Below are 57671 nucleotides of genomic sequence, written 5' to 3' on the forward strand. Positions count from 1 at the left end.
CGATCTCTCTATGCGGATCGTTGGGGAGCGATGATAGTCAAAATCGCCACAAGGTACATGCGACCTTCCTCATCATCGGAGGAGTGACGCCTTGTACCCAGTATAACGTATCTATTATTCCGATTTCTTTTATTAGTCTTGTTTTAGGGGAGTTCGCCGTGTCACTTTCGCTTTGGCAGCAATGTCTTGCCCGATTGCAGGATGAGTTACCTGCCACAGAATTCAGTATGTGGATACGACCCCTTCAGGCAGAACTGAGTGATAACACTTTGGCTCTCTATGCCCCCAACCGTTTCGTGCTGGATTGGGTAAGAGAGAAATATATAAACAATATCAATTTGTTATTAAATGATTTCTGTGGTCCTGAAGTACCGTTACTGCGTTTTGAAGTCGGTAATAAGCCTGTTTCACCGAACCAGTCTACATCTCAGAAAATCATTGCCAACATGCCGATAGCTACTGCGCCGTCCAGTTTATCTGTACGCCCAAGCTGGGATAATGCAAAAGCCCAGCCAGAGTTATCCTATCGTTCCAATGTGAACCCAAAACATACGTTCGATAACTTTGTTGAAGGTAAATCCAACCAGCTCGCCAGAGCTGCGGCCCGGCAAGTTGCCGATAATCCGGGAGGCGCATACAATCCGCTGTTCCTCTATGGCGGCACCGGCTTGGGTAAAACTCACCTTTTGCATGCCGTCGGCAATAGCATCATGGCGCGCAAAGCCAATGCAAAAGTGGTATACATGCACTCTGAACGGTTTGTTCAGGACATGGTAAAAGCTTTACAAAACAATGCGATAGAAGAATTTAAACGTTATTATCGCTCAGTGGATGCCCTGCTGATCGATGATATTCAATTTTTTGCGAATAAAGAGCGATCCCAAGAAGAATTCTTTCACACGTTCAATGCCCTGCTGGAAGGTAATCAACAGATTATTCTGACCTCAGATCGCTATCCAAAAGAGATCAATGGCGTCGAAGATCGGTTAAAATCACGTTTTGGCTGGGGGCTGACCGTTGCCATCGAGCCACCGGAACTGGAAACTCGCGTTGCCATTCTAATGAAGAAAGCTGACGAGAACCAAATCCAGTTACCGGGTGAAGTGGCTTTCTTTATTGCCAAACGCCTGCGATCCAACGTTCGTGAGCTCGAAGGCGCTTTGAACAGGGTCATCGCCAACGCCAATTTTACCGGGCGGGCGATTACCATTGATTTTGTACGCGAAGCACTACGTGACTTATTAGCTCTACAAGAAAAGCTGGTAACTATTGATAATATTCAGAAAACAGTCGCTGAATATTACAAAATCAAGGTTGCTGATCTGCTTTCCAAACGCCGTTCACGCTCCGTTGCCCGCCCAAGACAGATGGCAATGGCGCTGGCAAAAGAGCTGACGAATCACAGTTTGCCTGAAATCGGGGATGCCTTTGGTGGACGTGACCATACAACAGTTCTTCACGCATGTCGTAAAATCGAACAGCTGCGTGAGGAAAGTCATGATATCAAAGAAGATTTTTCTAACTTAATCAGAACATTGTCTTCCTAGCGCTATGAAATTTATCATTGAACGTGAGCAATTATTAAAACCCTTACAGCAGGTTAGCAGCCCCTTGGGTGGCCGCCCTACCCTGCCAATCTTGGGCAACTTGTTGTTGCAGGTGACGGAAAGTTCCCTGTTGCTGACAGGCACAGATTTAGAAATGGAAATGAAGGCACGGGTTGCTCTGACTCAGCCGCATGAACAGGGCGCAACAACCATCCCCGCACGTAAATTTTTTGATATCTGGCGAGGGTTGCCGGACGGAGCGGAAATCAGTGTTGAACTGGATGGCGATCGCATTCTGGTTCGCTCTGGCCGCAGCCGTTTTTCACTGTCTACCTTGCCTGCTTCAGATTTTCCTAATCTTGATGACTGGCAGAGCGAAGTCGAATTTTCTCTGCCACAGGCAACACTGAAACGTCTGATTGAATCCACCCAGTTTTCAATGGCACATCAGGATGTCCGCTATTACTTAAACGGCATGCTGTTTGAAACCGAAGAGGAAGAACTGCGTACCGTTGCAACAGACGGCCACCGTCTGGCAGTTTGCTCTATGAATATCGGCCAGAACCTGCCTTCCCATTCGGTGATCGTTCCCCGTAAAGGCGTCATTGAATTGATGCGGCTGCTCGATGGCGGCGATAGCCTGCTGCAATTGCAGATTGGCAGCAATAACATTCGCGCGCATGTCGGTGATTTCATCTTCACATCAAAGCTCGTGGACGGGCGCTTTCCTGATTACCGCCGCGTACTGCCCAAAAACCCAGATAAAACGCTGGAAGCAAACTGTGACGTGCTTAAGCAGGCATTTTCACGGGCGGCGATTTTATCCAACGAAAAATTCCGTGGTGTTCGTATCTATTTAAGCGAAAACCAACTCAGAATTACCGCAAACAACCCGGAACAGGAAGAAGCGGAAGAGATTGTCGATGTCAGCTACCAAGGCACTGAAATGGAAATTGGCTTCAATGTCAGCTATGTGCTGGATGTCCTGAATGCATTGAAATGCGAGCAGGTAAGTCTCTTGCTGACAGATGCCACCTCCAGTGTGAAAATAGAGAATTCAGCCAGTCAGGCCGCGACTTATGTCGTGATGCCTATGCGCCTGTAACCACATTGACTCATTGTTATGATTCTCTCGCGTTTGCTGATCCGCGATTTTCGTAATATCGCGGATGCCGATCTGACTTTGGCAACCGGTTTTAATTTTCTGGTTGGGCCAAATGGCAGTGGTAAAACAAGTATACTGGAAGCCATTTATACATTGGGCCATGGGCGGGCTTTTCGCAGCATTCAGGCGGGAAGGGTGATCCGCCACGATTGTGAAGAATTCATTCTTCATGGGCGGCTGGAACAGCAATTCCACGAACGGATCTTGGCGGTAGGGCTGAGTAAAAATCGTCTGGGTGACAGCAAAGTCAGGATCGATGGCAGTGACGGGCATAAAATTGCCGAACTGGCGAAAATGCTGCCGATGCAACTTATCACGCCAGAAGGTTTTACGCTGCTAAACGGGGGTCCTAAATACCGCCGCGCTTTTATTGACTGGGGCTGCTTTCACAATGAGCCGCGTTTTTTTACTGCCTGGGTCAACCTGAAAAGGCTGCTCAAACAGCGAAATGCGGCGTTGCGGCAAGTAACCCGCTATGGCCAAATCCAACACTGGGATCGCGAACTTGCACCGCTAGCGACTGAAATAAGCCAATGGCGGGCTGAATACATTGCAGGTATTGCTGAAGATATCGAGAAAACCTGCAAACAATTTTTACCTGAATTCACCCTCAGCATCAGCTTCCAGCAGGGCTGGGACAAAGAGAGTGAATATGCAGAACTGCTCGCGCGGCAATTCGAGCGCGACAGAACGTTAACCTACACAGCTTCCGGCCCCCATAAAGCCGATCTACGGATCAGGGTGGACGGCACACCAGTAGAAGATATGCTCTCCCGTGGTCAGTTGAAATTACTGATGTGCGCGTTGAGGTTAGCGCAGGGTGAATATTTCACCCGACAGAGCGGGCAAAAATGCCTGTATCTGCTTGATGATTTTGCTTCTGAACTGGATGCCGGCCGTCGTCAACTGTTAGCCGAGCGTCTAAAATCTACGCAAGCTCAGGTATTTGTCAGTGCAATCACGCCTGGGCAAGTTACAGACATGATTGATGTAAATAGCAGGATGTTTCGCGTAGAACATGGCAAAATCGAGGTTCAACCACAGGATTAAGATGAGCGAGAAACGTTGATGTCGAATACATATGACTCCTCAAGTATCAAGGTATTAAAAGGGCTGGATGCCGTCCGTAAACGTCCAGGCATGTATATCGGTGATACCGATGATGGTACAGGCCTGCACCACATGGTCTTCGAGGTTGTTGACAACGCTATCGACGAAGCCCTCGCAGGTCATTGTGACAAAATACTTGTCACCATCCATACAGATAACTCTGTTTCTGTTCAGGATGATGGCCGCGGTATTCCTACCGGCATACACGAAGAAGAAGGTGTTTCAGCAGCGGAAGTCATCATGACCGTGCTGCATGCGGGGGGTAAATTCGATGACAACTCCTATAAGGTTTCCGGTGGTCTGCATGGTGTAGGGGTTTCTGTTGTTAACGCCTTATCTGAAAAACTGGAACTAATTATCCGTCGGGACGGCAAAGTCCACGAACAAACCTACCAGCATGGGGTTCCACAGGCGCCGTTGAAAACGGTCGGAGATACTGAGCAGACTGGGACAACTGTCCGTTTCTGGCCAAGTATGGATACGTTCAAGCTCAACACCGAATTCGAATATGATATTCTGGCGAAACGCCTGCGTGAGCTGTCATTCCTGAACTCCGGCGTTTCCATCCGTTTAGTCGACAAACGCACTAATGCAGAAGACCATTTCCATTATGAAGGTGGTATCAAGGCGTTTGTTGAATTCCTGAGCCGCAATAAAACGCCTATTCACCCCAATGTCTTCTATTTTTCCACGGAAAAAGACGGTATCGGCGTGGAAATTTCCATGCAATGGAATGACGGTTTTCAGGAAAACATTTACTGTTTCACCAACAACATTCCTCAGCGCGATGGGGGAGCCCATTTGGTTGGTTTCCGTGCCGCGATGACTCGTACCCTCAACAGCTACATGGATAAAGAGGGTTACAACAAAAAATCCAAAATTAATGCCACAGGTGATGATGCCCGCGAAGGCTTGATTGCGGTTATTTCTGTCAAAGTCCCTGATCCGAAATTCTCTTCCCAGACTAAAGACAAGCTGGTTTCTTCTGAAGTGAAGACTGCGGTTGAAACCCAGATGAATGAGAAGCTGGTAGAATACCTGCTGGAAAACCCGAACGATGCCAAAACGGTCGTCGGCAAAATCATTGATGCCGCTCGTGCCCGTGAAGCAGCGCGTAAAGCCCGTGAAATGACCCGCCGCAAAGGCGCACTGGATCTGGCAGGTCTGCCGGGCAAACTGGCTGACTGTCAGGAGCGTGATCCTGCTCTGTCCGAACTCTATCTGGTGGAAGGTGATTCTGCGGGAGGGTCAGCAAAACAGGGGCGCAACCGTAAAAATCAGGCGATTCTGCCCCTGAAAGGTAAGATCCTGAACGTTGAAAAAGCGCGTTTTGACAAGATGTTGTCTTCACAGGAAGTCGCAACGTTAATCACCGCACTGGGCTGCGGTATTGGCCGTGATGAATACAACCCGGACAAACTGCGTTATCACAGCATTATCATCATGACCGACGCCGATGTTGATGGTTCCCATATCCGTACCCTGCTGCTGACGTTCTTTTACCGCCAGATGCCTGAGATCATTGAACGTGGCTATGTCTATATCGCCCAGCCACCTCTGTACAAAGTGAAAAAAGGCAAACAAGAGCAATACATCAAAGATGACGATGCCATGGAAGCATACCAGATGTCGATTGCACTGGATGGCGCATCTCTCTACACCAATCAGTACGCACCAGCACTGAAAGGCGAAGCGTTGGAAAAACTGGTCACTGAGTTCAATGCCAGTAACAAAATCATTAAACGCATGGAACGCCTGTATCCGCAAGCTTTACTGAATAATCTGATTTACCACCCGACATTGACCGAAGATGCCTTGAACGATCAGGCAAAAGTGGAAGAATGGGTGAGTACGCTGGCTATTAGTCTAAATGATAAAGAGCAGAATGGCAGCACTTACAGTTATCAAATCCACGAGAACCGTGAGCGTCAGATTTATGAGCCGGTTCTGTGTATCCGTACACATGGCGTTGATACCAACTACAATCTGGATTTCGATTTCATCCACGGGGGCGAATACCGCCGCATCACCAAGCTGGGAGAATTGATTGGCAACCTGATTGAAGAAGGTGCATACATTGAACGTGGCGAACGCCGTCAGTTAGTCAGTAATTTTGAACAGGCATTAGAATGGCTGACTAAAGAGTCCCGCCGTGGCCTTTCCATCCAGCGTTATAAAGGTCTGGGAGAAATGAACCCTGATCAATTGTGGGAAACCACCATGAACCCAGAAACCCGCCGTATGATGCGTGTAACAGTGAAGGATGCTATTGCTACCGACCTACTGTTTACGACTCTGATGGGAGATGCGGTTGAACCTCGCCGTGCATTTATCGAAGAGAATGCACTGAAAGCGGCAAATATTGATATCTAATAAAACAAAATATTATACCCAATGAGTATGACCACATTCCAATCGGGAATGTGGTCATTAAACTCAGATAGGCTTCTTCCTGCCAAAGTTATCTCCAGCTATTACCATCGCCCTTCAAAAATTATACTGGACAAAAAAGATATTCCATTTACACTATAGAAATAGCTATTTATACGATAAACCATTCCATAAATACATAATAATAAGTAATAATAACCCAGATTACTATTCACTTCATATAAACTCATCCTTTACAATCTGAAGGGGTTTTTATCATGCTAAAAATAACAAATTCTTTTGATGGTTATATTCATAAAACATCAACAAGCAGTCTATCAAGATCAAAATCCTTCAATACTCTTCCACCTGATAACATATTAAGTATAAATATAAACAGAAACAATCCAAGATTAATTAATGAATTTATCCCTGTGGTCAGAGAAACCAATAAAGAAAAATGAATGAATGAATGAAATTAATAATATTCATAATACTATTATAAAAGATAGATGGTTTTCTCATATTGAAAACATTAATAACCAAAACAAGACCATACAGAAAATCAGAGAGAGAAAGTCATTATGGGATATGAGATGCCATACAACAAATAGAATGCTTTTGAAAATTAAATATAAATTATCTGAACCCAATATGGAATATGACGAAACATGCACTTACTTTATTCTTTACATTGACATAGCCCCCCATCGGAGCTATGTTATTTAAAGGCTATAATAGTTCAAATAAATTCAATAAATTAATTTATAAAAAGAGTACAGCATGACAGTTTACAAGTGAAGGAATTTAATTATGCTAAAACGAAACAACTCCTTTAAGGATTATATATCAAAGATTCAATCCGAATCTTTATCTCGCTCAAAATCTTTCCATTCATTACCACCTGATAATATTTTGAAAGCAAACGTTAATTACAACAATCCCAGATTGATTAATGGATATATTCCTACAGTCAGAGAAACCAGCCTAGAAGAGATAATTAATGCTGTTAAGCATATTTACAAATCAATTAAGGAAGACAGATGGACTAGTCATATTAAAAATGTGACTGAAAGAAAAAATGAAATATTCCAAAAAAATCAAAAAACACGTGAAGATGCATGGGATATGAGATGCTGTATGACAGATAATCTTTTAGAAAAACTACAGGGAATTTTAACCATTTTATTAAAAAATGGTTACTTTAAAACTCATGCTTATTTTGTGTGTTACATTAATACACAACCAATCGGAGTCATGTTATTAAAAAAGTATAACTCTTTATATAGCAGAGGAACAGCATACTATCCTGAGGTTAATTTTATTATCAATCATCCAGGCATCCAGAATTGCGCCTATTTATTGATGGAAAAAGCAGTAAATACTTCCTATAAAATAGGTTATCAAGGGAAATTAAAATTGACACTTGCAACAGGTGAACTCTCTTCAAAAGTTTATCAAAAGATGGGGTTTACTCATATTAAAGGGGATGAGAATATGAAAATGGAATTAAACCCAAATGGAAACAGTGTCTGGTATCTAAGCCCCAGTTATGGCGGTTATTTTTTTACAGGGATCCGCCGAGATTAATGATGATACAAATTATTCAATGCAAACTCTAACCGCCAATTTATTGGTTGAATTGGCGGTTTATTTTCACGAACCTAATAACAATTCCGTTCTTGCTACAACAAAATACGCAACATCCGGCGCAACGGCTCAGCCGCTCCCCATAGAAGCTGATCACCCACGGTAAAAGCGGATAGGTATTCCGGCCCCATATTCAGTTTACGCAAACGACCCACCGGCGTATTCAATGTGCCAGTCACCGCAGCGGGTGTCAGCTCTCGCATTGTCAGTTCACGATCATTCGGAATGACACGAACCCAATCATTATGGGAAGCCAACAGCGTCTCAATTTCATGGATCGGAATATCTTTTTTCAATTTCAGGGTGAATGCCTGACTATGGCAACGCAATGCCCCGATGCGGACACATAAGCCATCAATTGGTATTACATTGCTGCCCGTGTTTAAGATCTTGTTAGTTTCCGCCTGACCTTTCCACTCTTCGCGACTCTGCCCATTTTCCAATTGCTTATCAATCCACGGGATCAAGCTTCCCGCCAGAGGTACGCCAAATTGATCTGTCGGCAATGCACCACTGCGGGTAAAATCCGTGACACGTTTTTCAATATCCAAGATTGCGGAAGCCGGATCTTGCAACTCATCTGCAACTTGATTATGCAGCATTCCCATTTGCACCAGCAGTTCACGCATATGGCGGGCACCACTACCAGAAGCTGCCTGATAGCTTGATACCGATGCCCACTCGATCAGATCATTGGCAAATAATCCGCCCAATGACATCAACATCAAGCTAACGGTACAGTTCCCGCCAGCAAAGGTTTTGATGCCTTTATTCAGGCTGTTTTGAATATGTTGATGGTTAATCGGATCGAGAATAATGGTAGCATCATCACTCATACGCAGGGAAGATGCGGCATCAATCCAATATCCCTGCCAGCCGGTTGCTTTCAGCTTGGGATAAATTTCATTGGTATAATCCCCGCCCTGACAGCTAATGATGATATCCAACGCACTTAGTGCCCCAATATCAAAAGCATCCTGTAATACACCTGATTTTCCTGCAAATTCCGGGGCAGAAAGCCCGTGTTGGGAAGTCGTGAAAAAAACCGGATTTATTTCATCAAAATCCCGCTCTTCCAACATCCGCTGTACCAATACTGAGCCGACCATGCCACGCCAGCCGATAAAACCTACATTTTTCATCATGCTTACCCTATCTTGAAAGATGTTTATCAGACACACTGATATCATTAAAGCTGACAAAATATGGCGAAAGGTGCAAGTAAATTTATGTCCTACAGTACTATCATTTGAGCAGCAATGCGTTTGCCGTTTTTAAACCATATCGCGGTGGGTTCACAAATGTCAGACACTCATTCTCCAGCAGGAATTGGTACTCCAAGTTTTGGGGATCTTAAAAAAGGTAAGGGTGTTAAAAGACTACAGAAAAAATGTAGGTTTCTGATCACCGTTTCTTTTTATTCATACCTGAACTGCTTTAAGACGCGGATTAGTTTTACAAATGACATATACACGGCCACGGAGACGAACAATCTTACAATCAGGATGTCGTTGCTTTGCTGTTTTCAATGAACTCAATACCTGCAAAATCCTTTTTATTTGTTGCCCAAAAATGAGTGGCTCAGTGTGGCGCCAGTTGCTTGCCCACGGGCTTTAAATCCCTAGGGTTTATCGGGCTGCTCACACTGTGCCAAATCTAATCATGTTTACATGGTAATCAATTTTCAAGATACAACGGCTTACGGCGGATTTAGCTAAAACTACATCCATCTAAGTGCTGAATCTTCTACCGGCTGTTTTTCCAATACCTCTTTATCCTTTTTATAATCATGTGAAACATACCAATTCGGGCTGCGCCCCTGACGAGGAAGACCTTCATCACCTCGCCTCACATAACCCGATTGTAGCTCGCCAAAAATGTTTTCGTGTTTCAACATTTCATCCGGCTGAGCATAAGCTGTCACAGATTTAGCACCTCGACGATCCATCTCTTTCAATAATCGGCAAACATAATCTGCGGATAGATCCACTTTCAATGTCCAAGAACTGCTGATATAGCCAAACAGATAGGCAAAATTCGGAATATCCTGTATCAACGTTCCCTTGTAGAGCATACGATTATTGCCCTGTAGTTTTTGCTCATCAATAGAAATTTCAATTCCACCAAGAGGGAGTAATTTCAGACCAGTAGCAGAAACGATGATATCCGCCGGCAGCTCCTTACCAGATTGCAGTAAAATTCCATTTTCAGTAAAGCGTTTAACCTGGTCGGTCACAATAGAGGATTTGCCTTCTTTCAGTGACTTTAAAAAATTACCATTGGGGATCACACACAACCGTTCATCCCAAGGCATGTACTTTGGTGTAAGGTGATTCATATTAAAACTTGGCCCAACCCTTTTGCGGGCTGACGACAATAAAAACGATTTCAACAACGTAGGTAAATATCGGCTGGTTTTATAAAGTAAACGGTGAATAAAGATATTACGATTTCGGCTAAATGAGTAAACCCAGCGTTTTGGCATAAATTTACTTAAAAACTCAGCGATTTTATCTGTTCCGGGTACAGACAAATAATAACTGGGGGAGCGCTGTAGCATAGTGACATGTTCGGCAATATTTGCCATTGTTGGAACTAACGTGGCTGCTGTCGCTCCACTACCAATAACAACAACCCGTTTCCCTTTATAGTCTAGTCCTTCAGGCCAATGCTGGGGATGAATAACGGGCCCTTTGAAATCCTCAATACCGGGGAATTCAGGTAGATACGCTTCATCATAGTTGTAATAACCCGTCGCCGCGACCAGATAATTACAGGTAAAGGTTCGAGTTTCTCCACTCGCCTCCTCAACAGCGGTAATGCTCCATTGGTTAGTCGTGCCAGACCAGTCCGCATTAGTAATTTTTAACCCAAACTGAATTTTTTTATCAATTCCATACTCTTTTGCCGTTTTATTGACATAATTTTTAATTGACTCGCCATCGGCAAAAACACTGGTTTCAGACCAAGGCCGGAATTTATAACCAAAAGTCATCATATCTGAATCTGAACGGATGCCCGGATAACGAAATAAATCCCAAGTCCCTCCGATAGCATGACGGCGCTCTAAAATAATCACCTTTTTATCGGGACATTCTCTTGTTAAATGACATGCCATACCAATACCAGCAACCCCGGCTCCCATGATCAAAACATCATACTGGTTACTCATAATTGTCTCTCCTACAAGGTTCTCTTTTAATAAAATAAGTCTCCCTCAATAAAGACATATTATTTTTTATTCAATAGGACAACCATTTGTATTTATGAGATAGGAGTATCATGGTTAGAGACAGGGAATTATTGCTACCGATCAGACGCATGGCTAAAGCAACCTGAATATGACCAGTAAAATGAGAACTGTTTTTGAAATACATTTTCTCTCCGAGATACTGTACTAAACTTTTTTAATTCAATTCATTACATCAACAGAATCAAAATCACCATTAACTAACAGAACGCGGATATAGTTTTTCATAATATCCATCCAACGATTCACTGCTCATCTTGCAAAGATGCATAAAATTAGGCGTTTTAATAATCAAAATAGAACAGAATAACAATATCAATGACATGCCAAGCAGAATGCTGTTAACACTTAGAAACTGGATACTGTAAGTAGAAAATAACATTCCCAATGGAATGGGAATAATGCACAGAGATAAAAATACAGATTCCATGGAGTGCCTTTGTGAAGAAGGCGTTGCCGTCATCCTGATAGATGTTGTGTTTATGTTATAAATAACAACGCCAATACCTGCAATCAACATGGATATATTGATATGAATATTTGACTGCGATATGGATACGCCGAAAATACCCAGTGAAACTAAAATAGTTCCAGTCAATGATGCATAACCTTTACCGAGTATCTGATTGAAAAATTTTACTAAAACGCTACTCCCTAAGAACATTCCCGCACCAAAGAAAAACTCAGCTATCCCCAAGTCAAATGCACCTAGTTTCATCGTATCGATGATCAAAAAAGGAATAAAGTAAGAAACTAATGGGACGATGACAAAATTAAAAATACCCGAAATTGCACCTAACCTTAATTCTGTAGGGTTGTTCTTTAAGATCTTTAAACTTACCTTTGATGTATCCGCTTTTTTTTCTGATGGCATCATAGAAACCCAAAGAAAACCTAAGAAAGAGATGACGACACTGCAAAATACAATGACGAGTATATGCCCATATGCAAGATAACTAATTAATATTCCAGAGATAGCCGGGCCTGATACAACGTTCAGTGAACTGACCAACCCTCTAGCCCTGAAAGCAAGATCGGTGTTTGTATTATGCAATATTCGGCTGATGATACTGTTTCCAATCGGTTGGGTCAGTATAGAGAACAGAGATGTGATGATAAAAAATATTCCCCAGTAAAAGTAGTTTTTACTTTCAATAAAGTACAGGCTGGAGATAATAAGTAAGCTTAAAATACAGAATGAAATCAAATAGAATTTAGTTGAAAACTTGTCACCATATAAACCGAAAGCAAGCAAAGTAAGCACCTGCAATGCCCACGATATAAAAAGAAAATAGCCTAACTCAACGACTAATCCGAGTTGATTAAGCATAACCCATGTAAACAACATTCCTATTGTTTTAATGGAGATAGTGAATAAAACATCACTGACTTGGTATATAACAAAATTAGTGACACTATATTTTTTCATCAAACTCATTATCAAATTTTCCCTTTACTTCATTGAAGCCTGTTACTGCATTTATGATTTTAATTAATCCTAAAAAGTAGAATTTTTAATCAAAATCCTTCCAGTAAAATAAACATTTACTAAGTTTAACAAACTAAAAAAATATTAGATAAAAAATGATAAAATAATGAGTTATAAAATTTAAAACACAAATATCTTTTAAAGACATAACAGCAGATAGATAATTATGCTATCATAGATGGATTTAATTATAAAGATAAATATTTTATTTTCATATTATGATGTAAATTAGGTAAAGTACAAAAATACATAAAATAAAAATAACTGCAAAAGAAATAACTACTACCAATATATCTGTAAAAATAATAAATAACGTAACAAATAAAACTAAAATTACCATTGCACTAACAATAATCCAGAAAGACTCTTCGGGACACTCTAAAAATAAATCTTTTAACCAGCCGTAATTAAACTTTTTTTATTTTTATTCGAAACCATTTATTTACTCCAAATTAATATAATTAACTAAATTAATAATATTAATTGCATTAATTATTTTACTAATAAGGATAACATCTTTTAATAGGATAATACAAGGCGGATTAATATTTATAGCATCGGCAATTAATTTACTTGTTAGCCTCAGTTTTAAAGATGATTCTTCTAAGAATATGAGTATTCATAAAAGAAATTCTCTTGTAATGCTGATGAGTAATTAACCACATTTTTACTGTTGCAAGGGGAAGATGATTTAAATATTACCTGAATATTTTGGCCACTATAAAGCGCTATACACAGCACATTGAGCATCACAATCTTAATCGGAGATATCTAGTAAGGCTACACAGGGAGTCACCCACTCATCATTAGACAGTGGCAAAATACTTAATAACCTTTTCCTTTCTCTCCAATCAGGTAAATAGCCGTCCATATAAGTCATAAATCGCTCATTATGTTTGCGCTCTAAAAGATGCACTAGTTCATGAACCAAAATAAATTCCAGACACTCCAGTGGTTTTTTTGCCAATTCTAAGTTTAGCCAGATACTGCCAGAAACAGTATTACAGCTACCCCATTTGGTTTTCATTTTTTTGATGCCCCATGACGAAGGCATCACACCAATAATGGGTTGCCAGTGCATTAACAGCTTTTCTATTCGTTCTTTTAAAGCTGCTCGATAATAATCTGAAAGTACCTGTGCTTTTTTCTCAAATGGAGCACCATAAGGAACATAAAGATAAATCTTTTCTCCACTGGTCTTAACTTGTTGCTTACCGACATGCTCAACAATATTTAAACGATGCCGCCTTCCCCAAAGGTAGTGGCATTCGCCATTAACCATCTCACGTTCTGACTGGCGTGGCTGGCGTGCGAAATCCTGCTGCTGTTTTTTAATCCAGGGGATGCGGCTGATCACCGCCATTCGAATGGCGGTATCACTCATATGCATCGGTGCTGATATCCGTACAAGTCCATCAGGAGGCAATACGCTGATATGCAGGTTCTTTATCGCTTTGCGATTGAGCTGCATATCTATTTTGCCAATCGTCAACTGTGCCATCAGCGGTAGTCTCTCTGCGCTTTAGCAAGTTCCATTATCTTATCAATATCCACTTTATATTCGGCAGTTTCGTCACGAAGTGCATTCGCGATTTCACGTTCTTTAAATCTGTCATTTACCCAATCTGCTTTTTTCGTATCACGTATTGTTTTGTCAATGCAGATTGCCAGATCCGTATTCTGATCGAAATTATCATAAAACGCCCGTTTAGGAGGGGTATCAATATCAGGTGGATAAGCGGCAGTGTTCTGATTCGGGCGAACAACTTTTTTAGCGAGATCACGGATTTTTTCCAGATACTCCTGATAGTTTAGTGCATTTTGACGACGTAAAGCGATCAACTCATCCAGCAAAACAGACATATGTTCGTAATATCTCGGGTTAACAGGGTTCTCATCAACAATCGTTTTACGTACGTTATTTTCTATTGTTTCTGCCATCGCCTCGGGATCTTTACGTATTCCCTCAGGTAAATCCTCTCCCACTGCCGCACCTTTCTGAATAATAAGTTCCAAAAGACCAATTTCTTCAAAATCTATGAGAACTTCACTGTCGTCCGCCCGGATATACATATCTATAAGACTACGCATCGCCGGTTCGTAACGTTTCATTTCAACCTTATCTTTGCTGGCGAGTTTAATCTCGTCACGTACTTTTTCATAATGAGCGACTTCTGCACGGATTTTCTCCATCTGTGCAGGAGAATATCCAGCAATGGTCATTTCATTGGCAATATTTGCGAAAGCACGCAACAGCTTTGCTACACACTGATATAGTGCCAAACGTAACGCTTCTTTTTCAGACAGCAATTCAGGATCAGCTCCCGATTCACAGCAAAAATAGTGAATATAATCTATCGTGTTACGTGGAGCTTTAACGGGTTCACATAACGCTCTAACCATCTCCAATGCCGCATCCAGATTTAATCTGGCTTGTTCCAGACGATTTTTCAACAGCCCATCGATATCCTTCTTGTCGTATCCGTCAAATACCTCTTTGGTATAATCGGATATCGCTTTATTCAGGGAACGGAACAAATCTTTATAATCAATAATATAGCCATATTCTTTGTCATCTCCATCCAGACGGTTAACTCGGCAAATGGCCTGGAATAAATTATGGTCAGACATGTGTTTATCAATATAAAGATAAGTCGCGGAAGGCGCATCAAAACCTGTCAGCAATTTATCTACCACGATAAGTAAACGCATTTGTCCTGGCTCATCAATAAATTGCTGTTTTACTTTCGTTTCAAACTCTTCAACCCGGTTAGCAACTTTATCTTCTGGTTGTTCAAAATAATCAGCCAGCATTTTACGATAAGTTTTATATTTAGCTAGCTGCTCTGTCAGGCCTTCTCCCGTTTCTTCTCCTTTAATACTTGCAGAGTCTGGCTTATAGCTGGTGATAATTGCTACTTTCCCAGCAAGATCTGTTTGGCTGAACAAATCGTAAACGGTACAAGCTTGATGAATGCTGGAGCAAACCAACATGGCATTTCCTCGTCCATCCATCAGGCGTGGACGTTTCATCATATCCAGCCTGATGTCCATAACGATCATTTCCAAACGAGATTTACTGGAAAGAACCTTCTGCATTGTTCCCCATTTCTGCTTCAACTGGGTTTTGCCCAAACGGGACAACCCTTGTGTATTAGCTTCAAACCATTCATCGATTCTTTTTTGCGAAGTCAGATACTGATCAATATCACGGGCTTCATAACGCAAATCCAGTATTACACCATCAGAAACAGCTTCATCGAACTTATATGTATGAATAAAACTACCAAATACTTCAATGGATTTTTTCTTGTCTTTTTTCATTAAAGGTGTACCGGTAAAACCAATAAACACGGCTTCCGCTAATATAGATTTCATCGCATCATGCAATTTACCGGATTGAGTCCGGTGACATTCATCAACAAATACAAACAGATCACCTTTCGCTCTGAAATCACTCGGCAATGATTTTTTGAGTTCTTTGATGTATTCATCCGTTGCTGCATCGTCTTCTGCTTCAGACCGATGACCAAATTTATGTACTAAAGAACAAATCAGCCACGGATTTGGCCGATTAAGATTGAAAATCAGATCTGCACCACTTTTAGTGCGATAAATATTTTCTTCTACCCCAGTAAAAACTTTTTCGATCTGTGCATCCAATTCAGTGCGGTCGGTGACAATCAACACGCGGCTATTTGGCACATTTTCCCGTATCCATTTTGCCAGCCAAACCATAGTCAGGCTTTTTCCTGAACCTTGTGTATGCCAAATAATGCCACCTTCGCGTTGGAGAATACGTTTTTTTGCAGCCTCAACACCAAAGAATTGATTATGACGACAAGCTTTCTTAACACCTGCATCAAACACAATAAAATCGTGAATTAATTGTAGAAAACGTGGTTTGCTGCAAATTCGGCTGAGGTGAAAATCCAAACGATAGGGGTAAGGGTTATCAATCCTTTCTTTCCATTCCAGATAATATTTTTCAGGTGTACCAATAGTACCGTAGCTCAATCCTTGTGTGTCATTCCCTGCCATCACCAGTTGCATGGTGCTGAAAAAGTCACGGATGAACTCTTTTTTCTGGTTATCCAGATTCTGACGAATACCTTCTGAAACGGAGACACTTGAACGCTTCAGTTCGATAATTCCCAAAGCAATGCCATTTACATACAGGACGATATCCGGACGTTTTTTATTTTCTCCTTTAATGGAGACTTCTTCAGCAATGGCAAAATCATTGGCTTCTGGGTTGTGCCAGTCAATCAACCAAATAGTCTGATGCTGCTCACCCACATCTTCTTTTTCTTTAATGCCATAACGCAACAAATTATAGACATTTTTGTTGGCATGATAGAGCTTATTCCCATCGCCCAGCGCGGCGGTATTAATCAACTGACGCAACACACGGCCAATCAATGTGCCACTGATTCCCCGCTTTTTTAACCATGCAGTCAGTATATCTACGTCAATATTCTTATTGTCTCTGTCCTGTAAATTTCCCAGATAGCGGTAACCTAATTCCGTCTGGAAAAATTTGACAATGCGATCTTGAGTTACGCGTTCGCGCTGGCCTACGGTGCTCATTCCTTTCTTACCTTAACGTTGGTTATTCCGATTCAGTTAATTTTCTTATATCAGACGAGTTTTACCAGTGAGTAGCTCTTGCATCATACCTTGTTTAATTTGACGAGTTTTTCCCAGTCTCTGTTTAAGTGCTTGAATTTCTGTATCCATATCCAAGAGGATTGTGGCGATGGTGGTTTGTTCTTCAATATTTGGAGCTATGAAGTTAAAGTTAACAAAATCTTTTTGGTATAAGTGCGTAATTGTCGAACCAGCGGTAATACCTTTCATAAATTCATTAAATATCTTTGATGTAAGAATATAAAACAGATACCTAGGATGGAAGGCATTATTTTTAGGTCGTATAACAAATACTCCACTATTTAATGTTGAAGGAAGCCTAAGAAACTCTACGTAACCCACCTTTCCTATTGTTCCATCTTTCGTAATAAGAACATCATCTTCTTTTAATTGTATGTTTGAGTCTTGTTTATAACGCCATTCACTAACATACCAGCAATCTTCCCATTTAACTGTGCCTGCATCAAAATTCGTTCCAGTAACCAGATAATACTCACCAGTCTCTAAATACTCTTTAGTTGTTAACGCTTGCCACCCTATGCGTGCTTTTAGTACAGCATCTTTACCAATAGAAATTGGATTCCAATCCTCTGGTATTTCCCTTAATTCGCTTCGCTTGTATCCTTTTTTCGAACCATCTTCACGAAAAGCAAACTGCGGCAGGCGAGTACGGCCTGTTAGTAACTGTTGCATGGTTGCAATTTTGATGGCTTGTTTTTTGGCTAGCAGTTTTTCCAGCTCACTGATTAGGCCATCGACATCAGATAAGATGTTGGCAATAGTAGTTTGTTCTTCATAACAAAAAGGTAAAGCAACTAAAAACTCTCTTACGCCTTCAGTCGTTAAATTTGTAAATACGCCCCCATGTGTAGCTGAATTATTAAATTTCTCACGCTGAGTCGAAAAAAAGTGATAAAGATAATCGATAGATATATTTTTTGATACTTTTGTTAGAGCTAAGAAACCATCGTGTATACATGCATCAATAGCTAATATTGAAGGTATACCGACATTACCTGAACACACTAATGTCAGAGTTCCCCTTAGACATGGCCTACTTAATTTAGCACCGGCTTCGGTAAGCGAATCGACGATAGGAGTAACAAACTTTCCATCTCGTGTAACATCTTCAACCATAAGACGAGGAATCTTTCCATCGTAATAGCGTTTGTCACCTTTTGGTCTTGGGCTGGCTCCTCTTATAACATTAGCAAGTTCACCAATGCTTTTAACCACCCAAGCCTCAGGTATCACTCCAGCTTCCGTTTGCTTATATCCAATAGGCAAAGTATTCCCTACCGATTCAGCCAAATATTTAGAATTGCCCTCTGCTATCTGATTCATTGTTATAATACCCATTCCAAACCCATAGCCTTCAGATTATCTGCCACTTTGCTACTCAAACTATCCACCGATTTACTAATTGTTGGCAGCGATTCGGCATAGCGTTCTTCCAATTCTCTGACACGGTTTGTCAATTGTTGAGTTACACGCTCAATCTCAGCCTGAATATTAGCTTCCAATGTTGCTAGCCATTTCTTATCCACCACCAACGTTTTGATCTCATCATCAGTAAGTTTTGAGTATTGCTTAAGTACCGATAAATCCAGCGCTTCCTGATATTTTTTCAGCTCTTTTTTAGCGTCTATTTCAGCGTCAAATAGCTCTTTTGCCTGTTTCAGTACTGTTTTTTCTTCATTGTCGGTTGCCAGTTTCAGGCGAGCAGTAATACTTGCTTTGGTCACTTTATCTTTGTCATTCAGGGCATCATTCAGCAGGCCATCATCGCCGCTGTTTTCTTCGATATAGTTTTCTAGCGCTTGTGTTGCATTATCCGCATCAATTTGTAATTGATCGATTTTTACCTGCTGCCCTGCAAAGTAATTCTGGATAATCAATGCCGGAGGAATAATTTCAGCTTTATACTTAGTTTTCTTGATCACAAAATCCGGTGTTTCTTTCAGTTTTTCAGCTTGTTTTACTACCAGCTCACGTACCTTTTTACCCGCTGCCCAATCATCTTGTACCAGCACATAAACATCATCCTGCATCGTCTCTGCCCAATAATCCATCAGGATCTGGTAAACATCGTACTTACTCAGTAGAGGCACTGACTCATAGTTAATCAATAAATATCCACTAATGTCATTAAGTAACTCTTTTGGATTATCGCTACGATGAATTTCTTTTAGTGCAGCGGATTGACACCATGCGGCAAACGGTTTTAGGCTTTGTTCCGCAAAAGTTTTAAATTCAGTATGGTTGAGAATAGTATCTTTGACCTGATTGGCTTCCACCAAGCTGTGGCTGTATCCTTCGCGCTCCGTTGCAAATAATGTAGAGCGAATGCCGGGGAAAACATTCCAGTATTTATCCAGCACATCAATATCACGGTTAGGAATCCCCCCTTGCAGATGAGCGCTGAGATCGTGCAAATCTTCCGGTTCACTACTGTCGATATAACGAGGGATATTGAGGTTGTAGTCGTTCGCTACAATCTCTTTGAATTCAACTGTTCGGCTAAAACGTGGCAATGTTTTCTGTTGAGTAAAAACTTCAACGATTTTATAGATATCCTGACTACGCAAGCGGTTTTTATTACCGTCTTTTATAAAATCACGGCTTGCGTCAATCATAAAAATATCACGCCCACGGGTTACTTTCCCTTCTGCATCAAAATCAGCAGAAATGGCATCCTGCTTATCTAGCACAATAATACAGGCCGGAATACCTGTGCCATAAAACAGGTTTGCCGGAAGACCAATAATACCTCTAATGTAACCCTGCTTTATCAGGTTTTCACGAATCAGGGATTCAGCATTACCACGAAACAATACACCGTGAGGCAAGATTACAGCCCCTTTACCTGTACTTTTCAGGCTCTTGAGGATGTGCAATAAAAAGGCATAATCACCGTTTTTCTCTGGTGGAATTCCCCAACCAAAACGACCAAATTCATCTTCTCTCGGGTTAATACCACTGGTCCAGTTTTTATTAGAAAAAGGAGGATTTGCTACGGCGAAATCAAAAGTTTTAAGCTGTCCTTTATCATCTTTAAATACAGGAGAGGCAATGGTGTTACCCTGCTGAATACTATGAACATCAGATTCATGACCATGCAGAATCATATTCATTTTTGCCAGTGATGAAGTAGTCACATCCATCTCCTGACCAAAGATACTTAACCCACGCGGTGCTTCATCACTCGCTTTAAGAAGCAGAGAACCGGAACCACAGGTCGGGTCGTATACAGAAGCATCACGCGGAGTTTTATCGTTTATTCCTATAATCTTTGCCAGAACTAACGAAACTTCCGCAGGAGTATAAAACTGTCCTTTTGATTTGCCAGATTCAGTTGCGAAGTGGCGCATCAGATATTCGTAGGCATCACCCATCAAATCATCGCCACCAGCATAATTATTGGAGAGATCCAACCCTTCAAAAATACCGACTAATTTGGAAAGGCGGTCAATCATCTCTTTGCCTTTACCAAGCTTTTCTTCATCGTTAAAGTTGGCAACATCAAACATGGTTCCCAACCCGTTTTCATCAGCTAATTTGCGGATAATCTTATTGATTTCATCGCCAATGTCTTTTTTGCCCTTCAGGGCAACCATATCATCAAAACCAGCACCTTCAGGAATAACAATAATGCCGTAACGATCATTCTTGTACTTATCGGACACATACTTCATAAACAGCATGGTCAGCACGTAGTCTTTGTACTGGCTGGCATCCATACCGCCACGCAGCTCATCGCAGCTAGCCCACAATGAGGAATAGAGTTCGTTCTTTTTGATTGCCATGAGGAGGTCTTTACTTCTTCTGTCAGGTTAATGATTGTATAACACAATAATTATAATCGGTTGTGTAATGTACTTTGAGATATTATTCACTGATGTTTAAAATGACACTGTCTAACTACGGTTTCATCTACTCCTTCCACAACGCATTCATCGGCACCGCATACGTATTTGGTACTTGGCTTATCGGTAAGCAGTTATTCCCTGTATAAAGCATTATTCCGCCTTGCCAATCATCGCCAGATAGTGAGGCCAACTTAGCTAAACCAGCCCCGTCTTTAGGTTGAATGCTGGCGGCTTTTTTCACTTCAACACCCCAAACTTTTTTCCCATCTTCAATCACCAAATCAACTTCAACTTGGTCTTTATCTCTGTAGTGAGAAAAAAATAGTTCATGTTCGATCCAACCCGATTGGCAAATCAGTTGCTGCACCACGAAACTTTCTAATACTGCGCCGAAATCACTACTAAAATCATACCAATCATTGGTACGTAATTTAGTCAAAACACACGCTAAACCGGAATCGATTATGTGGATCTTCGGTGTTTTCAACAATCTCTTAGCATGGTTTTTATGCCACGCAGGTAAACGACGGACTAAAAATAAACGCTCCAATATAGTGATGTATTTATCAACAGTGTCTCTCTGGAGTCCTAAATCTTTCGATAACCCACTAATATTCAGTAAGTTCCCTGTACGAAGCGCGAGAATTTTGATAAGACGAAGCAGTTCTTCTTCGTCGCGGATTGCTGCAATATCTTTGACATCTCGTTGAATAATGGCATTAAGATACTGTTTATGCCACTGACGAGCTCTCGCCTCTGTTCGGGTGTTGGGTTCTGGGTAACCACCTTGTACTACAGCATCCGCTATTCCCTCTAGTTGAGCTTGTTCTCCCTTAATGGATGGTGAAATACGATTGGATAGCAATTTTTCAAGTAGCGTCACAGATGAATACTGTTTTTCTTGTTCAGACAAGGGTTGTAGATAAGTCACTTCAACACGTCCAGCCAATGACTCCTGAACTCCCGGCAGTAATAACAAGTTGGCAGAGCCTGTAAGAATGAAACGCCCTGATGTTCTATTAGTATCAACTACTGCTTTTAATGCAGGCAAAATTTCCGGTACTCTCTGTACTTCATCAAGTGTCACTCGCTCAGGTAATCCTTGAACAAACCCTAAGGGATCGCTTTTTGCAGCATTCAATAGCGTACTATCATCAAAAGTAATATACGCTCTCCCCGACTCTAACTCTTTTACCAGTGTGGTTTTTCCTACCTGACGAGGCCCCAATAAACACACCACTGGTGTATCTGTTAACGCCTCTTTAAGCTTGGGAGCTATAAGCCTAGGATATCGTTTGTTATTCAATGTGATTATACCCATTAACTATTATATTAAGGATGATGGCAACCGACTATTTGCTGGTTATTGTAGCGACTATTTGATGGTTTTGCATCCGTCTGTTTGTATTTTTAATATCCGACTAATTGCTGTTTTAAAATGCAATAATTATTAAAAAATATCATATTAGAATTTGATTAATATATATATTTTTTTACAAATTATATCATTCAAAAATTAAACAAAATTATACATCCATCCTATAAATCTTCACAAAAAACCATAAAAAAATCCGGTCAGCGTTTGCATAACCGGATTTAAGAGACGTTTTCAGTTTTAATGTACGCAGCCACTAACAGCGTACTATATCGGCATTACTCCACCGTCACCGATTTCGCCAAGTTACGTGGCTGATCAACATCAGTTCCCTTGATCAAGGCAACGTGGTAAGACAACAATTGCAGTGGAACGGTATAGAAGATCGGCGCGATCAGATCTTCCACGTGTGGCAGGGAGATGATCTTCATGTTTTCGCTGTTGGTAAAACCTGCATCCTGATCAGCGAACACATATAGCTGGCCGCCACGGGCGCGGACTTCTTCGATGTTAGATTTCAGTTTTTCCAGCAGTTCATTGTTTGGTGCAACAATGATCACTGGCATATCCGCATCGATCAATGCCAACGGGCCATGTTTCAATTCACCGGCAGCATAGGCTTCCGCGTGAATGTAAGAGATCTCTTTCAGTTTCAGTGCGCCTTCAACCGCGATCGGGTATTGATCGCCACGTCCAAGGAACAGGGCATGATGTTTCTCAGAGAAATCTTCTGCCAGTGCTTCAATGACTTTGTCTTTCGACAACATGCTTTCAATGCGGCTTGGCAATGCTTGCAGTGCGTGGACAACATCTTGTTCTAATGCTGCGTCAGCACCTTTCAGGCGCCCCATGTAAGCCACCAGCATCAATAATACGGTCAGCTGGGTGGTAAATGCTTTGGTAGATGCAACGCCGATTTCTGCTCCTGCTTTGGTCATCAGGGCAAAGTCTGATTCACGTACCAGAGAGGAACCGGCAACGTTACAGATGACCAGCGAAGTCAGATAGCCCAGTTCTTTGGATAAACGCAGTGCAGCCAAAGTATCAGCCGTTTCACCAGACTGAGACAAGGTGATCAGCAAACTTCCCTTACGACGTGCTGGCTTGCGGTAACGGAATTCAGAGGCGATTTCCACATCACAGGGAATACCTGCCAAAGATTCAAACCAGTAGCGTGAAACCATGCCCGCATTGTAAGACGTACCGCAGGCAACGATTTGAATGTGTTCAACCTGAGACAGTAATTCTTCAGCATTGGCACCCAGTTCTGACAGATCTACCTGACCATGACTTAAACGCCCTTCCAGCGTGCTCTTAATTGCCATCGGTTGTTCGTAGATCTCTTTTTGCATGTAGTGACGGTAAATACCTTTGTCACCTGCATCATACTGAACGTTGGATTCAATCTGCTCACGCTCAACGGCTGCACCTGTGACATCAAAGATGCGAACGGTACGACGGGTGATTTCAACGATGTCACCCTCTTCCAGATAGATAAAGCGGCGAGTCACCGGTAATAGCGCCAGTTGATCAGATGCGAGGAAGTTTTCACCAACGCCAAGGCCAATCACCAGCGGGCTGCCTGAACGAGCGGCCACCAGCACGTCAGGATGACGGCTGTCCATAATTACGGTGCCATAAGCGCCACGCAATTGTGGGATCACACGCTGAACCACTTCCAACAACGAACCACCCTGTTTCTGTTCCCAGTGAACAAGATGGGCGATGGTTTCGGTATCTGTATCAGAAAAGAAGGTATAACCGCGCTCTTTTAATAATTCACGCAGTTCTTCATAGTTTTCAATAATGCCGTTATGTACAACCGCAATATGTTCAGAAACATGAGGATGGGCATTGAGCTCATTCGGCTCACCATGCGTCGCCCAACGAGTATGAGCGATCCCCGTACCACCAGTGACAGGCTGTTTACCTGCTTCATCAGCCAGCATCTGTACTTTGCCGACTTCACGCAGACGGGTCATACCGTTTTCACTGTCAACCACAGCCAAACCGGCTGAGTCATAACCACGGTATTCCAGGCGACGAAGACCTTCGATCAGTATTTCTGCAATATCACGTTGTGCTACTGCACCAACAATTCCACACATGTGTTTTATTCCTAAAAACAGGGCTAATAAAAGCCCCTTTTATGTCGCCAACCTGATTGTGTTCCGGCTTTGCCGGTCCCCGAGCTTTGTAGAAGTGGGGATTATTTTTATGAATATCTATTTTTTATTTTTTCTTAACAGGACGTTGCCAGCCCTGAATATGAGTTTGTTTCACGCGGCTGATGACCAGTTCATTTTCAGCTACGTCTTTTGTTACTGTGGTGCCTGCGCCAATGGTCACACCTTTAGCTACTGTGACTGGTGCAACAAGCTGGGTATCGGAACCCACAAACACATCATCACCGATGATGGTTTTAAATTTATTGGCACCATCGTAATTACAAGTGATCGTTCCCGCACCAATATTCACATTATTGCCGATTTCAGAATCGCCCAGATACGTCAGGTGACCCGCCTTGGAACCTTTACCAAGGGAGGTTTTTTTCATTTCCACAAAATTGCCAACGTGTGCTTTTTCCGCCAGTTTAGACCCCGGACGTAAACGAGCAAAAGGCCCAACCGTACATTCGGCAGCAATTTCAGAATCTTCGATCACAGTATAAGGGCTGATGACAGTGCCATCACCGATGGCGCAATTTTTCAAAATGCAGCCCGATCCAATATGTACGTTATTTCCCAATGCAACATGACCTTCGATAATGACATTGGTATCGATAACCACATCACGGCCATGTTCTAATGTACCGCGAAGATCGAACCGTGCAGGATCCAGTAGCATTACACCTGCCAGCAATAATTTTTCTGCTTGCTCTGATTGGTAAATACGTTCCAGTGCGGAAAGCTGAAGGCGATTGTTAACCCCTTCCATCTCACTTAAACGGCTCGGGTGAACGGCTTTGATTTGACGCCCTTCTTTGTGGGCCAGAGCAATAATATCGGTAATGTAGTATTCACCCTGAGCATTGTTGTTATCCAGCTGGGATAACCAACGTTTCAAATCACCGCCATTTGCCACCAAAATACCCGTGTTGATTTCGTTGATTTTACGCTGCTCGTCAGTTGCATCTTTCTGTTCGATAATCCCGGCCACTTCGCCATTTTCACGAATGATACGGCCATATCCGGCAGGATTATTCAAAATAGCAGTCAATAAGCCAATACCGCCTTCAGGTTTGATTTCCACCAGACGCTCTAATGTGTCTTGAGCGATCAAAGGAACATCACCATAGAGCATCAGAATGTCTTCATCATCTGCAAAATATGGCGCTGCCTGCTGCATTGCATGACCAGTTCCAAGCTGTTCCGCCTGTAGTACCCAATTAAGGTTTTGATTGGAGAGAGTCTGCTTCATCAGATCACCACCATGCCCATAGACCAGATGAACATTTTGGGTACCCAACGCCATTGCGGTGTCAATAACATGCTGAACCATCGGTTTACCGGCCAGCGAGTGCAGAACCTTGGGGAGAGCAGAATACATGCGCGTGCCTTTGCCAGCGGCAAGGATCACAACACTTTTTGCGCTATTTGCACTAATAGACATAATAAACCTGACAGCTCCAATTTTAAGTATGAAAGTAAACCTGTTTGCAAAATAAATTGCTACATATTTCGCAATGCAAAAAAGCCAGTTAGCTTTCACCAACTGGCTTTTTATCTTACTGCCTATATTACATCCGTTGTTTTGTCAGTTCGATTACACGAAGTTTTGCAATCGCTTTCGACAATTCAGCAGATGCCTGAGCATAATCAACATCGCCGTGAGAATTACGGACGTGTTCTTCAGCCTCACGCTTCGCTTCAAGCGCCTTGGCTTCGTCCAAATCCTTACCACGGATCGCTGTATCGGCCAGTACGATAACGCCGTTTGGCTGAACTTCAAGAACTCCACCGGACAGGTAGATAAATTCTTCTTCACCAAACTGCTTAACAATACGTATCATGCCCGGTTTTATGGCAGTAAGCAGTGGTGTGTGCTGAGGATAAATACCCAGCTCACCTTCACTGCCAGTCACCTGAATTTTTTGTACCAGCCCTTCAAACAATCGTTTTTCAGCGCTGACTACGTTCAGGAAGAACGTCATTGCAGCCATATCAACCTCCCGTCAGCCGTATTACATCTTCTTCGCTTTTTCTACAGCTTCGTCGATGGTACCAACCATGTAGAACGCCTGTTCTGGCAGGTGGTCATAATCACCCTCCAGGATGCCCTTAAAGCCACGAATGGTTTCTTTCAGAGAGACGAACTTACCTGGTGAGCCAGTGAAGACTTCTGCAACGAAGAATGGCTGAGACAAGAAGCGCTGGATCTTACGGGCACGTGCCACAACCAGTTTATCTTCTTCAGACAGTTCATCCATACCCAGAATCGCGATGATGTCTTTCAGTTCCTGATAACGCTGCAGGATAGACTGTACACCACGCGCCACATCATAGTGCTCCTGACCAACAACCAGTGGGTCAAGCTGACGACTGGTTGAATCCAGTGGGTCAACCGCCGGGTAAATACCCAGTGAAGCAATCTGACGGCTCAATACGACGGTTGCATCCAAGTGAGCAAAGGTGGTCGCTGGTGATGGGTCAGTCAAGTCATCTGCAGGGACGTAAACCGCCTGTACGGAAGTGATGGAGCCCGTTTTGGTTGAAGTGATACGTTCCTGAAGAACGCCCATCTCTTCCGCCAGTGTCGGCTGATAACCTACCGCAGATGGCATACGACCCAACAGTGCAGATACTTCTGTTCCTGCCAGGGTATAACGGTAAATGTTATCGACGAACAACAGAACGTCACGGCCTTCATCACGGAATTTCTCAGCCATAGTCAGACCCGTCAGTGCTACACGCAGACGGTTTCCTGGTGGCTCGTTCATCTGACCATATACCAGAGATACTTTATCCAGTACGTTTGAATCGGTCATTTCATGATAGAAGTCGTTACCTTCACGGGTACGTTCACCCACACCGGCAAATACAGAGTAACCGGAGTGTTCGATAGCGATGTTACGGATCAGTTCCATCATGTTAACGGTTTTACCTACACCCGCACCACCGAACAGACCAACTTTACCACCCTTAGCAAATGGGCAGATCAAGTCCATAACCTTGATACCGGTTTCCAGCAGTTCCTGAGAGCTGGACAATTCTTCATAGCTTGGTGCTGTACGGTGAATCGACCAGCGCTCTTCTTCGCCAATCTCACCTTTCATGTCGATTGGATCACCCAATACGTTCATGATACGGCCCAGTGTCGCTTTACCCACCGGAACTTCAATTGGGTGCCCTAAATCAATCGCGTCCAAACCACGGCGCAGACCATCAGAGGTACCCATTGCGATACAGCGAACGATACCACCGCCCAGCTGCTGCTGAACTTCCAGCACCAGTTTTTCTTCACTGTTTTTAACCTCAAGAGCATTGTATACCTTTGGTACGCTGTCCTGAGGGAATTCGACGTCCACCACGGCGCCGATTACCTGGATAATCTTTCCAGTAGCCATCTTGAATCCTCTACGTAATTCGTAAACCTAGCTGTTAAACCGCAGAAGCACCCGAAACGATTTCGGTGAGTTCCTGAGTGATGCTGGCCTGACGAGCCTTGTTGTAAACCAACTGCAACTCTTTGATCAGGTTGCCACCGTTATCGGTCGCGGCTTTCATCGCTACCATTCGTGCGGCCTGTTCACTAGCCAGGTTTTCAACGACGCCCTGATAAACTTGTGATTCTATATAGCGGCGCAGCAGGGTATCCAACAACGCCTTAGGATCAGGTTCATACAGATAATCCCAGGACTTCTTCTTCAATGTTTCATCGTCTCCGGCTGGCAGAGGCAATAACTGAGTAATTGTCGGAACCTGAGACATTGTATTGATGAACCGGTTTGTCACTATATACAATTTATCCAGACGCCCTGCGTCATATGCTTGCATCATGACGTTGACTGGCCCGATCAGCTCGGACAATGATGGGTTATCTCCCATCCCTGTTACTTGGGCAACAATGTTGCCTCCAACAGAAGAAAAGAAAGAAACCGCTTTCGACCCAACAAGTGCTAAATCAACTTGAACGCCTTTATCAGACCAGTCTTTCATTTCTATCAGCAATTTTTTGAACAAGTTAATGTTCAAACCGCCACATAAACCACGATCTGTCGAAACAACCAAGTACCCAACACGCTTAACTTCGCGCTCGTCAAGGTATGGATGTCTGTATTCCAGATTACCTAACGCAAGGTGTCCAATCACACTGCGAATGGTTTCTGCATAAGGACGACTGGCCGCCATGCGATCCTGCGTTTTACGCATTTTGGACGCGGCGACCATCTCCATCGCTTTAGTGATTTTTTGCGTGTTCTGCACACTGGCGATTTTGGTACGTATCTCTTTTGCGCCGGCCATATCTGCTTCTCCGAATTCAACCAGACGGCCCAAGTTTAATCAAACTGGGCCGAATAGTGTTACCAGGACTGAGTCGCCTTGAAGGAATCCAACAGAGCTGTCAGCTTCGCTTCGATCTCTCCGTTGTAGTCACCAGACTGGTCAATCTCTTTGAGAAGATCAGAATGTTCACGGTTAGCATAAGCTAACAGCGCAGATTCGAAACTGACCACTTTCGCGATTTCGACATCTTCCAGATAGCCACGTTCAGCTGCAAACAGAGACAGAGCCTGCTGTGCAACGGACATTGGCTGATACTGTTTCTGTTTCAACAGCTCAGTGACTTTCTGACCATGATCCAACTGCTTGCGAGTTGCATCATCCAGATCAGAAGCAAACTGTGAGAATGCAGCTAATTCACGGTACTGAGCCAGAGCTGTACGGATACCACCAGACAGTTTCTTGATTATCTTAGTCTGAGCAGCACCACCTACACGGGATACGGAGATCCCTGGGTTAACCGCCGGACGGATACCTGCGTTGAACAGAGCAGATTCAAGGAAGATCTGACCATCGGTAATGGAGATAACGTTTGTTGGTACGAACGCAGAAACGTCACCAGCCTGAGTTTCAATGATTGGTAATGCAGTCAGAGAACCCGTTTTACCTTTCACTTCGCCGTTGGTGAATTTTTCCACATAATCAGCGTTAACACGCGCTGCACGCTCCAGCAGACGGGAGTGCAGATAGAAAACGTCACCAGGGAATGCTTCACGTCCAGGTGGACGACGCAGCAACAGAGAAACCTGACGGTAAGCAACAGCCTGTTTAGACAGGTCATCGTAAACAATCAGAGCATCTTCGCCGCGATCACGGAAGTATTCACCCATCGCACAGCCAGAATAAGGTGCCAGATATTGCAGGGCCGCAGATTCAGAAGCGGATGCAACAACGACAATCGTATTAGCCAGAGCGTTGTGCTCTTCCAGTTTACGAACTACGTTGGAAATGGTAGATGCTTTCTGACCAATTGCAACATAGATACATTTGATACCAGAATCACGTTGGTTGATGATCGCATCAATAGCCAGAGCGGTTTTACCCGTCTGACGGTCACCGATAACCAGCTCACGCTGACCACGGCCAATTGGGATCATGGCATCAACGGATTTGTAACCTGTCTGGACAGGCTGGTCAACGGATTGACGGTCGATAACCCCCGGAGCAATAACTTCAACAGGAGAGAAACCATCATTCTCAAGAGCGCCTTTGCCATCGATTGGCTCACCCAGTGTGTTAACAACACGACCGAGCAGACCACGACCAACAGGTACTTCCAGAATGCGGCCAGTACATTTGACTTTCATGCCTTCGGCCAGGTCAGCATACGGACCCATCACAACCGCACCCACAGAGTCGCGCTCCAGGTTCAGTGCAATTGCGTAACGGTTGCCAGGCAGAGAAATCATTTCACCCTGCATGACATCGGCTAAACCGTGGATACGAATGATACCGTCGTTAACGGAAACAATCGTACCTTCGTTGTGAGCTTCGCTCACGACATTGAACTGAGCAATACGCTGTTTGATCAGTTCGCTGATTTCGGTGGAATTCAGTTGCATATGCTCCAGTCCCCTTAAGACTGCAAGACGTCTGTTAAACGATCCAGACGGCCGCGAATGCTGCCATCGATCACCATATCACCTGCGCGGATAACCACACCGGCGATAACAGACTTGTCAATTTTGCAATTCAGCTTCACTTTGCGTGACAGACGTTTTTCCATCGCCGCAGAAATTTTAGCCTGCTGCTGCTCATTCAATTCAGACGCAGAAATCACTTCAACATTGATGGTTGATTCAAGTGACGCACGCAATTGGGTAAATTGCTGGAAGACTTCTGGCAGTACCAGCAAGCGACCATTTTCTGCCATTACACGAATAAAGTTCTGAGCATGCTCATCTACCTGCTCACCACAAAGGGTGATGAAGGTATTGGCTAACGTTTCCGGTGCCAATGAACCGGAAAGCAGCTCACCAACCTGCTCATTGCGAGTAACCTCAGCAACGAACGCCAGCATGTTCTGCCAATGTTCGAGAGATTGGTGCTCTACAGCAAAGTCAAAAGCTGCTTTGGCGTAGGGGCGAGCTACCGTAGCAAATTCAGACATGCCCCTCCCTCCTTACAGTTCAGCGACCAGTTTATCAACGATGTCGCTGTTAGCAGCTTCATCCACGGAACGTTCGATGATTTTCTCGGCACCTGCGATAGCCAGCATCGCAACCTGTTTACGTAACTCTTCACGAGCGCGTTTGCGTTCAGCGTCAATTTCAGCCTGGGCCTGCGCTACAATCTTGTTACGTTCCAGCTCAGCTTCTGTTTTGGCATCATCAATAATCTGGGCTTTTTGTTTATTAGCCTGCTCAATGATAGCTTGCGCATCAGCTTTCGCTTTTTTCAGTTGGTCGGTCGCATTGGCTTGCGCTAAGTCCAGGTTCTTTTTAGCACGTTCTGCTGAAGCCAAACCGTCAGTAATTTCTTTCTGACGCTTTTCAATGGCCGCCATAATTGGTGGCCATACATACTTCATGCAGAACAAAACAAACAGGACAAACGCGATGGCCTGGCCGAGGATTGTTGCGTTAATATTCAAAGCACAATACCTCTATTTCAATTAATGAATTGGCTTAATCTTAAGTTCTGCTACTTACTGACCGCCGACAGCGAACATCATAAATAAGCCCAGGCCCACAGCGATCATAGGGATGGCGTCAACCAGACCCATAACGATAAAGAACTGTGTACGCAGCAGAGGAATCAGATCAGGCTGACGAGCAGCGCCTTCCAAAAATTTACCTCCGAGGATGCCGATACCGATCGCAGCACCAATAGCAGCCAGACCCATCAGAATAGCGGCAGCCATGTACAGCAGATCCATATTCAGGTTTTCCATGACAGTCTCCAGTTTGTTTCAGTTAAAACACGATTATTGATTGATAGAAATTAATGTTCTTCAGATGCCATCGATAGATAAACAACCGTCAGAACCATGAAGATAAAGGCTTGTAACGTGATAATCAGTATGTGGAAAATCGCCCATGGCAGGCTGAGTAACCACTGTGACCAAAACGGTAAAAGAGCCGTAATAAGAATAAAGATCAATTCGCCAGCATACATATTACCAAACAGTCGCAGAGCGAGTGATATAGGTTTAGATAGTAAGCTGACCCCTTCCAGAATTAAGTTAATTGGAATAAACAGTGGGTGATTGAAAGGCTGTAATGTCAGCTCCTTCGCAAAACCACGAATTCCTTTCATCTTAATGCTATAGAACAGGATGAGAACAAAGACACCGAGCGCCATCGACAGAGTGACACTGACATCTGCTGTTGGAACAATACGCAGAGCAGGCAGGCCGAAATAGCGTTCACCGATCAAAGGAATTAAATCGATTGGCAGCAAGTCCAATGCGTTCATTAATAACACCCAGACGAACACAGTCAAAGCCAGGGGAGCTATCACTTTGCTCTTACCGTGATACATATCACGAACAGTGTTATCAACGAAACCGAAAACCATTTCTACCGCAGTCTGGAGCTTACCCGGTACGCCATCGGTAGCGCGAACCGCAACTCTCCGGAATACAAACAGAAACAATATTCCTAATATGACGGAGAAAAAAAGCGAGTCAATGTTCAACGTCCAGAACGTCGTCTCATAACCACTAGCGTGGGGATTGACCAACTCAAAGGTACGCAAGTCTAACTGAAGGTGCTTCAGGTGATGACTTATGTACTCCTGCGAAGTTAAAACTTCTCCTGATGCAGACATGATGCTTTTTACCCTTTTATTGTTAAAAATGCTAACCGTTCATTACGGCAGGTGCGATGATCTGCACAATCAGCACCGCTAAATAGGCTACACCAAGTGGTGCAAATGCCGCCTTAAACACTCCCAAGGCAACTATCAGCACAGCTATCGTAATGACAACTTTAGCCACTTCGCCAATAGCGAAGAACCATGCAATGCGTACTGGTACATCTTCTTCTTTTGCTTTTTGGAAGCGAGTTAGCAGCATAAAAATGGCATTTGGCAGCCAGCACGCCAGCCCACCGGCAAAAGCAGAAGCGCCCCATTCGATACTTCTGGTACAAAAAGCCACACTGAGAATAATAAAAGTCATTAACTGCAAAAGTAACAGTTTCAGTGCAATTCTACCGCTGTAAAGGGATACAGACATGACTTTTGTTTTCTCCCGAAGTACACCATCACATATCAGGCTTTGCTGAATGCTGTATAAAACTGTCTTTGTTTAAGAGTGTCAAGTGACAAAAACGTGCAAATTATACGGGCAGCCAAAATGAATTCAATCCATAAGTAGCGAAAAAGTGAATAATTATTTAAATTTCTAACTTTGATGGTAGATTGCTCACAAATACCATTTAATATTCTGCAACGATCAATGGTATGACTGAAAAATTAAACGTGATGTATATCACATTTAACCAGAATCATTAGTTATATTTATCATTAAATCTGTGATAAAAATCATTTATTTTTTTCAATTAAAATCAACTAATTAATATTACAGTCATAAAGATTTATCTAATATATCACCAAAAAATGTTAAATGTTTATTTTGTTATCTTTCTCTAAAATTTATTTATAAAGGAAATTGATAACCTTTTTCAAAAAGAAAGTTTATACCAAAATAAAATGAAGGTTATTTTTATGTGATCTGGCAGTAAATAAAGTTAAAACAGCCAAAAGTAATAATTAGTAACGTCAGTAACATTATAAATGTGGTTAACGTCACTAATTATTTAGGTTTTTATTGACAAACAGCAAAGTTAGTTTGACTTAAGTACGACCAAATGACGCTCCCCACCCAACTCAGGAACCTGCAGAGAAACCACCGTATCAAGCGTTACTCCTGAAGGCAGTTGGGTCAACTCATTTTCCGGCAGCACGCCTTTCAGGGCATAAAAGCGGCCTTCTGCTGGTTTAGGAAGATGACGACACCATGACAGCATGTCTTGCAGCGAAGCGAATGCACGGCTGATCACCCCATCAAAAGGGGGTTCAGGGATAAATTCTTCAACCCGACTCTGCACAGGATCAATGTTTTTCAAACCCAATTCATGCTGAACTTGACGTAAGAAGCGAACTCGTTTTCCTAAACTGTCCAGCAGAGTGAAATGAGAATCTGGCCGTACAATTGCCAACGGGATGCCCGGCAAACCAGGCCCTGTTCCCACATCAATAAATCGCGTTCCGTGAAGAAAAGGATTAACGACTATGCTGTCCATGATATGCCGAACCAGCATTTGTTCGGGATCACGAACAGATGTCAGGTTATAAGCCTTGTTCCATTTGTTAAGCATATCAACGTAAGCGATAAGCTGTTGTTTTTGTTCTAGCGATAACACAATGTCTGTTTTCACCAGCAGCGATTCCAGTTTGTTAAGCAAAACTTCGTCCTCTTAGGCGCTACGACGTAATAAACCTTGTTTTTTCAACCATACCAGCAAAATGGAAATGGCTGCTGGAGTAATACCAGAAATACGCGAGGCCTGACCAATTGAACTTGGTTTATGGTCATTCAGTTTTGCAATAACTTCATTGGAAAGTCCGTTGACTTGTTTGTAATCCAGATCGAGTGGCAAGGCGGCATTTTCATTACGTAATTGTTTTTCGATCTCTTCTTGCTGACGGGCGATATAGCCTTCGTACTTCACTTGAATTTCAACTTGATCTGCTGCTTGAGGTTCTGTCAGCCCCGGAGTAAAACGTGGCAGTGATGTCAGCAGTTCATAATTCATTTCAGGGCGACGCAGTAAATCCTCACCATTGGCTTCTTTTGACAGTGGTGCTTTCAGCATTTGGTTGATTTCATCCAAGCTATCGGAATGCGGGTGTACCCAGATATTTCGTAAGCGCTGGCGTTCCTGTTCAATCATCTCAACTTTGCGGCAATAGTGCTCCCAACGTTGATCATCAACCAAGCCCAATTCCCGGCCTTTTTCTGTTAAACGGAGATCAGCATTGTCTTCACGTAACATCAAGCGATATTCTGCGCGCGACGTAAACATGCGGTAAGGCTCTTTTGTACCCAATGTGCATAAGTCATCAACCAATACGCCGATATAGGCTTGATCACGGCGAGGGAACCAGCCGTTTTCATCTGCGGCATAACGTGCGGCATTTAAACCTGCCAGCAATCCTTGTGCTGCTGCTTCTTCGTATCCTGTAGTGCCGTTGATTTGACCAGCAAAGAACAGACCATTGATAAATTTGCTTTCCAGTGTCTGTTTTAAATCACGTGGATCAAAAAAGTCGTATTCGATCGCATAACCAGGACGAACGATACGGGCGTTTTCCATACCCTTCATGGAGTGAACGATCTGCATCTGCACGTCAAATGGCAGGCTGGTTGAAATACCGTTCGGATAGATTTCGTTACTGGTGAGGCCTTCTGGTTCAAGGAAGATTTGATGAGCGTTGCGATCCGCAAAACGCATGACTTTGTCTTCGATGGAAGGGCAGTAACGTGGTCCGATCCCTTCGATGATCCCCGCATACATCGGGCTACGATCCAAATTATTACGGATCACTTCATGGGTTTTTTCATTGGTATGTGTGATATAGCAAGGGATCTGTCGTGGGTGTTGATCTACGTTGCCCATGAATGAGAATACGGGTGTCGGGTTATCACCCAACTGTTGCTCAAGCTGGCTGAAATCAATGGTTCGTGCATCAATGCGGGGAGGTGTTCCCGTTTTCAGGCGAGCTACTCGTAAAGGCAATTCACGCAGGCGATGGGATAATGCGATCGCAGGAGGATCTCCGGCACGTCCACCACTGTAGTTTTCCAGCCCAATGTGAATTTTTCCATCAAGAAAGGTGCCAACAGTTAGTACAACTGATTTTGCTTTAAATTTTAACCCCATACGTGTAACAACGCCTGTTATGGTGTTGTTTTCAACGATGAGATCTTCAACCGACTGTTGGAAGATCATCAAATTAGATTGGTTTTCCAATGCGGTTCTTACAGCCTGTCGGTACAGTACTCGATCTGCCTGTGCTCGTGTTGCCCGAACTGCTGGACCTTTGCTGGCATTCAGTGTTCTGAATTGAATACCGGCCTGATCGGTTGCTTGAGCCATTAGGCCACCAAGTGCATCGATCTCTTTTACCAGATGCCCTTTACCGATTCCACCAATGGCTGGATTACATGACATCTGGCCCAAAGTATCAATATTGTGAGTCAGTAATAAGGTTTGACGTCCCATACGTGCGGCAGCCATTGCTGCTTCGGTACCGGCGTGACCACCGCCGATAATGATGACGTCAAAGTGTTCTGGATAAAACATGTGCGAACCTTCAGTTGTGAGAATGCTTGATCTGCATTAGGGAGAGGATTCTACTCAAGTTTGGACATTAGACCAAATAAGTTTGATCGTTGCTAATTAAAAGAAGATCTTTTTATTTAAAGATCTTTTTATTAGATCTGTTATTAGGATCGCGATCATCTGTGGATAAGTGATTTTTCCATAGAAAGATCATGATGCTGTAAAGGATCATTTACTGTGAATGATCCGTGATCCAAGTCAGTATAAGCTGGGATCTAAATCAGTAGTTATACACAGAAGCTAAATTGAAACTCGGTTATTAAATGGATAACTACGGGTTAACCCCTGCTTTTCAGATAAGTTATCCACAATTGATCGTTATATTTTTAATCGGATCAGAGTAACTTTGCCCATTCTTTAACCCAATCTTCAGCGGGATCCTCGGGGATTTCATACTTCTGGATGTCTATTTCCAATCGATCCCCGATCCTTTTTGCTCCGCGATCTTTCAATAGGTGCTCAAATGATTTGATTGCACCACAGAATATGTCATATTCTGAACTGCCAATACCGACCGCTCCAAATGTCACGTTACTTAGATCTGGCTGTTGTTGTGCGATCGTGTCTGCCAGAGGCTGAAGATTTTCGGGTAAGTCCCCTGCTCCATGCGTTGATGTGACCACAAGCCATAGCCCACCAAGGCGCAGATCATCTAATGAAGGACCATGAAGGACCTCAGTTGAAAACCCGTGATTTTCTAAGATCTCCGCCATATGTTCGGCAACATATTCAGAACTTCCCATTGTGCTGCCGCTGATTAAGGTTATTGTGCTCATTATGATCCCTGTTAAATTAAAGAACGGCTATTGTACGCTGTGAGTCTACTGGGATCTACCTGTGGATAATATGGTTATAAACCATTTCCTGTTTCAAGGCTTGATTGTTCTTATGATTGGGTTTTGCAGGGAGATCAGGGTTTCTGTTGACTGTATTTCATCGATTGTCTGGATCTTGTTGATAAGTACATCTTGAAGCGATTCGATGGAGCGGCACATAACTTTAGTGAAAATGCTGTAATGCCCTGTGGTGTAATAGACTTCAACCACTTCATCAAGCATGTCGAGTTTTTTCAATGCGGCCGGATAGTCTTTGGCGCTTTTTAAAATGATGCCGATAAAGCAACACACATCAAACCCCAGTTGTTTGGCACTGATATCAACACGAGTACCTGTAATGATCCCTGCCTGCTTCATTTTTTCCACACGAACGTGAATTGTACCCGGGCTGACAGCGAATTTTTTGGCTAATTCTGCATAAGGTGTCCGTGCGTTATCCATTAAAGCGTGAAGAATGTCACGGTCTAAATTATCGATCTGATAAATTTCTGCCATTTTCAACCCCTATTTTTGAATAATATTCAGTTTTATGGTGTAAAAATTATTGTTTATAAATATTACTCGATATTTTTATTATCAGATATTGAATTTATACCTCATTCTGTTGCTTAATCTATATCAACAGGACATAGGGTCACTAAAAATTTTGAGAGCAGCGCCATGAAAACATCCTTTATTGAAAAACAGCAGCAGATTAGTTTTGTGAAATCATACTTTTCCCGTCTGCTAGAGAAGCAACTCGGTTTAATCGAAGTTCAGGGACCCATTCTGAGCCGTCTTGGTGATGGTACTCAGGACAACTTGTCTGGCCATGAAAAAGCGGTACAGGTAAAAGTTAAAACATTGCCAGATGCAACGTTTGAGGTGGTTCATTCTCTAGCTAAATGGAAGCGCAAGACATTAGGTCGCTTTGGTTTTCAAGCTGAACAAGGATTGTATACCCACATGAAGGCTCTGCGTCCTGATGAGGATCGCCTGACTCCTATCCACTCTGTCTTTGTTGATCAGTGGGATTGGGAAAAAGTGATGGGTGAAGGTCACCGCTCACTCGGTTATTTAAAACAGACAGTAGGTAAAATCTACGAAGCGATAAAAGAAACACAAAAAGCAGTAAGTAAGGAATTTGGTCTGGCACCGTTCCTGCCAGATCAAATTCACTTTCTTCACAGTGAAGAGCTTCTGAAACGTTACCCTGATCTGGATGCTAAAAGTCGTGAGCGTGAGGCCGCCAAAGAGTTTGGTGCGATTTTCTTGATGGGAATTGGCGGTAAGTTGTCTGATGGTCAGGCACATGATGTTCGTGCACCGGATTATGACGACTGGACAACGCCAAACAGCGATGGCCTCTTCGGCCTGAACGGTGACATTATTGTCTGGAACCCCGTATTGCAAGATGCTTTTGAAATTTCGTCAATGGGTATCCGTGTTGATGCAGAAGCACTGCAACGTCAGCTCGAGCTAACTTGTGATGAAGATCGACTGCAATATGACTGGCATCAGGCCTTGGTCAAAGGAGATATGCCACAATCCATCGGTGGAGGCATTGGTCAATCACGTTTGGTGATGCTGCTGCTGCAAATGGCGCATATTGGTCAGGTTCAGTGTGGTGTCTGGTCACCCGAAATTATCGAATCTGTTGAAGGTGTACTGTAAGGATTGACTGCGAAGGGATCTGAGAGTAGTGACTCAGTGTCGCCATCTTCGCAGTAAACGGCTTGTAACTCCGGTATCAAAGTGCCAGATATGATCGAATATCTGCATGATACCGGGCTTTCCATAATGGGACAGGGAAACTGCATGGAAGCGGTGTTGTTGGCGTTGTTGCAGGTTTTGTATCTGATGGATTAGAACGTCTGGTAACCGCTGGGCAATGAAATCTGAAATAACAACAGCGTCGGCATCTTTCCAGATACTTTCTTGCATTTTCTCAATGATGGCATTCAGGCAGAATGCCAGATCGGTTCCTCCTTTGAAAGTTTGCCCCAAAAAATGTACCGCCTGTGTTAGCCCATCTTGTGATGTTAAGTCATAGTGAATGAGTTCTGTGGAAAATAATATGATGTGACAGTGACGATTATCTGCCAGAGCAATACGCATCAGTGCCAGACAAAATGCCTTTGCACAATGCTCATTGAACCCGCCCATTGATCCGGAAGTATCCACGCACACAATAAATGGTCCTCGGGGCTGTTCTGCATGATCATGGTGAGTCATCGGCTTCAATATGTTTCTTGGCTGCCAGTTGTCCCCTTGTAGCCGGTAGATCAGTAATTTTTTATCTACCAACCGCCGATAAAATTCGTACTCCAGCTCTTCAATTCCCAGCATGGCCAGTTCTGTGGGTAAAAGTCTCTGGATATCGTCACCTTGTTGGATACCGCTGACTTGCTCTGGCACGGTATCTGGTATTCGCTCTATTTGGGTGAATGGTTCAAGGGTGTTGCTATCTTCAGGAATTGATTTAGCCGCTTGGCTGCGGCCGAGTAATTGTGCCAGTTTTTCCAGTTCAGGCTGCTGTTTGAGAAATTGAGCATATTGGGTGAATAATGCGGTATTGTGCGACGTCAGGTGAAGTCGGCCTTTGCTCATGTCCCATAATCGCCCTGCGGCGCGATCATTTTCATCGAATATCGGATCGAGATTGCCACTGAGATCTAATCGCTTTTGGATCTCTGCCAATAATTGTTCTTTTTCCTGTTCCAGCAATTGCTTGTGAAAGGTTGTTACTTGTAGGATCAGGCTGGTACGCCAGTGTTGAATAAACAGGATTTGTCCTGCGTGAGTGTGTTCAGATAACGCTTCTCGCAATGTGTGGGCGTCATGGGTAAAAGGAGATTTGATCTGTTCAAGCTTATCTGCGAGATCAGGGAGTTGTTGATAAAATTTTGTCGTATTCGCTGTTAGTAATTGCTGGTATAACTGAAATTCTTCAGCTAGGGAGGCAGGAATGAGTGTATCTTTTATTCTTTGTTGTAGTGTTTGCTGCCATGCAGGTACATCTTTCAATAATGCGCGCTTGAACCTAGGGTATTTTTCAAAAAAAATGGTCAATTGAGGGGCACTTAACAGTGCTAAAATGATCTCCTCGATCAGTTCACCTTCATTGATCGAGAGTAAAAGATCGAGCGTTGTCAGAGTTAACATGTCATTACCTCATTTTTGATCTCAATTGTTTCAACTTTTCGATCAATTGCAGAAAACTTTGTTCAATGTTGGCAATCCAATGTTCTTCAATAAATAAACAAGGTTGATGCTGACCGAACAATTGGCGCTGATGCTGGATGGCATCACTAATAGATATCAGCTTTTCATTCCACTCGTTATTTGTTTTTTCTGTTGTTAGTTGCTTTGCTTCCGCTTGGCAGAGAATGGCTCTGTTACGGCTCATATCCAGCACTTCCAATTGATGTTTTTCGTTGATCTCGGCCGAAATTTTCAGTGGAAAACCAATGCCATTTAAGCGAGCAAGCAATTCTCCATTGCTATTTTTGAGCACGTTTTCCAGTACTTTACTATCTATTTCAATGAAATTAACTTCAATATCATGCAGATGTAATGCGGGATACAGAAATAGAATCAGTTTTTCATCATTGATAGTCTTGGGAAGTGAGTAGTGGATCTTGCGGCCGAAAAGTGATGAATTCGTGGTTAATTGTAAGGGATGGAGGTGAGTTTCATCTCGGCTGGTTTGTATCCATTGTTGGTATACTCCATCCATTTTCTGTAGCAGGAAACTCTGTTGATAGGCTTGTTCTGTCAGCAAATCATGAAGGAATTGCGGCAGAAGCTTTAAGGCATTCAGGTCGTGCCACAGGCAGTCTTTCAATAGCACCAAATCTAACGGAGATATGGCATTTTTCCCACTGAAGAATGCACTGGCCTGCAATAAGCGGATGGCTTTTTTCCAGCGGCGATCTGAAACGTGAGGGAGATTTTCAGAGGCATTCAGTAGCTGGCGTAGCTGATAAATCAGCTCGAAAATGTAGTCTGGCAGGGAGACGTGTTTAATCTTACATTGCCATTGATGAAATTCCTCATCTGTGATTTGGAAATGGGTAGGTACAGGATTGTCATTTTCATTGTTTCGATCAGTCAGTAAGGCACGAAAATTCTTCTTTTCCTGAATATTGTTCAGCCAGATTCGGATCAACATACGATCGTAGAGGGCTTCCAGGCTGCTATCAGCATCGGGCAGCTCGTTGGATGCCGTGACCAGTAACCGCATCGGCAGGTTTTCTTCTTGGTTGCCATTTCTAAATTTCTTTTCATTAATTGCGGTCAGCAGAGTATTCAAAATAGCGGGGCCTGCTTTCCAGATTTCATCCAGAAAAACAATTTCCGCTTCTGGCAAATAGCCTTCTGTCAGGCGCTGATAACGGCCTTCATCTTTGAGTGCTTGAATGGAAAGTGGGCCGAAGATCTCTTCTGGTGTGGAAAAGCGTGTCATCAAGTACTCAAAAGCGTGAGCATTTTGAAACGAAAATTTTAACCGGCGTGCGATCAGGCTCTTCGCGATCCCCGGTGGTCCCAGGAGAAAAACACTCTCTCCACATAAGGCGGCCAGAAGACAGAGACGGATGGTTTGCCGTCTTTCATATAATCCGATTTCTAGGTACTGACTTAACTGGGATATTTTCTCGACCAATTGCATCTTATTTACACCATGGTTCGAATAGTTACCTTCATTTATTTATAGATAAAATTCAATCTATGCAAAGATTTTGGTGATTATTTATTGATTCCCAGTAGTGTGTTTGAAAAATCGATTCAGTATAACTTATTCAATAAGTTATACTTTTTTATTTATTACCCTGTTTATTAAACGTTTTAATCATGATCACATTTTCATATCAAGCATGTTGTCTTTGATATAGGGATTTATATGATGGCGGTTTAGCGAAACGTTTCGCTTTCGCTAGGGAGTTAATAAAAAATGAAAAAAGGCGTTTTATTGCATTCTGATATTTCTGCCGTTATTTCTCGTTTGGGCCACACTGATCAGATCACGATCAGTGATGCGGGGCTACCTATCCCGTTGTCCACTCAGCGAATTGATTTAGCGTTAACCCAGGGAATACCCGATTTGATGTCTGTGTTTGATGTGGTTGTGCAGGAAGTGCAGGTTGAAGCGGCCATTTTGGCTACGGAGATGATTGATCACAACCCTCAGATACATGAACAAATCATCAAGCGCATTGCTGAACTCGAAACAAAACAGGGAAATGCAATCGCGATAGAGTATGTGAATCATAACATTCTGAAAGAGAAGACAGAAAAGAGCAAAGCGATTATCCGTACTGGGGAATGTTCTCCTTATGCCAATATCCTCCTTTGTTCAGGCGTAACTTTCTGAGGGTATGATGGAGCCATTGCTGGAGTTAAAAGAGATTGATAAGGCTTTCCCTGGGGTAAAGGCGTTGTCGGGTGCGGCCCTTCGCGTTTATCCCGGAAAAGTTATGGCGCTGGTTGGCGAAAATGGTGCCGGTAAGTCCACGATGATGAAAGTCTTGACCGGCATCTATACCAAAGATGCCGGTTCAATTCATTATCTTGGGAAAAATGTGGTTTTCTCCGACCCTAAATCTTCCCAAGAAGCTGGGATTGGCATTATTCATCAAGAATTAAATCTTATCCCCCAACTGACGATCGCAGAAAATATTTTTCTTGGACGTGAGTTCGTCAATAAACTGGGTATCATCAATTGGCAAAAAATGTATGAAGAGGCCGATAATCTGCTGAAGCGTTTGAATATTCGTTATAGCAGCCGTCGACTGGTTTCTGAATTGTCCATTGGCGATCAGCAAATGGTGGAAATTGCCAAGGTGCTGAGTTTCCAATCCAAAGTCATTATAATGGATGAGCCAACGGATGCCTTGACCGATACCGAAACTGAATCGCTGTTTCATGTTATACGGGAGCTGAAAGCTCAAGATTGCGGCATTGTCTACATTTCCCATCGCCTGAAAGAAATCTTTGAAATTTGTGATGACGTGACGGTATTTCGTGATGGGCAATTTATTGGTGAACAGCCGGTTGCTGCTCTACAAGAAGATACGTTGATCGAAATGATGGTGGGACGCAAGCTGGAAGATCAATACCCGCGTCTGGATCTTCCGCGTGGGGGAAAACGACTGGAGATTGAAAATCTGTCTGGATCAGGGATCAAAAATGTCAGCTTCTCTCTGTTTGGTGGCGAGATTCTGGGAATATCCGGTTTAATGGGAGCTGGTCGTACTGAATTGATGAAGATGATCTACGGAGCATTGCCGAAAACCAAAGGCAGGATCTTGCTGGATGGAAAATCTCTGACTATTCGCAACCCACAGGATGGGCTGGCTAACGGCATTGTCTATATTTCGGAAGATCGTAAACGTGATGGCTTGGTGTTGGGAATGTCGGTCAAAGAAAATATGTCCCTCACAGCGTTACGTTATTTCAGTCAAAAACCCTATCGTTTGAATCATTCCGCAGAACAAAAAACCGTAACTGACTTCATCAAATTATTCAATATCAAAACTCCCTCAATGGAACAATCGATTGGCTTGCTTTCTGGCGGTAACCAGCAAAAAGTGGCGATTGCTCGTGGTCTGATGACTCGCCCGAAGGTATTGATTCTGGTTGAGCCAACCCGAGGAGTGGATGTCGGTGCGAAGAAAGAGATCTATCAGTTGATCAATCAGTTCAAAAAAGAAGGTTTGAGCATTATTTTGGTCTCGTCTGAGATGCCGGAAGTCATGGGAATGAGTGATCGTATTCTGGTGATGCATGAAGGTGGCATAAGTGGTGAGTTCAGTGCGGATAATGCCTCTCAGGAAGCGCTGATGGTCGCTGCTGTCGGCAAACAATACGGTGCAGTTGAAAGGTAATGATCAAGGATAAGAGATATGAATTTTAACACAGCAGCAACCTCCAGATATTGGCTCACGAAAGCCTGGTTGATGGAGCAGAAGTCACTGATTGCACTATTGATTCTGATTGTTGTCGTTTCCTTCTTCAGCCCCAATTTTTTCACACTGAATAACCTGTTTAATATCCTCCAGCAAACTTCTGTTAACGCTATCATGGCGGTGGGAATGACGTTGGTGATCCTGACTTCGGGCATTGATTTATCCGTCGGATCTCTATTGGCACTGACGGGAGCGGTGGCGGCATCTATGGTCGGTACGGATGTCAACGCACTGGTGGCAGTTGCTGCGGCACTGGCATTGGGGGCAGCGATTGGCGCATGTACTGGTGTTATTGTTGCTAAGGGTAAAGTCCAGGCGTTTATCGCTACATTAGTGATGATGCTGTTATTGCGTGGTGTTACCCGTGTTTATACCGATGGCAGTCCCATCAATACCGGATTCAGTGATAATGCCGATCTGTTTGGCTGGTTTGGTATTGGCCGTCCATTAGGAGTGCCAGCACCAGTCTGGATCATGCTGCTGGTTTTTGCTACTGCCTGGTACATTCTCCATCACACTCGCCTTGGCCGTTACATCTACGCTTTAGGCGGAAATGAATCTGCAACACGTTTATCAGGTATTAACGTTGATAAAATAAAAATAATCGTTTATTCCCTATGTGGTCTATTGGCAGCGCTGGCCAGTATTATCGAAGTAGCCCGGCTATCTTCTGCCCAACCTATGGCCGGAAGTGGTTATGAGCTGGATGCTATTGCAGCCGTGGTGCTGGGGGGAACCAGTCTGGCTGGCGGGAAAGGGCGGATTGTCGGTACGCTGATTGGTGCGCTGATTTTAGGCTTTTTGAACAATGGATTGAACTTATTAGGTATTTCTTCCAACTACCAGATGATCGTCAAGGCAGTTGTGATTTTACTGGCGGTCTTGGTTGATAACAAAAGTAGTAAATAACCTCACCCTACAGGAAAAAACAGCATGAAAATGAATAAGCTGGCAACCATTCTATCCGCCGTAGTTTTGAGTGCAACCATGAGTGCCAATGCATTGGCGAAGGATAGCATTGCATTGGTTATTTCAACATTGAACAACCCCTTCTTTGTCACGATGAAAGACAGCGCACAGAAAGAGGCTGATAAACTCGGATATAACCTGATAGTGCTTGATTCTCAGGATAATCCGGCAAAAGAGTTGGCTAACGTACAGGATTTGACTGTTCGTGGTACGAAATTGATGCTGATTAACCCAACAGATTCAGACGCCGTTGGTAATGCGGTCATCATGGCAAACAAGGCGAATATTCCGGTTATCACCCTTGACCGTGCGGCGAATAAAGGAAACGTTGTCAGCCATATTGCTTCTGACAATCGTTTGGGAGGCAAAATGGCCGGTGATTTTATCGCTGAAAAATTGGGTAACAATGCCAAAATCATTCAATTGGAAGGTATCTCTGGTACTTCTGGTGCACGTGAACGTAGTGAAGGTTTTTCTCAGGCCGCCAAAAGCCATCAATTCAATATGCTAGCCAGCCAGCCTGCTGACTTTGACCGCACAAAAGGGCTGAATGTCATGCAGAACCTGCTGACAGCCCATCCATCAGTACAAGCCGTTTTTGCCCAAAATGATGAAATGGCACTCGGTGCGCTGCGCGCGTTGCAGACAGCCAATAAAAAGGATGTGCTGGTTGTCGGATTTGACGGAACTGACGATGGTGTCAAGGCGGTACGGAGCGGTAAATTAAGTGCAACGATTGCACAGCGACCTGATCAGATTGGCATCATTGGCGTCCAGACAGCGGACAAGGTGCTGAAAGGTGAAAAAGTTGACGCTACTATCCCGGTTGAATTGGAATTAGTTATCAAAAAATAATCAGTATTACCATGCAGCCATCAGTTTTGATGGCTGCATCATCACTGAACAGGAATAAATGTAATGAGTATGGCAAAACTTGCCGTGATGGGCAGCATTAATGCAGATCACATCTTGAACCTCGAATCTTTTCCTCAGCCTGGGGAAACCGTGATGGGAAAACAGTATCAGGTTGCATTTGGGGGAAAGGGAGCTAATCAGGCGGTTGCTGCAGGTCGCTGTGGTGCTGACATTACATTTATTGCTTGTGTTGGCCAAGATGATATTGGCGAGCGTGTCCGTCAACAATTGGTGAAAGATAATATCAATACCTCGGCAATCGGAGTTATTGAAGGTGAAACAACGGGTGTAGCACTGATTTTTGTGAATCAGCAAGGGGAAAACGTCATTGGCATTAGCGCAGGAGCGAATGGCGCACTCACATCTGAATATTTCCACCATCATGAGCAGGTGGTCAAAGAGGCTGATGTGTTGTTGTTACAGCTCGAAACACCGTTGGAAACTGTACAGCTGGCCGCTGAAACGGCCAGAAAACATAACACTAAAGTTATCTTGAACCCTGCGCCAGCACAGAAACTCTCTGAACAATTGCTTTCTTTGGTCGATATTATCACTCCTAATGAAACAGAAGCGGAATACTTAACTGGGATCGCTGTAAAAGATAATGTAGGAGCAGAAAAAGCCGCTCAGGACTTGCATAAAAAAGGTATTGAAATCGTTATTATCACATTGGGCAGCCGTGGCGTATGGCTGAGTGAAAATGGTAAGCAAGGTAAAATTGTTCCTGGATTTAAAGTTAAGGCAATCGATACGATTGCGGCGGGCGATACATTTAATGGCGCACTGGTAACGGGATTATTGGAGGGGAAAGGAATCGTATCGGCAATTCGTTTTGCCCATGCTGCGGCAGCTATTGCTGTGACACGTCAGGGAGCGCAGCCAGCTGTTCCGTGGCGACGTGAGATTGATGCATTTCTGGCTGAACAGGACTAACCGTGGCTACTATGAAGGACGTTGCCCGTCTTGCGGGTGTATCTACATCAACGGTCTCTTATGTAATTAACGATAACCGTTATGTCAGTGAGAGAGTGAAAAAGAAAGTCAATGCGGCTATTGATGAGTTGAACTATGCGCCTTCCGCTTTGGCCAGAAGTCTGAAAATCAAGAAAACCAAAACCATCGGTATGCTGGTCACAACCAGTAATAACCCGTTTTATGCTGAAATTGTCAGGGGAGTTGAACGGAATTGTTACGAGCGTGGATACAGCTTAATTCTGTGTAATACCGAAGGTGACGTGACGCGGTTGATCCGCAGTATGGAAACACTGTTGCAAAAACGTGTTGATGGATTGTTAATCATGTGTTCTGAAAATGCGATTCTACCCAATGACTTTCTGCTCCGATATCCACTTATACCGATGGTAACAATGGATTGGTCGCCTTTTTATGTATCCAGTGATGTCATCAAAGATAACTCTCTATTGGGGGGCGAATTAGCCACAAGTTATCTGATTAGCCGAGGTTTTCGTAAAATAGCCTGTATCGCTGGCCCACAGGATAAGACGCCAGCCCGTCAGCGTCTGGCTGGATATCGAAAAGCAATGAAAGATGCCCAGTTAGAGATCCCGGAAGGATATGAAATCCACAGTGATTTTGAATTTGCTGGTGGATTGTCATCAATGGAACAGCTACTCCAATTATCTAAACCTCCTGAGGCGGTATTTGCAGGAAATGACGCCATGGCTATTGGGGCTTATCAAGCCTTACATAGAGCGGGTTTTTCTGTTCCCGATGATATCTCCGTGATTGGATATGATGACATTTCGATGGCGCCTTACATGACCCCACCACTGACCACCATTCATCAACCCAAAGATGAATTGGGTAAGCTGGCTATTGATACTCTGCTCTATAGAATGGGCAATCCGGAAAGTGAGCCAAAACAATTAATTTTGAAGCCAAAACTGATTGAGCGGAATTCTGTAGCCAGACGCTGAAAGCATTACTTTTTGATCAAATTCCGGCCATCTTCTTTCTTCAATAACAGGAAAACAAAAGAAGAGGCTAGAGTAATCACGCCTATCGTAATAAAGGTATAGTGGAAGTGATCCACTGTTGAACCGTATTCCGCTGATTCGTAAAACCGAAGGATTGCAGCACTGACTGTTACTCCTAAACTGATAGATAACTGTTGAGTAACCGCCAATAGGCTATTGCCCGCACTGGCATTGTTATTATTCAAATCACCAAGGGTAATGGTATTCATTGATGTAAATTGCGTGGACATTGCCATTCCTAAAACAAATAGAGGAATGATCAAAAAGACGAGTGATATCTCCGGTGTCTGTAGTGAAAACTGTGCAATCATCACACCAATGATCACCGTAACCCAAATGAGCGTGTTTCGATATCCAAATTGAGTCAGTAATTTGGTGACAAAAGATTTAGCGAGAATTGCGCCAATGGCGTTTGGTGCCATCATTATCCCGGCAATAACCGCCGAATAACCAAAACCCACTTGTAGCATTAACGGAATAAGAAATGAGAGGGATCCTGTACTTAAGCGAGTGGCAATATTGCTGGTGATACCAACTGAAAAGGTACGTGTTTGGAACAACTGGAGGTCGATGAGTGGATTTGGGTGCCTTTTTGCATGAAAAATATATCCTGACAGCATAATGATACTACCCGCCATAACCGCAACGGGAACATAGTTAGGTAGAGTATTATTACCAAATAAATCAAAGCTGACCGAAAGCATCACCAGTCCTACACTAAATAGCATGAATCCCAGAAAATCAAAGAAGCATTTAGGCATGGTAAAGTTGGGCATGTGCTTTTTGGCATAAATAATACCCAGTAGGCCGATAGGAATATTGATGATGAAGATCCAATGCCAAGTTGCATAAGTTACTAACAGTCCGCCGAGCATGGGGCCTAAAATTGGGCCAAGCAAACCTGGCATAGTCACAAAATTCAAAACGGGCAACAATTCGCTGCGAGGATATGCCCGCAGTAATGCCAAACGGGCAACAGGCATCATCATGGCACCACCGATCCCTTGAATGACGCGGGCAGCTACCAAAAAAGAGAAACTGCTGGATAACGCACAGGCGAGTGAACCTAAAGAAAAAAGGGAAACGGCATAAATGAATATCCGTTGTGTGCCGAATCTATCAGCCAACCAACCACTGACCGGGATTAACATTGCCACCGTTAAGGTATAACTAACAATGGCTGGCTGCATTGCCAGAGGATGATGATTAAGACTTTTAGCAATTGCCGGCAATGCGGTATTAAGGATGGTTGCATCCAGGGATTGCATAAAAAAAGCTATCGCAGCAATCCAGGGCAGTCCCGACATACTGCGTGCAGATTTGACCATTAGATATCCTGTTATATTTTAATAATCGATGATTACTTACTGGGTATTTTTTTCCATTTGTTTTTGTTCTCTTAACTGCATGGATGTCACATGCTCCTTCTATTTAACACATTATACTACTGTATAGATTTAACCATTGTTGTCGATAACACCAATATCTGATCGAAAAGAGAGCGTAAATGCCAGTTTTGTTGAAAAAAAACACGAACGGAAAGAAAATTCAAAAAAACTATTGCCAGGCACGGAAAAGTCCCTATAATGCGCCACCACTGACCGACGCTGAGCGAAGACACGCCGCCGAGGACAGCGGGAGAAAAGCCCTGAAAATAAAGGCTTGACACCCGGCGAGGAAAGCGTAAGATACGCAGCCTCACGACACGGAGCCCTGCTCCGGTCGGACCGCTCTTTAACAATTTAATCAGACAATCTGTGTGGGCACTCACAAGACAGTATCGACAGCATCGCAAGATGCCGAAAACTTTAAAGTCTTAAAGAGTGACTAAAACAGTTAATTCATTACGAACTAACAGTAACAATTCTTTGAGCATCAGACTTTTAATTGAAGAGTTTGATCATGGCTCAGATTGAACGCTGGCGGCAGGCCTAACACATGCAAGTCGAGCGGCAGCGGGGGGAAGCTTGCTTCCCCGCCGGCGAGCGGCGGACGGGTGAGTAATGTCTGGGGATCTGCCCGATGGAGGGGGATAACCACTGGAAACGGTGGCTAATACCGCATAACCTCTTTGGAGCAAAGTGGGGGACCTTCGGGCCTCACGCCATCGGATGAACCCAGATGGGATTAGCTAGTAGGTGGGGTAATGGCTCACCTAGGCGACGATCCCTAGCTGGTCTGAGAGGATGACCAGCCACACTGGGACTGAGACACGGCCCAGACTCCTACGGGAGGCAGCAGTGGGGAATATTGCACAATGGGCGCAAGCCTGATGCAGCCATGCCGCGTGTATGAAGAAGGCCTTCGGGTTGTAAAGTACTTTCAGCGGGGAGGAAGGCAACAGCGTAAACAGCGTTGTTGATTGACGTTACCCGCAGAAGAAGCACCGGCTAACTCCGTGCCAGCAGCCGCGGTAATACGGAGGGTGCAAGCGTTAATCGGAATTACTGGGCGTAAAGCGCACGCAGGCGGTCAGTTAAGTTAGATGTGAAATCCCCGGGCTCAACCTGGGAACGGCATCTAAAACTGGTTGACTAGAGTCTCGTAGAGGGGGGTAGAATTCCACGTGTAGCGGTGAAATGCGTAGAGATGTGGAGGAATACCGGTGGCGAAGGCGGCCCCCTGGACGAAGACTGACGCTCAGGTGCGAAAGCGTGGGGAGCAAACAGGATTAGATACCCTGGTAGTCCACGCTGTAAACGATGTCGATTTGGAGGTTGTGCCCTTGAGGCGTGGCTTCCGGAGCTAACGCGTTAAATCGACCGCCTGGGGAGTACGGCCGCAAGGTTAAAACTCAAATGAATTGACGGGGGCCCGCACAAGCGGTGGAGCATGTGGTTTAATTCGATGCAACGCGAAGAACCTTACCTACTCTTGACATCCTCAGAATCTGCCAGAGATGGCGGAGTGCCTTCGGGACCTGAGAGACAGGTGCTGCATGGCTGTCGTCAGCTCGTGTTGTGAAATGTTGGGTTAAGTCCCGCAACGAGCGCAACCCTTATCCTTTGTTGCCAGCACGTGATGGTGGGAACTCAAGGGAGACTGCCGGTGATAAACCGGAGGAAGGTGGGGATGACGTCAAGTCATCATGGCCCTTACGAGTAGGGCTACACACGTGCTACAATGGCAGATACAAAGAGAAGCGACCTCGCGAGAGCAAGCGGAACTCATAAAGTCTGTCGTAGTCCGGATTGGAGTCTGCAACTCGACTCCATGAAGTCGGAATCGCTAGTAATCGTAGATCAGAATGCTACGGTGAATACGTTCCCGGGCCTTGTACACACCGCCCGTCACACCATGGGAGTGGGTTGCAAAAGAAGTAGGTAGCTTAACCTTCGGGGGGGCGCTTACCACTTTGTGATTCATGACTGGGGTGAAGTCGTAACAAGGTAACCGTAGGGGAACCTGCGGTTGGATCACCTCCTTACCTGAATGATAGTGATTGTGCAGTGTCCACACAGATTGTCTGATGAAAGAAAATGAGCAGGAATGCCCGCGAAGAAGACTTGAGTCCCCTTCGTCTAGAGGCCTAGGACACCGCCCTTTCACGGCGGTAACAGGGGTTCGAATCCCCTAGGGGACGCCATCCTGTTCAGGCACTGTGTGAAAGGCAGGGTCACCGAATTATTGGTAAACGGACTGCAAAGTCGGTTTACCAATAACGCTCTTTAATAATCTGGAACAAGCTGAAAATTTGAAACAATCAGTGCCGTCATGGACGGGACTGGTGAGTCTCTCAAAACGCACACCCGAAGACACCTTCGGGTTGTGAGGTTAAGCGACTAAGCGTACACGGTGGATGCCTAGGCAGTCAGAGGCGATGAAGGGCGTGCTAATCTGCGATAAGCGCCGGTAAGGTGATATGAACCGCAATAACCGGCGATACCCGAATGGGGAAACCCAGTGCAATCCGTTGCACTATCCTGGCCTGAATTCATAGGGTCCGGAGGCGAACCGGGGGAACTGAAACATCTCAGTACCCCGAGGAAAAGAAATCAACCGAGATTCCCCCAGTAGCGGCGAGCGAACGGGGAACAGCCCAGAACCAACATCAGCATCAGCGTCAGGAGAACGGTCTGGAAAGGCCGGCAGTAAAGGGTGATAGCCCCGTATCTGAAGACACTGGTGGTGTGAGTTCGACGAGTAGGGCGGGACACGTGGTATCCTGTCTGAACATGGGGGGACCATCCTCCAAGGCTAAATACTCCTGACTGACCGATAGTGAACCAGTACCGTGAGGGAAAGGCGAAAAGAACCCCGGCGAGGGGAGTGAAATAGAACCTGAAACCGTGTACGTACAAGCAGTGGGAGCCTTGATTTATCAGGGTGACTGCGTACCTTTTGTATAATGGGTCAGCGACTTATATTCTGTAGCAAGGTTAACCGTTTAGGGGAGCCGCAGGGAAACCGAGTCTTAACTGGGCGTTAAGTTGCAGGGTATAGACCCGAAACCCGGTGATCTAGCCATGGGCAGGTTGAAGGTTGGGTAACACTAACTGGAGGACCGAACCGACTAATGTTGAAAAATTAGCGGATGACTTGTGGCTGGGGGTGAAAGGCCAATCAAACCGGGAGATAGCTGGTTCTCCCCGAAAGCTATTTAGGTAGCGCCTCGTGAATTCATCTTCGGGGGTAGAGCACTGTTTCGGCTAGGGGGTCATCCCGACTTACCAACCCGATGCAAACTGCGAATACCGAAGAATGTTATCACGGGAGACACACGGCGGGTGCTAACGTCCGTCGTGAAGAGGGAAACAACCCAGACCGCCAGCTAAGGTCCCCAAGTCATGGTTAAGTGGGAAACGAAGTGGGAAGGCTCAGACAGCCAGGATGTTGGCTTAGAAGCAGCCATCATTTAAAGAAAGCGTAATAGCTCACTGGTCGAGTCGGCCTGCGCGGAAGATGTAACGGGGCTAAACCATGCACCGAAGCTGCGGCAGCAACACTTAGGTGTTGTTGGGTAGGGGAGCGTTCTGTAAGCCTGCGAAGGTGTGCTGTGAGGCATGCTGGAGGTATCAGAAGTGCGAATGCTGACATAAGTAACGATAAAGCGGGTGAAAAACCCGCTCGCCGGAAGACCAAGGGTTCCTGTCCAACGTTAATCGGGGCAGGGTGAGTCGACCCCTAAGGCGAGGCCGAAAGGCGTAGTCGATGGGAAACGGGTTAATATTCCCGTACTCGGTGTTACTGCGAAGGGGGGACGGAGAAGGCTAGACCAGCCGGGCGACGGTTGTCCCGGTTCAAGCGTGTAGGTGGGAAGAATTGGTAAATCCGTTCTTCCGTGAACACTGAGGCGTGATAACGAGGCACTACGGTGCTGAAGTGGTTGATGCCCTGCTTCCAGGAAAAGCCTCTAAGCATCAGGTAACAGTGAATCGTACCCCAAACCGACACAGGTGGTCAGGTAGAGAATACTCAGGCGCTTGAGAGAACTCGGGTGAAGGAACTAGGCAAAATGGTGCCGTAACTTCGGGAGAAGGCACGCTGGCGCCAGGTGACGGGACTTGCTCCCCGAGCCGAGGCCAGTCGCAGATACCAGCTGGCTGCAACTGTTTAATAAAAACACAGCACTGTGCAAACACGAAAGTGGACGTATACGGTGTGACGCCTGCCCGGTGCTGGAAGGTTAATTGATGGGGTTAGCGGCAACGCGAAGCTCTTGATCGAAGCCCCAGTAAACGGCGGCCGTAACTATAACGGTCCTAAGGTAGCGAAATTCCTTGTCGGGTAAGTTCCGACCTGCACGAATGGCGTAATGATGGCCAGGCTGTCTCCACCCGAGACTCAGTGAAATTGAACTCGCTGTGAAGATGCAGTGTACCCGCGGCAAGACGGAAAGACCCCGTGAACCTTTACTATAGCTTGACACTGAACCTTGAACCTTGATGTGTAGGATAGGTGGGAGGCTGTGAAGTGTGGACGCCAGTCTGCACGGAGCCATCCTTGAAATACCACCCTTGAATGTTTGATGTTCTAACGCAGGCCCGTTATCCGGGTCGCGGACAGTGTCTGGTGGGTAGTTTGACTGGGGCGGTCTCCTCCCAAAGCGTAACGGAGGAGCACGAAGGTTAGCTAATCACGGTCGGACATCGTGAGGTTAGTGCAATGGCATAAGCTAGCTTGACTGCGAGAGTGACAGCTCGAGCAGGTACGAAAGTAGGTCATAGTGATCCGGTGGTTCTGAATGGAAGGGCCATCGCTCAACGGATAAAAGGTACTCCGGGGATAACAGGCTGATACCGCCCAAGAGTTCATATCGACGGCGGTGTTTGGCACCTCGATGTCGGCTCATCACATCCTGGGGCTGAAGTAGGTCCCAAGGGTACGGCTGTTCGCCGTTTAAAGTGGTACGCGAGCTGGGTTTAGAACGTCGTGAGACAGTTCGGTCCCTATCTGCCGTGGGCGTTGGAAGATTGAAAGGGGCTGCTCCTAGTACGAGAGGACCGGAGTGGACGCACCACTGGTGTTCGGGTTGTCATGCCAATGGCACTGCCCGGTAGCTAAGTGCGGAAGAGATAACCGCTGAAAGCATCTAAGCGGGAAACTTGCCTTGAGATGAGTCTTCCCTTGTCCCTTGAGGATACTGAAGGAACGTTCAAGACGAGGACGTGGATAGGCTGGGTGTGTAAGCGTAGCGATACGTTGAGCTAACCAGTACTAATGAACCGTGAGGCTTAACCTGACAACACCGAAGGTGTTTTGGTGAGAGAGAGACGCAGTTTCAAATGAAAAACAGCAGCTTGTTCGGGATTGAACACAGAATTTGTCTGGCGGCCATAGCGCGGTGGTCCCACCTGATCCCATGCCGAACTCAGCAGTGAAACGCCGTAGCGCCGATGGTAGTGTGGGGTCTCCCCATGTGAGAGTAGGGCACTGCCAGACATCTATTTAGCCAGAGAAGCCACCCCACCGGGTGGCTTTTTTGCATTTGATGAATTTTAAAAGGACTTTTGAAAAATAATTTACTACTCCGATTGGCTAAACAAAATTAATGTACCTTCCCCTACTCGATACCAATTCCAGTCTGTGAACGAATAAACTGATTGCGAAACATTTTCCTTTCCTGCTGACCTTGTTGTGATCCATCTGTGATGGAAAATAACCATGTACAGATGAATGCTACAAACATAGAAAACAGTGCAGGGTATTCATACGGATAAATTGGCTTTTCATGACCGAGGATGTTGACCCAAATAGTAGGCCCAAGGATCATTAATACAACCGCACTAATTAATCCTAACCACCCGCCAATGAGTGCCCCTCGCGTTGTCAGCTTGTTCCAGTACATCGATAATAAAATAATCGGAAAGTTACAGCTTGCGGCAATTGAGAATGCCAAACCCACCATGAAGGCAATATTTTGTTTTTCAAACAGAATACCCAATCCAATGGCGACAAAACCGAGAATAATGACGGTAATCTTAGAAACTTTCAGTTCATCCCGCTCATTGGCTTGACCTTGCTTAATTACATTAGCGTAGAGATCATGAGAAACTGCTGAAGCACCTGCTAAAGTTAACCCTGCCACAACAGCTAAAATAGTGGCAAAGGCCACGGCAGAGATGAAACCAAGGAAGAAGTTACCGCCAACGGCATCGGCAAGATGAACAGCGGACATATTCGTTCCACCAATTAATGCCCCAGTTGCATCTTTGAACGCGGGATTGGGACTGACTAATAATATTGCACCAAACCCAATGATAAACGTCAGGATATAAAAATAGCCGATAAACCCTGTGGCATAGAAAACACTTTTACGGGCTTCTTTAGCATCACTAACGGTAAAAAATCGCATGATAATATGTGGCAATCCGGCAGTGCCAAACATCAATGCCAGTCCTAAAGAGAGTGCTGATATAGGATCAGACACCAATCCGCCTGGGCTCATGATTGCCTGACCACGGGAATGCACAGCTATAGCTTCTTTAAACAGAGTATTGAAATTGAAATTTACAGCTTTCATGACCATCAGCGCCATGAATGTTGCTCCTGCCAGTAATAGGATTGCCTTGATAATTTGAACCCATGTCGTTGCCAGCATTCCACCAAACAGCACATACAGCACCATCAAAATACCGACCAAAATAACTGCAATGTGATAATTCAACCCAAATAGCAGCTCAATGAGTTTTCCTGCCCCAACCATTTGAGCGATCAAATATAGTGCAACGACAACCAAAGAGCCTATTGCTGACAAAGTACGAATGGGACGCTGTTTCAATCGATAAGAGGCGACATCAGCAAACGTGTAACGCCCTAGATTTCTCAAACGTTCAGCGATGAGGAATAGAATAATTGGCCAGCCAACGAGGAAGCCTATTGAATAGATCAGGCCATCGTAACCAGAGGTATAGACTAACGCGGAAATTCCCAGAAAAGAGGCGGCTGACATATAGTCACCAGCGATGGCCATTCCGTTTTGAAACCCTGTAATACGTCCACCAGCGGTATAATAATCTGAACGTGATTGCGTTCGTTTTGAAGCCCAATAAGTAATGCAAAGAGTGAACCCAACGAATAACAGAAACATAACAATAGCTTGAATATTCAAGGGTTGTTCTTCGACCTTGCCTGAAATGGCATCCGCTTGTGCTAAGTTGTGAAAGAGTGTGGAAAATAGCAGCATCGCTGACAATACGATTTTTTTCATTTTTTTACCTCATTGAGGATAGTCGAAGTCAAACGATCAAATTCACCATTCGCTCTGACAACATAGATCCCTGTCAATATGAAAGAAATAAATATAATGCCAACCCCCACAGGAATACCACGCGTCATGCTGGAGCCTTCATAGAGGGGAGTACCAAGCCACTCAGGGGAAAAAGCGATAAGAAAAATAAATCCAACATAAAGTACTAACATGATGGCGGATAACAACCAGGCAAAGCGCCCACGCTTCTGAACCAATTCCTTAAAGCGGGGATTATTTTCAATCTCTTGATAAATATCAGGATTCATCAGAGTGTCTCCTTCTTGGATTTTGAACGATACACCTTAATTGCGTTATTGATTGCTAAACGCGGGGTACAGAAGTCCGTGGGAGCTCATGACGTATTTGTCATGTCCCTGCACAGTTCTCTGTTTTTGGTGATACGTTATTCAAGCCGCCTTCCGGCGGCGTACTTTTTTAAGTCATATTCATGGATTGTTTTTCTTCCAGCAGTTTTTCAACGACACCCGGATCTGCTAGTGTGGAGGTATCACCTAAGTTACTGGTATCGCCGGAAGCAATTTTGCGCAAGATACGGCGCATGATCTTCCCTGAACGCGTTTTGGGCAAAGAATCCGTCCAGTGAAGAATATCGGGTGTTGCAATCGGGCCGATTTCTTTGCGAACCCAATTTCTGACTTCGGTATAAAGATCCGGGGAAGGTTCTTCACCATGATTCAGTGTGACATAGGCATAAATCGCCTGCCCTTTGATATGGTGTGGAATGCCAACAACAGCAGCTTCGGCAATTTTTGGATGTGAAACCAGCGCAGACTCAATTTCTGCGGTTCCCAACCGATGACCTGAAATATTCAGGACATCATCGACACGGCCAGTGATCCAGTAATAGCCGTCTTCATCACGTCGAGCGCCATCTCCGCTGAAATACATACCTTTGAAAGTGGAAAAATAGGTTTGTTCAAAACGCTCATGATCACCAAATAAAGTTCGCGCTTGTCCCGGCCAG

General features: G+C 44.2%; 43 protein-coding genes, 1 tRNA gene and 3 rRNA genes (1 of these 47 running past the window's edge). 17 read left to right on the top strand and 30 right to left on the bottom strand.

What is annotated here, in order from left to right; genetic code table 11:
- The first annotated feature begins 158 nt into the window (after positions 1-158).
- The 6 genes from dnaA to XBJ1_RS00030 all read left to right on the top strand — a co-directional run bounded on the left by dnaA (position 159) and on the right by XBJ1_RS00030 (position 7782).
- Positions 159-1547: a chromosomal replication initiator protein DnaA gene (dnaA, locus tag XBJ1_RS00005; protein WP_012986629.1), complete on the top strand. Its 1389-nt coding sequence runs from the start codon at positions 159-161 to the stop codon at positions 1545-1547.
- A 4-nt stretch (positions 1548-1551) separates the two neighbouring features.
- Positions 1552-2652 (top strand): DNA polymerase III subunit beta, encoded by a 1101-nt coding sequence (gene dnaN / locus XBJ1_RS00010; RefSeq protein ID WP_012986630.1) that lies wholly within the window; start codon positions 1552-1554, stop codon positions 2650-2652.
- Between the two features lie 18 nt (positions 2653-2670).
- Positions 2671-3762 carry a DNA replication/repair protein RecF gene (recF, locus tag XBJ1_RS00015; protein WP_012986631.1) on the top strand — a complete coding sequence of 364 codons (1092 nt, stop codon included), beginning with the start codon at positions 2671-2673 and terminating at the stop codon, positions 3760-3762.
- A gap of 18 nt (positions 3763-3780) precedes the next feature.
- Entirely contained in the window at positions 3781-6195 is a 2415-nt protein-coding gene (gene gyrB, locus XBJ1_RS00020) for a DNA topoisomerase (ATP-hydrolyzing) subunit B (RefSeq protein ID WP_012986632.1), read from the top strand.
- Between the two features lie 275 nt (positions 6196-6470).
- Positions 6471-6656 carry a hypothetical protein gene (locus XBJ1_RS21105; RefSeq protein ID WP_143827607.1) on the top strand — a complete coding sequence of 62 codons (186 nt, stop codon included), beginning with the start codon at positions 6471-6473 and terminating at the stop codon, positions 6654-6656.
- A gap of 349 nt (positions 6657-7005) precedes the next feature.
- Positions 7006-7782, top strand: coding sequence for a hypothetical protein (locus XBJ1_RS00030; RefSeq protein WP_012986635.1), 777 nt, complete (start codon positions 7006-7008; stop codon positions 7780-7782).
- A 95-nt stretch (positions 7783-7877) separates the two neighbouring features.
- On the opposite strand, the gene asd is transcribed toward XBJ1_RS00030, so the two are convergent.
- From asd to asnC, 24 genes are all read right to left on the bottom strand, one after another.
- The gene (gene asd / locus XBJ1_RS00035; RefSeq protein WP_012986636.1) at positions 7878-8984 is read right to left on the bottom strand and encodes an aspartate-semialdehyde dehydrogenase; all 1107 of its coding nucleotides are present in this window, start codon (positions 8982-8984) and stop codon (positions 7878-7880) included.
- 279 nt (positions 8985-9263) lie between these two features.
- On the bottom strand, positions 9264-9389 hold the full coding sequence (ykgO, locus tag XBJ1_RS19175) for a type B 50S ribosomal protein L36 (RefSeq protein ID WP_071822412.1): 126 nt from the start codon (positions 9387-9389) through the stop codon (positions 9264-9266).
- Positions 9390-9562: 173 nt separating this feature from the next.
- Positions 9563-11014, bottom strand: a complete 1452-nt coding sequence (locus XBJ1_RS00040) for a flavin-containing monooxygenase (protein ID WP_012986637.1) — start codon at positions 11012-11014, stop codon at positions 9563-9565.
- A gap of 274 nt (positions 11015-11288) precedes the next feature.
- A complete protein-coding gene (locus XBJ1_RS00045; protein ID WP_012986639.1) occupies positions 11289-12530 on the bottom strand; it encodes an MFS transporter in 1242 nt (413 codons plus the stop codon).
- An 808-nt stretch (positions 12531-13338) separates the two neighbouring features.
- Entirely contained in the window at positions 13339-14082 is a 744-nt protein-coding gene (locus XBJ1_RS00050) for a M48 family metallopeptidase (RefSeq protein ID WP_012986642.1), read from the bottom strand.
- Positions 14082-17171, bottom strand: a complete 3090-nt coding sequence (locus XBJ1_RS00055; protein WP_012986643.1) for a type I restriction endonuclease subunit R — start codon at positions 17169-17171, stop codon at positions 14082-14084. The genes XBJ1_RS00050 and XBJ1_RS00055 overlap by 1 nt, the downstream gene beginning before the upstream one ends.
- 45 nt (positions 17172-17216) lie before the next feature.
- Positions 17217-18575, bottom strand: a complete 1359-nt coding sequence (locus XBJ1_RS00060; protein ID WP_012986644.1) for a restriction endonuclease subunit S — start codon at positions 18573-18575, stop codon at positions 17217-17219.
- A 2-nt stretch (positions 18576-18577) separates the two neighbouring features.
- Positions 18578-21037, bottom strand: coding sequence for a type I restriction-modification system subunit M (locus XBJ1_RS00065; protein WP_012986645.1), 2460 nt, complete (start codon positions 21035-21037; stop codon positions 18578-18580).
- Between the two features lie 127 nt (positions 21038-21164).
- The gene (locus XBJ1_RS00070; RefSeq protein WP_232503295.1) at positions 21165-22406 is read right to left on the bottom strand and encodes an ATP-binding protein; all 1242 of its coding nucleotides are present in this window, start codon (positions 22404-22406) and stop codon (positions 21165-21167) included.
- Positions 22407-22753: 347 nt separating this feature from the next.
- On the bottom strand, positions 22754-24583 hold the full coding sequence (gene glmS, locus XBJ1_RS00075; RefSeq protein WP_012986647.1) for a glutamine--fructose-6-phosphate transaminase (isomerizing): 1830 nt from the start codon (positions 24581-24583) through the stop codon (positions 22754-22756).
- A 124-nt stretch (positions 24584-24707) separates the two neighbouring features.
- Positions 24708-26087, bottom strand: coding sequence for a bifunctional UDP-N-acetylglucosamine diphosphorylase/glucosamine-1-phosphate N-acetyltransferase GlmU (gene glmU, locus XBJ1_RS00080; protein WP_012986648.1), 1380 nt, complete (start codon positions 26085-26087; stop codon positions 24708-24710).
- A 127-nt stretch (positions 26088-26214) separates the two neighbouring features.
- Complete coding sequence (locus XBJ1_RS00085) at positions 26215-26637, bottom strand: F0F1 ATP synthase subunit epsilon (RefSeq protein WP_012986649.1); 423 nt, start codon at positions 26635-26637, stop codon at positions 26215-26217.
- Between the two features lie 21 nt (positions 26638-26658).
- Positions 26659-28041, bottom strand: a complete 1383-nt coding sequence (atpD, locus tag XBJ1_RS00090) for a F0F1 ATP synthase subunit beta (protein WP_012986650.1) — start codon at positions 28039-28041, stop codon at positions 26659-26661.
- 34 nt (positions 28042-28075) lie between these two features.
- Positions 28076-28939, bottom strand: coding sequence for a F0F1 ATP synthase subunit gamma (gene atpG, locus XBJ1_RS00095; RefSeq protein WP_012986651.1), 864 nt, complete (start codon positions 28937-28939; stop codon positions 28076-28078).
- A gap of 59 nt (positions 28940-28998) precedes the next feature.
- Positions 28999-30540 (bottom strand): F0F1 ATP synthase subunit alpha, encoded by a 1542-nt coding sequence (gene atpA / locus XBJ1_RS00100; protein WP_012986652.1) that lies wholly within the window; start codon positions 30538-30540, stop codon positions 28999-29001.
- Positions 30541-30554: 14 nt separating this feature from the next.
- The gene (atpH, locus tag XBJ1_RS00105) at positions 30555-31088 is read right to left on the bottom strand and encodes a F0F1 ATP synthase subunit delta (protein ID WP_012986653.1); all 534 of its coding nucleotides are present in this window, start codon (positions 31086-31088) and stop codon (positions 30555-30557) included.
- A 12-nt stretch (positions 31089-31100) separates the two neighbouring features.
- A complete protein-coding gene (atpF, locus tag XBJ1_RS00110) occupies positions 31101-31571 on the bottom strand; it encodes a F0F1 ATP synthase subunit B (protein ID WP_012986654.1) in 471 nt (156 codons plus the stop codon).
- 54 nt (positions 31572-31625) lie between these two features.
- Positions 31626-31871 (bottom strand): F0F1 ATP synthase subunit C, encoded by a 246-nt coding sequence (gene atpE, locus XBJ1_RS00115; RefSeq protein ID WP_012986655.1) that lies wholly within the window; start codon positions 31869-31871, stop codon positions 31626-31628.
- A 50-nt stretch (positions 31872-31921) separates the two neighbouring features.
- Complete coding sequence (gene atpB / locus XBJ1_RS00120) at positions 31922-32749, bottom strand: F0F1 ATP synthase subunit A (protein WP_012986656.1); 828 nt, start codon at positions 32747-32749, stop codon at positions 31922-31924.
- Positions 32750-32780: 31 nt separating this feature from the next.
- The gene (gene atpI, locus XBJ1_RS00125) at positions 32781-33158 is read right to left on the bottom strand and encodes a F0F1 ATP synthase subunit I (protein ID WP_012986657.1); all 378 of its coding nucleotides are present in this window, start codon (positions 33156-33158) and stop codon (positions 32781-32783) included.
- Between the two features lie 610 nt (positions 33159-33768).
- The gene (gene rsmG / locus XBJ1_RS00130) at positions 33769-34389 is read right to left on the bottom strand and encodes a 16S rRNA (guanine(527)-N(7))-methyltransferase RsmG (RefSeq protein ID WP_012986658.1); all 621 of its coding nucleotides are present in this window, start codon (positions 34387-34389) and stop codon (positions 33769-33771) included.
- Between the two features lie 12 nt (positions 34390-34401).
- Positions 34402-36291 (bottom strand): tRNA uridine-5-carboxymethylaminomethyl(34) synthesis enzyme MnmG, encoded by a 1890-nt coding sequence (mnmG, locus tag XBJ1_RS00135; RefSeq protein WP_012986659.1) that lies wholly within the window; start codon positions 36289-36291, stop codon positions 34402-34404.
- Positions 36292-36665: 374 nt separating this feature from the next.
- On the bottom strand, positions 36666-37106 hold the full coding sequence (gene mioC / locus XBJ1_RS00140) for an FMN-binding protein MioC (RefSeq protein ID WP_012986660.1): 441 nt from the start codon (positions 37104-37106) through the stop codon (positions 36666-36668).
- A 93-nt stretch (positions 37107-37199) separates the two neighbouring features.
- Positions 37200-37661, bottom strand: a complete 462-nt coding sequence (asnC, locus tag XBJ1_RS00145; protein WP_012986661.1) for a transcriptional regulator AsnC — start codon at positions 37659-37661, stop codon at positions 37200-37202.
- Positions 37662-37826: 165 nt separating this feature from the next.
- Here asnC and asnA point away from each other — a divergent pair, with 165 nt between their 5' ends.
- Positions 37827-38819, top strand: a complete 993-nt coding sequence (gene asnA / locus XBJ1_RS00150) for an aspartate--ammonia ligase (RefSeq protein WP_012986662.1) — start codon at positions 37827-37829, stop codon at positions 38817-38819.
- A 33-nt stretch (positions 38820-38852) separates the two neighbouring features.
- Here asnA and viaA read toward each other — a convergent pair whose 3' ends face one another.
- Positions 38853-40310: an ATPase RavA stimulator ViaA gene (gene viaA / locus XBJ1_RS00155; RefSeq protein ID WP_012986663.1), complete on the bottom strand. Its 1458-nt coding sequence runs from the start codon at positions 40308-40310 to the stop codon at positions 38853-38855.
- A 4-nt stretch (positions 40311-40314) separates the two neighbouring features.
- A complete protein-coding gene (gene ravA, locus XBJ1_RS00160) occupies positions 40315-41817 on the bottom strand; it encodes an ATPase RavA (RefSeq protein WP_012986664.1) in 1503 nt (500 codons plus the stop codon).
- 282 nt (positions 41818-42099) lie between these two features.
- Here ravA and rbsD point away from each other — a divergent pair, with 282 nt between their 5' ends.
- The 6 genes from rbsD to rbsR all read left to right on the top strand — a co-directional run bounded on the left by rbsD (position 42100) and on the right by rbsR (position 47934).
- Positions 42100-42519, top strand: coding sequence for a D-ribose pyranase (gene rbsD, locus XBJ1_RS00165; protein ID WP_012986665.1), 420 nt, complete (start codon positions 42100-42102; stop codon positions 42517-42519).
- Positions 42520-42526: 7 nt separating this feature from the next.
- A complete protein-coding gene (gene rbsA, locus XBJ1_RS00170; protein WP_012986666.1) occupies positions 42527-44032 on the top strand; it encodes a ribose ABC transporter ATP-binding protein RbsA in 1506 nt (501 codons plus the stop codon).
- 18 nt (positions 44033-44050) lie between these two features.
- On the top strand, positions 44051-45022 hold the full coding sequence (gene rbsC / locus XBJ1_RS00175; RefSeq protein WP_012986667.1) for a ribose ABC transporter permease: 972 nt from the start codon (positions 44051-44053) through the stop codon (positions 45020-45022).
- A gap of 24 nt (positions 45023-45046) precedes the next feature.
- Positions 45047-45937: a ribose ABC transporter substrate-binding protein RbsB gene (gene rbsB / locus XBJ1_RS00180; protein WP_012986668.1), complete on the top strand. Its 891-nt coding sequence runs from the start codon at positions 45047-45049 to the stop codon at positions 45935-45937.
- Positions 45938-46000: 63 nt separating this feature from the next.
- Positions 46001-46930: a ribokinase gene (gene rbsK / locus XBJ1_RS00185; protein WP_012986669.1), complete on the top strand. Its 930-nt coding sequence runs from the start codon at positions 46001-46003 to the stop codon at positions 46928-46930.
- 2 nt (positions 46931-46932) lie between these two features.
- A complete protein-coding gene (gene rbsR, locus XBJ1_RS00190) occupies positions 46933-47934 on the top strand; it encodes a ribose operon transcriptional repressor RbsR (protein WP_038199620.1) in 1002 nt (333 codons plus the stop codon).
- 5 nt (positions 47935-47939) lie between these two features.
- Here rbsR and mdtD read toward each other — a convergent pair whose 3' ends face one another.
- Positions 47940-49322 carry a multidrug transporter subunit MdtD gene (gene mdtD / locus XBJ1_RS00195; protein WP_012986671.1) on the bottom strand — a complete coding sequence of 461 codons (1383 nt, stop codon included), beginning with the start codon at positions 49320-49322 and terminating at the stop codon, positions 47940-47942.
- A 556-nt stretch (positions 49323-49878) separates the two neighbouring features.
- On the opposite strand from mdtD, the gene XBJ1_RS00200 reads away from it, so the two are divergent.
- From XBJ1_RS00200 to rrf, 4 genes are all read left to right on the top strand, one after another.
- A 16S ribosomal RNA gene (locus XBJ1_RS00200) occupies positions 49879-51421 on the top strand.
- A gap of 83 nt (positions 51422-51504) precedes the next feature.
- A tRNA-Glu gene (locus XBJ1_RS00205) sits at positions 51505-51580 on the top strand.
- A gap of 186 nt (positions 51581-51766) precedes the next feature.
- Positions 51767-54676: ribosomal RNA gene (locus XBJ1_RS00210) — 23S ribosomal RNA — on the top strand.
- Between the two features lie 84 nt (positions 54677-54760).
- A 5S ribosomal RNA gene (rrf, locus tag XBJ1_RS00215) occupies positions 54761-54876 on the top strand.
- Together the 16S, 23S and 5S rRNA genes with 1 tRNA gene alongside form the textbook arrangement of a ribosomal RNA operon.
- A 121-nt stretch (positions 54877-54997) precedes the next feature.
- On the opposite strand, the gene actP is transcribed toward rrf, so the two are convergent.
- The 3 genes from actP to acs form a co-directional block, all read right to left on the bottom strand.
- A complete protein-coding gene (gene actP, locus XBJ1_RS00220) occupies positions 54998-56644 on the bottom strand; it encodes a cation/acetate symporter ActP (protein ID WP_012986672.1) in 1647 nt (548 codons plus the stop codon).
- Positions 56641-56952 carry a DUF485 domain-containing protein gene (locus XBJ1_RS00225; RefSeq protein ID WP_012986673.1) on the bottom strand — a complete coding sequence of 104 codons (312 nt, stop codon included), beginning with the start codon at positions 56950-56952 and terminating at the stop codon, positions 56641-56643. Before XBJ1_RS00225 ends, actP begins: the two co-directional genes overlap by 4 nt.
- A 169-nt stretch (positions 56953-57121) precedes the next feature.
- A protein-coding gene (gene acs / locus XBJ1_RS00230) for an acetate--CoA ligase (RefSeq protein ID WP_012986674.1) crosses the window boundary here: on the bottom strand, positions 57122-57671 show its 3' portion. 1406 nt of this gene lie beyond the right edge of the window; 550 of the gene's 1956 nt are visible here — the last part of the coding sequence; the start codon falls outside the window, past its right edge; the stop codon is at positions 57122-57124.

The sequence above is a fragment of the Xenorhabdus bovienii SS-2004 genome (assembly GCF_000027225.1).
GTDB lineage: Bacteria > Pseudomonadota > Gammaproteobacteria > Enterobacterales > Enterobacteriaceae > Xenorhabdus > Xenorhabdus bovienii_C.

Excerpts from the sequence above, each read along its gene's own strand:
- asnC (WP_012986661.1), bottom strand. The coding sequence starts at position 37,661 with ATGGCAGAAATTTATCAGATCGATAATTTAGACCGTGACATTCTTCAC.
- atpH (WP_012986653.1), bottom strand. The coding sequence starts at position 31,088 with ATGTCTGAATTTGCTACGGTAGCTCGCCCCTACGCCAAAGCAGCTTTT.
- gyrB (WP_012986632.1), top strand. The coding sequence starts at position 3,781 with ATGTCGAATACATATGACTCCTCAAGTATCAAGGTATTAAAAGGGCTG.
- glmS (WP_012986647.1), bottom strand. The coding sequence starts at position 24,583 with ATGTGTGGAATTGTTGGTGCAGTAGCACAACGTGATATTGCAGAAATA.
- XBJ1_RS00050 (WP_012986642.1), bottom strand. The coding sequence starts at position 14,082 with ATGGCACAGTTGACGATTGGCAAAATAGATATGCAGCTCAATCGCAAA.
- XBJ1_RS00045 (WP_012986639.1), bottom strand. The coding sequence starts at position 12,530 with ATGAGTTTGATGAAAAAATATAGTGTCACTAATTTTGTTATATACCAA.
- atpB (WP_012986656.1), bottom strand. The coding sequence starts at position 32,749 with ATGTCTGCATCAGGAGAAGTTTTAACTTCGCAGGAGTACATAAGTCAT.
- mdtD (WP_012986671.1), bottom strand. The coding sequence starts at position 49,322 with ATGGTCAAATCTGCACGCAGTATGTCGGGACTGCCCTGGATTGCTGCG.
- XBJ1_RS00040 (WP_012986637.1), bottom strand. The coding sequence starts at position 11,014 with ATGAGTAACCAGTATGATGTTTTGATCATGGGAGCCGGGGTTGCTGGT.
- rbsB (WP_012986668.1), top strand. The coding sequence starts at position 45,047 with ATGAAAATGAATAAGCTGGCAACCATTCTATCCGCCGTAGTTTTGAGT.
- XBJ1_RS00225 (WP_012986673.1), bottom strand. The coding sequence starts at position 56,952 with ATGAATCCTGATATTTATCAAGAGATTGAAAATAATCCCCGCTTTAAG.
- actP (WP_012986672.1), bottom strand. The coding sequence starts at position 56,644 with ATGAAAAAAATCGTATTGTCAGCGATGCTGCTATTTTCCACACTCTTT.
- XBJ1_RS00055 (WP_012986643.1), bottom strand. The coding sequence starts at position 17,171 with ATGAGCACCGTAGGCCAGCGCGAACGCGTAACTCAAGATCGCATTGTC.
- XBJ1_RS00060 (WP_012986644.1), bottom strand. The coding sequence starts at position 18,575 with ATGAATCAGATAGCAGAGGGCAATTCTAAATATTTGGCTGAATCGGTA.
- rbsD (WP_012986665.1), top strand. The coding sequence starts at position 42,100 with ATGAAAAAAGGCGTTTTATTGCATTCTGATATTTCTGCCGTTATTTCT.
- atpE (WP_012986655.1), bottom strand. The coding sequence starts at position 31,871 with ATGGAAAACCTGAATATGGATCTGCTGTACATGGCTGCCGCTATTCTG.
- mioC (WP_012986660.1), bottom strand. The coding sequence starts at position 37,106 with ATGAGCACAATAACCTTAATCAGCGGCAGCACAATGGGAAGTTCTGAA.
- asd (WP_012986636.1), bottom strand. The coding sequence starts at position 8,984 with ATGAAAAATGTAGGTTTTATCGGCTGGCGTGGCATGGTCGGCTCAGTA.
- rbsC (WP_012986667.1), top strand. The coding sequence starts at position 44,051 with ATGAATTTTAACACAGCAGCAACCTCCAGATATTGGCTCACGAAAGCC.
- atpA (WP_012986652.1), bottom strand. The coding sequence starts at position 30,540 with ATGCAACTGAATTCCACCGAAATCAGCGAACTGATCAAACAGCGTATT.
- viaA (WP_012986663.1), bottom strand. The coding sequence starts at position 40,310 with ATGTTAACTCTGACAACGCTCGATCTTTTACTCTCGATCAATGAAGGT.
- glmU (WP_012986648.1), bottom strand. The coding sequence starts at position 26,087 with ATGTCTATTAGTGCAAATAGCGCAAAAAGTGTTGTGATCCTTGCCGCT.
- mnmG (WP_012986659.1), bottom strand. The coding sequence starts at position 36,291 with ATGTTTTATCCAGAACACTTTGACGTCATCATTATCGGCGGTGGTCAC.
- atpI (WP_012986657.1), bottom strand. The coding sequence starts at position 33,158 with ATGTCTGTATCCCTTTACAGCGGTAGAATTGCACTGAAACTGTTACTT.
- recF (WP_012986631.1), top strand. The coding sequence starts at position 2,671 with ATGATTCTCTCGCGTTTGCTGATCCGCGATTTTCGTAATATCGCGGAT.
- rbsK (WP_012986669.1), top strand. The coding sequence starts at position 46,001 with ATGAGTATGGCAAAACTTGCCGTGATGGGCAGCATTAATGCAGATCAC.
- XBJ1_RS00085 (WP_012986649.1), bottom strand. The coding sequence starts at position 26,637 with ATGGCTGCAATGACGTTCTTCCTGAACGTAGTCAGCGCTGAAAAACGA.
- dnaN (WP_012986630.1), top strand. The coding sequence starts at position 1,552 with ATGAAATTTATCATTGAACGTGAGCAATTATTAAAACCCTTACAGCAG.
- XBJ1_RS00030 (WP_012986635.1), top strand. The coding sequence starts at position 7,006 with ATGCTAAAACGAAACAACTCCTTTAAGGATTATATATCAAAGATTCAA.
- XBJ1_RS21105 (WP_143827607.1), top strand. The coding sequence starts at position 6,471 with ATGCTAAAAATAACAAATTCTTTTGATGGTTATATTCATAAAACATCA.
- ravA (WP_012986664.1), bottom strand. The coding sequence starts at position 41,817 with ATGCAATTGGTCGAGAAAATATCCCAGTTAAGTCAGTACCTAGAAATC.
- asnA (WP_012986662.1), top strand. The coding sequence starts at position 37,827 with ATGAAAACATCCTTTATTGAAAAACAGCAGCAGATTAGTTTTGTGAAA.
- atpG (WP_012986651.1), bottom strand. The coding sequence starts at position 28,939 with ATGGCCGGCGCAAAAGAGATACGTACCAAAATCGCCAGTGTGCAGAAC.
- atpD (WP_012986650.1), bottom strand. The coding sequence starts at position 28,041 with ATGGCTACTGGAAAGATTATCCAGGTAATCGGCGCCGTGGTGGACGTC.
- rbsA (WP_012986666.1), top strand. The coding sequence starts at position 42,527 with ATGGAGCCATTGCTGGAGTTAAAAGAGATTGATAAGGCTTTCCCTGGG.
- XBJ1_RS00065 (WP_012986645.1), bottom strand. The coding sequence starts at position 21,037 with ATGGCAATCAAAAAGAACGAACTCTATTCCTCATTGTGGGCTAGCTGC.